Here is a 54,854-nt window from a genome sequence, read left to right on the forward strand (position 1 = left end):
TGTCCGCGTCTGTGTCGGGATCGATCGTTCCGCCGTGGCGGGAGGGGCTGTCGGTATCGGTGCTCCCGCTCGACAACCAGCGGATTTTGAACGTGCTCCAGGACCGGCCGGACCGTGAGCCGGCACGGGCCAAGGACATCGCGGCGGCACTGGGCATGGATGCTCGCAGCCGGCATCGACGTGAAGATCGTGTCGGACACCCTCGGGCACAGCGACACCCGCATCACGCGGGACATCTACCAGAGCGTCCTCCCCCACGTCGGCAAGAGCTCCGCCGAGGCCACCGCCAAGCTGGTTCCGCTTCAGCGCAAAGCGGCGGCCGAGAAGGCCGCACGCAAGGCGGAGAAGGTTCGGAAGAAGGCCAAGCGCGCCCAGAAGGCCGGGGACGAGAACAAATACCGGCTGAAGAAGCCCAAGAAGTAGGACCCAACGCCTCCGCGCGCCCCAGCGCCCCGTCGACTGGCCAAGCGCCAGCAGGGCTGGCCGTATTCATCGGCTCACTCACGCAGCTGACTCAACGGCGCCGACGACGGGCGCTGTTGCGGGCAGATTGGGGCTGTTCCTTGCCGGTGAGTATCCCGGCGGTGAGCAGTCGGCCTTCACGAACGCTCCGCGTGATCTGCTGCCGAACCAGCTCCGTACTCACTCCGGCAGTACCAATCATGCCTGTCTCCACTAGCCGAGTGAACATGGTGTTGTCCAAATAACTCGGAACGTTGGAGTAGCCGAAGCGCAGCGCTTTGTCCCTGCCATCCCTCAGTCGCGGGTCGGTGCGCAGTTGCTGGAAGTGCTGGCGGGAAAAGTACATTCCCGGCACCATGATGTTCGCCTGCGGGATCAGCCCTTCGGGCGGGCACAACTTGATCCAGCTCGGATCGGGACTCAGCCTGTGGTCGTCGGTCGTTCGGCGGAGACCGGCAGCATAGGCGTCCACGTCTTCCATGCGTTTCAGTTCGTCGGCCAGCTTGCGATCGCTATCCGGGTAGTAGTAGCCGCCCACCTTGTTCAGCTTCTTGTACTGAACGAGGACGAGGCTTCCACGGCTTTGGTGGTAATACAGAAGGTCAGCGCCGGAATTTCCCTCAACGGCGGTGCGGTTCACGTTGGCGATCAACAGCGACTGGTCGTCCTGCCGGAACTGTCGCCAAGCGACGTGCCCAGTGCGCTCACCGATCCAGCCCAGAAACATCTCGGCATCGTGCCCAATGTGGTGATCTTCGATCGCGATGTCGTGCTGCGGGGCTGCTTGGCCTCCATCGGCTGACGCCGCCCCGGTCCGGCTCAGGAGGTCGAGATACGCCGGAGGAGGCCGGTCGTCGTACAGTTCCTCGGCCGGCGGATCCCACCGGGCGAGCTGGGGGATGGACATCCCTGCCATTCGTCCAATTCCCAGGACTGCGTCGCGCTGGGTCGCCAAGGCTTCTCCTGCAGTCGAGCGCACCGTGTAGCCGTCAAGCGTCACTCGGAGTCGGCCAATCACATCGCCTGCATCAGGCCGCAACTCGACCAAGGCAGCGAGGAGAGCTTTGCCCGTCGCCTCGGTCTGCTGCCCTTCATCAATCAGGTGCCTGTCATGCCGCGCAGCCAAGCGCGCTGTGACTTCCTTCAGCATCACCGGCTGTGAAAGCGCGCTGACATGGGAGATCTCCAGCTTCTGCTCCAGGTCGGCGACCTGGCGCAGTCGCTTGGTGTATCCGAGTCTGGTCACGTACAAGAGACCCTGCCTGTCAGGAGTGGCGATCAAGGTGATGTGACCACCCTTGGTCCAGAACTCCCTGGGCCGGGTGGCCGTCCATGTCCACTCACGACGTCCGGAAGCCGGGAACAATCCCTCTTGCCATTCGATATGTGCTGTCTCGGACTCCGTGCACCTGATGATCGCGACCATGCCGATCATTCTGGCCGCCGAACTCACTTGCTGTCGGTGTTCAGGCAGAAACGGCCCCTCGGCAGCGGTACCCCCTGAGTGCCACCCAAGCAAGCACTGGCGCGACGGCTTGAACTCCAACCGGGGCCAACCGGTCGAGAAGCCAGAGGGCGTTGATAGTTCCCTCCGCTCACGCATCGCTCACGCAAGCGTCCCACGGCACCCAAGCCGTGTGACCCGTCACGCCCCGAGCAACACAAAAGGCCAGGTCACGGGCTATGTGACCTGGCCTTCGAAGGAGCCCCCTGTCGGATTCGAACCGACGACCTACGCATTACAAGTGCGTTGCTCTGGCCAACTGAGCTAAGGAGGCCTGCACGGGTGTGATGCGGGTGTACCCGGCGTAGCCGAGTCGTGTGCGATCACGTGCCTGGTGCAGTGTACCCAGGTCCCCGTGGCGCCCTGTCGAAAATTTCCGCGAAGTTCACATGCCCTCGGGTACTGACAGACCGGGCAAACGCCAGGTACCGTCCGTACCCAGTTCACTCGCGTGGACTACACCACCACCTTCCTACAACGGATCGTCCGGCACGTTCCTGCCGGTAGAAGGGGGCCCTCACCATGGCCACTGTTTCGTTCGACAAGGCGACCCGGATCTACCCGGGCACCGAGAAGCCCGCCGTCGATGGTCTGGAGATCGAGGTCGGGGACGGCGAGTTCCTCGTCCTCGTCGGTCCGTCCGGCTGTGGCAAGTCCACCTCGCTCCGCATGCTCGCGGGGCTTGAGGACGTCAACGCCGGCGCCATCCGCATCGGTGACCGCGACGTCACGCACCTGCCGCCGAAGGACCGGGACATCGCCATGGTGTTCCAGAACTACGCGCTGTACCCGCACATGACCGTCGCCGACAACATGGGCTTCGCGCTCAAGATCGCCGGCGTCAACAAGGCCGAGATCCGCCAGAAGGTCGAGGACGCGGCGAAGATCCTCGACCTCACCGACTACCTCGGCCGCAAGCCGAAGGCGCTCTCCGGCGGTCAGCGCCAGCGTGTCGCGATGGGCCGCGCGATCGTCCGCGAGCCCCAGGTCTTCCTCATGGACGAGCCGCTGTCGAACCTCGACGCCAAGCTCCGTGTCTCGACCCGTACGCAGATCGCCTCGCTGCAGCGCCGTCTCGGCATCACCACCGTCTACGTCACCCACGACCAGGTCGAGGCCATGACGATGGGCGACCGGGTGGCCGTGCTCAAGGACGGTCTGCTCCAGCAGGTCGACAGCCCGCGCAACATGTACGACCGCCCCAAGAACCTCTTCGTCGCCGGCTTCATCGGCTCCCCCGCCATGAACCTGATCGAGGTCCCGATCACCGACGGCGGTGTGAAGTTCGGCAACTCGGTCGTCCCCGTCAACCGCGAGGCGCTCAAGGCCGCCACCGACAAGGGTGACCGTACGGTGACCGTCGGCGTGCGCCCCGAGCACTTCGACATCGACGAGCACAACGGCGAGGCCGCGAAGTCCCTCACCAAGGACTCCGAGGACGCCCCGGCGGGTCTCGCGGTCTCCGTGAACGTCGTGGAGGAGCTGGGCGCCGACGGTTTCGTCTACGGCAGCGCCAAGGTCGGCGACGACCTGAAGGACCTGGTCGTGCGCGTCAGCGGCCGTTCGGTGCCGGACAAGGGCGCCACCCTGCACGTGGTGCCGCGTCCGGGCGAGCTGCACGTCTTCTCGACCTCGACGGGCGAGCGCCTCACCGACTGATCGGACATTCACAGGACGGGTCCCGCGGTCATCTGCGGGGCCCTTTCCCGTTTCCGGCCCGCTCCGGTTCACGTCGGCGGACCGATATGACAAATACCCCGGCAGACCCGTCATTTCGAGCAGTGTTCGTCAACGCCCTACCCAATTCGAGGCACCAATCCATCCCCCGAATTGGTGACTAAATGTCGCCAAATCATTACCGGGCGCTACCCTCACACGCGTGAAGCACTCCAATAACCAACAGCCGCGACGCGGCCGGGGCCCCGCCCGCCGGGTCGGCCGCACTCTCGCCCTCGTCCTGCCCGTCATGATGGTGCTCTCCGGGACCCTCGCGGTCACCCGGGTCAACTGGTCGGGGAGCCCCTCCAGTTCGATGCTCACCGCGACGGACGTCACCGCGGCCGGAGCCTCCTCGCGGGCCGCCGCACGCGCCCCCCAGGACATCCTGCGCGACCAGCTCATGACGGAGCTCCAGGACAAGAACCCGGGCATCGTCCTGACCCACCTCCAGGAGGCGGTGAACGGCCACCCGTCGCTCGCCACGCACTGCACCTCCATCGCCCGCGCACTGGGCCGCGCAGCGGTCCGTATCTACGGCGCCGCACGCGCCCAGTCCTACGCCCGCCCCGTGTGCGACACCGCGTTCGCCTCCGGGGTCATGGCCGCGCACAGCTGACCGGAGCCGGCGCCCGGAGTAGGAGGTCGGTAACGGCTGATTAAGGAACGGTTGCAGCCGAAAGTCGCGGTGGGGCCGCCACGTACAGTTCGGGTCATGACCGATCCGAACGCCGCGTCGCGCCCCACCCAAGCCGTGATCCTGGCCGGTGGCCAGGGATCCCGGCTGCGCCCGTACACCGACGACCGGCCCAAGCCGATGGTCGAGATCCCCGGCACCGGGACGCCGATCATCGGCCATCAGCTCGTCTGGCTCGCCGAGGAGGGCGTGACCGACGTCGTCGTCAGCTGCGGGCATCTCGCCGAGGTGCTGCAGGACTGGCTGAAAACAGCCGATCTGCCCGTCGACGTGACGACGGTCGTCGAGACGGAGCCGCTGGGCCGCGGCGGCGGCCTCAAGTACGCCGCCGCGCGTCTGCCCCGCCCGGACAGCCCCTGGTACGCCACCAACGGCGACATCTGGACCCGCTTCTCGCTGCGCGACATGGCGGACTTCCACACGGAGCGCGACGCGGTCGCCACGATCGCGCTGGCCCGGCCGCGGATCCCCTGGGGGGCCGTGCAGACGGACGACTTCGGGCGCGTGACCGACTTCATCGAGTCGCCGCCGACGCAGTACGCGATCAATGCGGGGGTGTACGTCTTCTCGCCCGAGTTCGCGGGGTTGCTGCCGGAGCGGGGGGATCACGAGCGGACGACTTTTCCGCACCTCGCGCGTGAGTTGCGGTTGGCCGGGTTTCCGATTCCGCAGGGGGCGTACTGGCGGGCCATCGACACTGCGAAGGACCTCAGGGAAGCCGCCAAGGAGCTTGCTGCGCTGGGTCGTTGACCGCGGGTCGCATGTGGCTGGTCGCGCAGTTCCCCGCGCCCCCAAGAACAAAGTGGGCCTGCACCGAAAAGTGCAGGCCCACTTACTGTGGTCAGCCGGTGGGCGGCGACTGCTTCAACAAGCCCCCCACCGGCCCAGTTACCCCAACAGGCCGCCCACCAGGCCCGGCTGGCCGGAGGAGGACGAACCCCCGGTGCTGGAGCCGCCGCTTGAGCCGGTGCCGCCTGTCGTGCCGCCGCCCGACGTGGGGCCGGAGGTCGTGCTGGGGGCCTGGCCGGCCGGGGAGGACTGCTGGGGCTGGGTGCGGCCCGCGGTGCCCTGGGTCTGGCTGGGGGCGCCGCCGGTGGCCGTACCGGTGGACGAGCGGGTCGCGCCCGGGCTCGTCGCGGCGTGCGACGGGCTTGCCGAAGTGGGCTGCCGGGACGGCGAGTTGGCCGCCGAGGGGCTGCTGCTGCGGCTCTTGGTCGGTTCGCCGGGGAGCGGGGCGCCGGGGAGTTCGTTGCGCGGGGCCTCGCCGGGGCCGGGGACGACCACACGGCTGGAGTCGCGCACCGCGCCGCCGAGCAGCGAGCCGATGAGCAGGGTGAGGCCGATGGAGACCGCCATGACCAGGGCGCCGCGGCGCAGGACGTAGCGGCGCAACTCCCAGATGTCGGCGCGGGGTCCGAGGCGGCGCCAGGCGCTGCCCGCGAGGCGGCCGTCGACGGAGTAGACGGGGGCGCCGGCGATGATCAGCGGGGACCAGGCGGCGAGGTAGATGATGTCGGGGGCGTCGTAGGCGGGAACGGTCTTCCAGCTGACGGTGACGATGAGCGCGGCGGAGAGCAGCGCGCCGCCGACCGCCGCGACCCGCTGCCAGAGGCCGAGGATCGTCAGGACGCCCACGATGACCTGGGCGAAGGCGATGACGAGCCCGGAGCCGACGGGGTGCTGGAGGGCGAACTGCCGTAGTGGCTCGGCGACTTCCCAGGGGTGCAGGGTGTTGAGCCACTTGACCATGGAGCCGCGTTTGCCGCCGTCGAAGTAGACGGGGTCGCACAGCTTGCCCATGCCGGCGTAGATGGAGATGAAGCCGAGGAAGATGCGCAGGGGGAGCAGGACGACGCCGAGGTTCATCCGGCGGCCGGGGTAATAGGCGTGCCGTACGGGGTCGTTGGGGTGCCGTCCGGTGCGTCGCTCGCGCTCGGTGTCCGCCTCGAAGTCCTCGAACTCCCCGTCTGCGTAGGCGGGTTCGTCGTAGGCGCTGCCCACGGTCCGCATCTGCGGCAGGAGTCGGTTCTCGCCGGTGTCGTGGGCGTGGCCGCGCTGGGCGCCGACGATGGGGGTTTCGAGGGTCTGCGCGGTCAGGTCGCCGTCGTGGCCGCCGCCGTAACCGCCGTCCGCGATACGGGGGATGACCTGCGTGGCGCCGGCGTCGGCGGCCGGCTGCTCGCCGTGGCGGACGCCGCTGCCCCGCACGGCCTGCAGGAGCCGGTGGGCGCCGGTGTCGTCCGGGGCGGACCGGCCGCTCCAGACGACGGGCCTACGGCGCGCGGCACCGGCCGCGGGCATCCGGGCGGCGTCCTCGGCGGTGCTCAACTGCCGTGCGAGGCGCGGGTTTCGGGTGCGCGTCGAGGCGCCCAGCTGCACGCGGAAACTCGCATGGTTGACGATGACCTGGGCCGGATCGCTCGGCACCTTCACCATGCTCAGCGCGGGAGCGTCGTCCAATCCGGACTGGAATCCGGACGAGCGGTCCCCCGTGGGTGTGCGGGGTGTTCTGGTGTCCACACTCATCTAACCGAGTGACGTGTGTTTAGGACACTGCTTTGACTTGCCGGATGTGTCCGGACAGCGTCAAGCTCGCCCTCGCCCCCCAGATTGCCCCGAGTGGGTGACCGCGCCGAACATCCGTTCAGGAGCGCTTGCGAGCCGCCTCGTAGAGGACGACCCCGGCCGCCACACCGGCGTTGAGCGACTCCGCGCCGCCCGGCATCGGAATCCGGACCCTGAAGTCGCAGGTCTCGCCCACGAGTCGGGACAGGCCCTTGCCCTCGCTGCCGACGACGATGACCACCGGCCCTTCCAGGGCGGCGAGTTCACCGAGTTCGGCCTCTCCGTCGGCGGCCAGGCCGACGACCGCGATACCGGCCTTCTTGTACGCCTCCAGGGCGCGCGTCAGGTTCGTGGCGCGGGCGACGGGCGTACGGGCCGCCGTACCGGCCGACGTCTTCCAGGCGCCGGCGGTCATGCCGGCCGCGCGGCGCTCGGGGACGAGGACGCCGTGGCCGCCGAACGCGGAGACCGAGCGGACGATCGCGCCGAGGTTGCGCGGGTCGGTCACCCCGTCGAGGGCGACGATCAGCGGGTCCTCGCCCTTGTCGTAGGCCGCGTTCGCGAGGTCCTCGGCGTGCGCGTACTCGTACGGCGGGACCTGGAGGACCAGGCCCTGGTGGTTGAGGCCGTTGGTCATGCGGTCCAGCTCGGGGCGCGGGGCCTCCATGAGGTGCACGCCACCGCGCTCGGCGACCAGCTGGAGCGCCTCGCGCACCCGCTCGTCGTTGTCGATGAACTGCTGGACGTAGAGCGTGACCGCCGGGACGCCCTCGCGCAGCGCCTCCACGACCGGGTTGCGGCCCACGACCATCTCGGACGTGCCCTTGCCGCCGCGCCCGCGCACGACCGGTGCGCGCCGCTGGACCTGCTTGGCCTTGGCGTTGGCGATGCGGTTCTTCTTGTGGCCCTTGCGCGCCTCGGCGGGCGGGGTGGGACCCTTGCCTTCCAGGCCCCGGCGCCGCTGGCCGCCACTGCCGACCTGCGCGCCCTTCTTGCCGGACATGCGGCGGTTGTTGGCTGCCATGACCTACCTGTCTGTTCAGAGTCTTTTCAGAAGCGTGCGGACGTACGTCTATGCAGTGTGCCGCCCGGAGGGCCGGGCGGCACAGTCGATCTTCGTTGACCGGGACGGGTTCAGCGTGGGCCGAGGGTCCAGCGGGGGCCCTGCGGGCCGTCCTCGATGACCAGGCCGGACTGGTTGAGCTGGTCGCGGATGGCGTCCGCGGTGCCCCAGTCCTTACGGCCCCGGGCGGCCTCGCGCTGGTCCAGGACCATCCGGACCAGGGTGTCCACGACGCCGTGCAGATCCTCGCCGCGGTCCGTCTCTCCCGCCCACTGCGGGTCCAGCGGGTCGAGCCCGAGGACGCCGAGCATGGCGCGCACCTCGGCGAGGCGGGCCACCGCGGCTTCCTTGTCGTCGGCCGCGAGCGCCGAGTTCCCCTGCCGGACAGTCGTGTGTACGACGGCCAGGGCCTGCGGAACGCCCAGGTCGTCGTCCATCGCCTCGGCGAACGCCGGCGGCACCTCGGCCGCGGGCTCGACGACTCCCCCGGCCTTCTCCACGACCCGCTGCACGAAGCCCTCGATCCGCGCGAACGCGGACTCCGCCTCGCGCAGGGCCTCCTCGCTGTACTCGATCATCGAGCGGTAGTGCGGGGTGCCCAGGTAGTAGCGGAGCACGATCGGCCGCCACGCCTTGACCATCTCGCTGACCAGCACGCTGTTGCCGAGCGACTTCGACATCTTCTCGCCGCTCATGGTGACCCAGGCGTTGTGCACCCAGTACTGCGCGAAGTCGTCGCCGTAGGCCTTGGCCTGGGCGATCTCGTTCTCGTGGTGCGGGAAGATCAGGTCGAGGCCGCCGCCGTGGATGTCGAAGGCGGGGCCCAGGTACTTGTGCGCCATCGCCGAGCACTCCAGGTGCCAGCCGGGGCGGCCGCGGCCCCACGGCGTCTCCCAGTCGGGCTCGCCCGGCTTGGTCGCCTTCCACATCGCGAAGTCGCGCGGGTCGCGCTTGCCGGTGATGCCCTCCTCGGAGGGCTGGCGCAGGTCGTCGATGTCCTGGTTGGACAGCTGGAGGTAGTCCGGGTAGGAGCGCACGTCGAAGTAGACGCTGCCGTCCGCCTCGTAGGCGTGCCCGCGCTCGATCAGCCCGCGCATCATCTCGATCATCTCGGGGACATGGCCGGTCGCCCGCGGTTCGTACGTCGGCGGGAGGCAGCCGAGTGCCTGGTAGCCGTCGTTGAACGCGCGCTCGTTCTCGTAGCCGATCGCCCACCAAGGGCGGCCCTGGTCACGGGACTTGGCGATGATCTTGTCGTCGATGTCGGTGACGTTGCGGATGAACGTGACGTCGTAGCCGCGGTGTTCGAACCAGCGGCGCAGGATGTCGAAGTTCAGGCCCGAGCGGATGTGGCCGATGTGCGGGGCGGCCTGCACGGTGGCACCACACAGGTAGATCGAGACACAGCCCGCTGTGAGCGGGGTGAAGTCGCGAATCTGCCGGATGCTGGTGTCGTACAGGCGAATGGTCACGGTACAAGGGTAGTGGGCGGGACCGGGTGCCCGGTGCCTTCCGGCGGATTCGCCGTTTACGGGTGCGGGTCCGGTGGGGGCTGGGCGCGCAGTTCCCCGCGCCCCTAAGTAGGCAAAGTCACCCTTGTTTCACGACCAACGCCGTTGCCACCGCCATCAGGCCCTCTCCCCTGCCCGGGAAGCCCAAGCCGTCCGTCGTCGCGCCCGAAACCGACACCGGCGCCCCCGCCGCCTCCGACAGCAGCTTCTGGGCCTCGTCCCTCCGCTTGCCGATCTTCGGGCGCGGGCCCACGACCTGTACGGCGACGTTGCCGATGGTGAAGCCGGCCTCGCGGACGATCCTCGCCGCCTCTGTCAGCAAGGTGACGCCCGACGCACCCGACCACTCGGGGCGGCCCGTGCCGAAGTGCTGGCCCAGGTCTCCCAGCCCCGCTGCCGAGAACAGGGCGTTGCAGGCCGCGTGCGCCACGACGTCCGCGTCGGAGTGGCCGGCCAGGCCCGGGCCCTCGCCCTCCCACTTGAGGCCGGCGCACCACAGCTCGCGGCCCTCCTCGAAGGCGTGGATGTCGGTGCCGATGCCGACCTGGGGAAGCACGAAGGGCTGGTCAGAAGCCATCGTTCAGCCTCCTGCGGGCGAGGACCGCCTCCGCGAGGACCAGGTCCAGGGGGCGGGTGACCTTGAAGGCCTCCTCGTGGCCGGGGACGACCACGACCGTCAGGCCGAGCTGCTCGACCATGCTCGCGTCGTCGGTGACGTTGTCGGTGACCGTCTCGTGGGCGCGGACGAGCGTGGCGCGGTCGAAGCCCTGCGGGGTCTGTACGGCGCGCAGGCGGGCCCGTTCGGGGGTGGCGACGACCGGCTCGGGGCCTCCGGGGTACGCGGCCGGCTCGACCTCCTTGACGGTGTCGGCGAGCGGCAGGGCCGGTACGACGGCGGGGGCTCCGTCCCGTACGGCCTCGATGACCGCGTCGACCGTGTCGACGGGGACGAGCGGGCGGGCCGCGTCGTGGACGAGGACGATGTCGTGGCCGGGGGGCAGCGCGTCCAGGCCGAGCTTCACGGACTCCTGGCGGGAGTCGCCGCCGGGGACGACCAGGAAGTCGGTGCGCTCGGGCAGCGCGTGCGCGTCGAGGAGGGTCTTGACCTCGGCGGCGCCGTCGGGCGGGGCCACGACGACGACCAGGGAGACCGCGCGGGACGCGGCGAGTGCGCGGATCGCGTGGATGAGCATGGGGGTGCCGTTCAGCGCGCGTAGCGCTTTGGGGGCGCCGGGGCCGAGGCGTACGCCCCGTCCGGCGGCCGGAATCACGGCGGCGACGGAGGACTGCGCCTGCGAAGAGCGCGAATCGTCAGACATCGGTTCCTGTCAGGTTTGTGTGCTCGACCTACGTGGGTATGGCCTGAGGAGTGCCGGGCGCGACGCCTTGACCGGACCCTTCCGTGACACCGGTCGAGCCTGCTGCCCGGGCCCGGCACACCATTATCGGGGGTTGCTCGGTGCAGTCCTGAACTACCCCCGAACATGCCGAAGCGCCCGGCGACAGGCGGGCTGTCATCGGGCACCACGGCATTTCAGTGTGCTGAGCAGGGCGTACCAGGTGCCTGCGTCAGGACGCGAGAACCTCGTCGAGCAGGGCCTCGGCCTTGTCCTCGTTCGTGTTCTCCGCGAGCGCGAGCTCACTCACCAGGATCTGGCGAGCCTTGGCGAGCATACGCTTCTCACCTGCGGAGAGTCCGCGCTCGCGCTCACGACGCCACAGGTCACGGACGACTTCCGCGACCTTGATGACATCGCCGGAGGCGAGCTTCTCCAGATTTGCCTTGTAACGACGCGACCAGTTCGTGGGCTCCTCGGCGTACGGAGCGCGCAGCACCTCGAAGACCCGGTCCAGCCCGTCCTGACCGACCACATCACGTACGCCGACGAACTCCGCATTGTCCGCTGGCACACGCACCGTCAGGTCACCCTGAGCGACCTTCAGCACCAAGTAGGTCTTGTCCACGCCTTTGATCTGGCGAGTTTCGATAGCCTCGATCAGCGCGGCCCCGTGATGGGGATAGACCACGGTGTCGCCAACCTTGAACGTCATGTGACAGGTACCCCTTCCGTGGCTATCCAGGGTAACACGGAAACTGCGTGTTCTGAATGGCGTTTTCGCAGGTCAGGGCATATCTCGGGGCTTGACAACAGCAACAGGAACGTGCTGCGGAGGCCGAGTGGAAGTGGGTATTCGCAGGTCGGAGCAGCTCTCCGGGCGAGGTGAAACGCGTACGTTACACACATCCGGAGGCGCCCCCAAGTGGACGAACGTCCCCAAATGTCTGGTTCCGAGCGCTCGACTTCCACTACTCCGTTCGGTGGCCGGAGCCCGGTGCGAGGCGAATCCGGAATTGATCACCGAGGTGGCGCGGAACGGCCGGTGATCAATTCTTCGAGGTGTCCTGCATTCTTCACGGAAAATCCGTCGACGGACGGCTGAGCTGCTTATGTGAATGCCGGACGAGTGCCGGGCACAAGTGACCCGCGGGTCACTTGTGGCACAGGGGTACCCGGTTGGGGGAGGGTCGGGTGCGGTGGCGCGGGAACGGCTCGGTAACCTAAGGCCGCTGACAGACACTTAGGGCGGCTTTATTCGGGAGTCGCCCTGCTCCGCCCACGTTCAAGGAGTAGCCGCCGCCGTGAGCAGCAGCCTTCGACGCGGCGCCCTCGCCGCCGCCGCCATCGCGTTCTCGATCGCCTCGCTCGCCGCGTGCGGTGCCGGCGACGACGCACAGACGCTGGAGGTCAAGCCGGACAACGCGGCCGTCTCCGTCGGCGCCATCAAGGTGCAGAACGCGCTCGTCATCACCCAGCCCATCAGCGACGCCAGCCCCCAGCCCTCGGGCCCGGCGGTGATCTCCGCGACCCTGTTCAACACCAGCAAGGACCCGCAGACCCTGGACTCGGTCAGCGTCGACGGCGTCGGCACGGCCACGCTCACCCCCGCGAAGGGCAAGGGCAAGCTGACCGTCCCGGCCTTCGGCTCGCTCGTCCTGGGCGGCAAGGGCAACGCCTCCGCCGCGCTGACCGACGTCGGCACCGGCCTGGAGGACGGCAACGCCCAGAAGGTCACCTTCACCCTCAGCACGACCGGCGCGGTGAGCCTGAGCGCGTTCGTCGTCCCGGCCGACAGCTACTTCACCAAGTGGGGCCCGACCGCGATCCCGACGCCCGCCCCGGGCGCCTCCGCGACCGCCTCCACCTCCGCCTCGCCGAAGCCGCACAAGAGCACGTCGGCCACGCCGTCCGACTCGGCCTCCGAGAGCACCACGGCGACGGCCACGGCCTCCGCCGGCTGAGCTGCGGCCGTAGGGCAACAGCCGTATCGCTACGACGAAGGGCGGGACCTCTCCGTGAGGTCCCGCCCTTCGTCGTAGCGCCGCTAAGAAGCTGATCGCGGTTCACGGCTCGAACTTGTAGCCCAGGCCGCGCACCGTCACCAGGTACCTGGGCGCGCCCGGGTCCGGCTCGAACACCCTTTTCGACGCACCCCTCGCACCGCTGCGCGGGCTTCGGAGTGCTGCGCCGGACTCCGTCCGACGGCCACCACCGGGCCCGGTTTTACGGCTCGAACTTGTAGCCCAGGCCGCGCACCGTCACCAGGTACCTGGGCGCGCCCGGGTCCGGCTCGATCTTGGCGCGGAGGCGCTTGACGTGGACGTCCAGGGTCTTGGTGTCGCCCACGTAGTCGGCGCCCCAGACGCGGTCGATGAGCTGCATGCGGGTCAGTACGCGGCCCGCGTTGCGCAGGAGCATCTCCAGCAGGTCGAACTCCTTGAGGGGCAGGTCGACCTTGGAGCCGGAGACCGTGACCACGTGGCGATCCACGTCCATGCGGACCGGACCGGCTTCGAGGGCGGCCGGGGTGACCTCCTCGGGCTCGCCGCGGCGGCGCAGGACGGCCCGGATACGGGCGACCAGTTCACGGGACGAGAAGGGCTTGGTGACGTAGTCATCGGCTCCTATTTCCAGGCCTACGACCTTGTCGATCTCACTGTCCTTGGCCGTCACCATGATCACGGGGACGTTGGAGCGGCCGCGCAGCTGGCGGCAGACCTCCGTGCCGGGAAGCCCCGGCAGCATCAGATCGAGCAGGACGAGATCGGCGCCGTTGCGCTCGAACTCGTCGAGTCCGTCGGGCCCGGTGGTCGCGATGGCGACCTCGAAGCCCTCCTTGCGGAGCATGTACGACAGGGCGTCGGAGAAGGACTCCTCGTCCTCGACGACGAGCACTCGGGTCACGGAAGGACCTCCGGGGCGGGAAGCGGTTCGTACGGGGATGTGTCAGGGGACCCCTCGGCCTCGTCGTCGAGGTCGGGGTGCTGGTGGGCACGGTCGCGGGCCGCACCCGCCTCCGGCAGCCGCAGGGTGAACGTGGAGCCCTGTCCCTCGGAGCTCCACACCGTGACCTCCCCGCCGTGCGAGGCGGCCACGTGCTTGACGATCGCCAGCCCGAGACCCGTACCGCCGGTGGCCCGCGAGCGGGCCGGGTCGACACGGTAGAAGCGCTCGAACACGCGCTCCTTGTCCTTCTCGGATATCCCGATGCCCTGGTCGGTGACGGCGACCTCGATGTGGTCGCCGCCGGGCGCGGTCACCCGGCGGGCGGCTATGCCGACACGGGTGCGGGCGGGCGAGTAGTTGACGGCGTTCTCGACCAGGTTGCCGAGGGCGGCGGCCAGCTGGCCGCGGTTGCCCCAGACGTGCAGGTCGGCGGTGCCGCCCGCCCGTCTCCCGCCACCACCCTGATCGAGCCCTTCGGGCGCCCCCACACTCGCGGCCATGGTGATCTGCTTGGTGCCGGCCTGGTGCCGGCACCGGTCGATGGCCTCGGCGACGAGTTCGTCGACGCGCACCGGTTCGGCGTCTTCGAGGGGGTCGTCGTTCTGGACCCGTGACAGGTCGATGAGCTCCTGCACGAGATTGGTCAGGCGCGTGGCCTCGATCTGCATCCGGCCGGCGAAGCGCTCCACCGCCTCGGGATCGTCCGAGGCGTCCATGACGGCCTCGGAGAGGAGGGAGAGGGCCCCGACCGGGGTCTTCAGTTCGTGGCTGACATTGGCCACGAAGTCTCGTCGTACGGCCTCGATGCGGCGGGCCTCGGTGAGGTCCTCCACGAGGAGCAGGACGAGCCGGGAGCCGAGCGGGGCCACGCGTGCGGACACGGCGAGTGCCTCGCCGCGTCCGGTGCCCCGCCGGGGCAGGTCCAGTTCGACCTGGCGTATCTCGCCGTCGCGCCGGGTGTCCCGGGCCATGGTGAGCATGGGGTCGACGGACAGTTTCCCGCCACGGACCAGCCCGAGGGCGTAAGCCGCCGAGCTGGCCTTGACCACGGCGTCCGCTTCGTCGAGGACGACGGCCGAGGAGCGGAGCACCGAGAGGACGGTGTCCACGCCCGGCGGAAGCACCGGGTCCGTGTGCAGGGAGGTCCTGGTCGGTCGCTTCTGGTCGCGTTCGCTCCAGCGGAACGCCAGCATGGCGATGACACCGGTGAGCACCCCGGCGATCGCTGCCGCTGCGGCGACCGCCGCGTTCACGTCCATGCCCCCAGGTTAGGCATGGGATACCTCCTGGCCACAGCCATCGGAGTGCGACCTCGAACACTCGTCGCCCAGAGTTCACCTTGGAGCCAGTATTGGTTCATTTGGGGTGGCGGAAACCGTCGCGTAGGAGCGGGAACGTGGGAGCGTGGGGTGGAAGGGCCGGTTTTTCGTCACAACCGACAGGCCCGGGGCCCCTGAGCCCCCGAAGCGAACGTAGGAGAGGGAACCCTGATGCGGGACGCGTACCACGAGGAACTTGACTCGATCGGTGACGGTCTGGTGGAGATGGCCCGGCTGACCGGGTCGGCGATCGGACGCGCCACGACGGCGATCCTGGACTCCGACCTGAAGCTGGCCGAGAGCGTCATCGAGGCCGACAAGAAGGTCGACGACCTCCAGCACGACCTGGAAGCACGGGCCATAGCCCTGCTGGCCCGGCAGCAGCCGGTGGCGACGGACCTGCGGATCGTCGTCACGTCCCTGCGCATGTCGGCCGACCTGGAGCGCTCCGGCGACCTCGCCCAGCACGTGGCGAAGCTGGCCCGGCTGCGCTTCCCGGACCGCGCGGTGCCGCACGACCTGCACGCGACCATCCTGGAGATGGGCCAGCTCGCCCAGCGCCTGATGGCCAAGGCGGCCGAGGTCATCATCACGAAGGACGTCGACCTGGCCCTCCAGCTGGAGCAGGACGACGACGCCATGGACCTGCTGCACCGCACGCTCTTCCAGCACCTGCTGGACGACAAGTGGAAGCACGGCATCGAGACCGCGGTCGACGTGACCCTGCTCGGCCGCTACTACGAGCGCTTCGCCGACCACGCGGTGTCGGTGGCGAAGCGTGTGGTGTTCCTGGTCACGGGTGAGCACGCGGACGAGCTGCAGCCCGACATCCAGCCGGCGACGGGGGCCGAGGGGGCGTAGGGCCCGGGTCGGGCGGCTCGCGGGGGAAGCCTCAATGCGCCGTTGATGCGCCCGCCGGAGCGGGCATCCAATGGGCAGCATCCGATGGGCACAGGCACGAGCCTCCAGGAGGACCCATGGCCGAATCCCCCGCCACGACGACGCCGGACCCGACGCAGGAGCGCGAGACGCAGCAGCCCGCCGAGATCAAGAGCCTCCCGCTCTTCGGCGCCTGCGGCTGCGGCTCGGGCTGCGGATGCGGGTGCCAGTCGGGCAATCCCTGCCAGTGCGGCTGACCGCCGCCTGCTCCCGGAGGGGCCTCGGTGCTACGGCGCCGGGGCCCCTCCGCCGTGCTCAGGGGCTGTTCCCGGCCACAGTGAGCAGGACGTCGGTGGTGGCCGGGAGGCTGTCGTACCCGTCGGGCAGCGCGATGGCGAAGTCGACCGACCGCAGGGTCCCGTCCTCGGCGGCCACCTGCTCGTCGACCAGCACGGAGGGCGCGAGGATCCCCTTCATCCTCCGCACAGCCCCAGGCTCGCCGGGTCGGTGCCGGAGTCCCCGGTGGCGTAGGGCCCGTTGGTGAGCCGGTCGACGCCGGCGGGCACGATCCTGTTCGCCCGGAGATAGCGGTCCATCACCGCCCCGGAGCCCCGGGAAGGCCACGGCCACCGACACCTGCGCCCCGATCGTCGTGGGCGAGTGCGTCACGTAGTGCACGTCCTTCGCTCCGGCCGGCAGCGGCAGTCGTACGACGTCCAGGGCCGCCCGGAGCGGGATCTCGCTGCCCTCGCAGGCCCGGGCGTCCCCGAACGGGTGCCCCTCGCCCGCGAACGCCACCCACAGCCCGGCTCCCGCCGCCAGCAGCGCGGCGGCGACGCCCGCGCCGATCCCGATCCGTACCCCTGGTCGCATCCCCTCGCCCTCCCCGTGATCGTTCCGCACGGTAGCCCCGGAGGCCGCGGGAGCGCAGCATGGGGAGGGGGGAACAGCACAAGGAGGTGTGAGGCCATGGCCCAGTACATGGACGTGCATCACGGAATGAAGGGCATCACGGCCGACGAGTTGATGGCGGCCCACAAGGCGGATCTCGCCGTGGAGAAGGACGAGGGCGTCCACTTCGAGCGGGCCTGGGCGGATCCGGAGTCCGGGACCGTCTACTGCCTGTCGGAGGCGCCGTCGCCCGAGGCGGTCCAGCGTGTGCACGAGCGCGCGGGGCATCGGGCGGACGAGGTGCACCCGGTGCCGTACTCGATCTGACGCCGCGCGGGGGGGTGCTTGGGGGCGTCCGGGGGTGCGGTCAGCCCCACCCCCGGTCGGGTGGGGCGCTCCATGGTCCGGGCGGGCGAACGACGGCATCGTGGAAGCCAGTTGGTCCCCAGAGCCTGTCCCCGTCGATCTCGACCGATCGCCCGCCCGGAAGGAACGTCCCATGGAATCAAGGCAGTTCACCGAACCGGCCGAGGTCTCCGGCGAGAACGCCCTCGTCCCGCTGCTGGCCGCGTGGGACCTGGCGCACCCCGCCAAGGGTGATCCCGAGTGGCGGCATCTGCTGGACGAGATCGCGCATCCGCGCACCACCGAGGCGTTCCGGCGGCTGGCCGGGGCCGGCTCCTCGGTCTGAGTCGACCCGGGCGATCGGCAGGACCGTTCGCCCCTTGGGTGCTGTTTGGGCAAAGGCTTCGGCATCGGCAGTTCAACTGACTTGTCCTGTGCATGTCTCACTGGATGAGATGCACGCAGACCTTCGCGTGCAACTCAAAGACATCCAGGGGGCATTCATGCACATAGCCCGTAACAGACGTGGCCTCGCGGCGTCCACGGCCGCCACCGCCACGCTCGCCGTCGCCGCACTGGCGACCGCCCCGCTGGCCGGCGTCAGCAGCGCCGCACCCACCGCCGTACCGCGGACGAAGGTGATCCCGGCCATCACCGGACACACCCTCGCCCGCGACGTGCCCAGCCCGCTCACGAGCGAGCAGTGCGAGGCCAAGTGGCAGATCGCCTGCTACAACCCGCTGCAGTACCGCACCGCGTACAACCTCAACTCCCTTTACAAGAAGGGCATCACGGGCAAGGGACGCACGATCGTCATCGTCGACTCCTTCGGCTCGCCGACGATCCAGCACGATCTCGACGTCTACAGCAAGCAGTTCGGCCTGAAGAGCGCCAAGGTCAACGTGGTCAAGTGGGGCAACGTCCCCGTCTTCGACCCCACCAACGCGGACATGACCGGCTGGGCCGGCGAGACCACCCTGGACGTCGAGATGGCCCACGCGGTCGCGCCCGACGCGAAGATCGTGCTGGTGGAGACGGCGGTCGCCGAGACCGAGGGCGTGACCGGTCTGCCCGAAATGATGGACGCCGAGAAGCACTTGATCGACCACGGTGTCGGTGACGTCATCACGCAGAGCTTCGGCGCCACCGAGAACACCTTCCCCGGCTTCGACCAGGGGGACTTCTCCAGCATCAAGAAGCTGCGCTACGCCTTCCAGGACGCCAACCGCAAGCACGTCACCGTGCTCGCCTCCTCCGGCGACGGCGGCGCCACCGACTACAACCTGGACGGCTCGGCCTTCTACGACAAGCCCGTCAACTCCTGGCCCTCCTCGGACCCGTTGGTCACGTCGATCGGCGGCACGCAGCTCCACCTGAACGACAAGGGCGAGCGCGTCACCCCGGACAGCGTCTACAACGACTACGGCGCGGGCGGCGGCGGCCAGTCCCACGTGTTCTCCCGCCCGTCCTTCCAGAACGGCGTGAAGAGCGTCGTCGGCACCCAGCGCGCCACGCCCGACGTGTCGATGGCCGCGGCGGTCAACGGCGGTGCCTGGACGTACTCCAGCTTCGACCCGACCGCGATCGGCTGGGACGTCTACGGCGGCACGAGCGAGGCCAGCCCGCTCTTCTCGGGCATCGTCGCCCTCGCCGACCAGGCGGCCGGCCACCGCGTCGGCAACATCAACGAGGCGCTGTACACGCTGGCGAGGCACAACGCCAAGAGCAACGGCATCGTCGATGTGAACGACGGCACGAACAACACGTATGCGGGCGTGACCGGTTACACGGCGGTCAACGGCTACGACATGGCGACGGGCGTGGGCACGGTGGACGCGCTGCGCTTCGTTCCGGCGCTGGCGAAGGCGAGTGGGAAGCGCTGAGGTTCTGCTGACGCTTTCAGGGACGGCCCGGGTTCGCATCTCCTGCGACCCGGGCCGTTCGGCTGTCGCCCCCGCTGTCGCCCAGTTGTCGTCCGGGGGGCGTCGGAATCGGATCGGAAGCGGATGGCGGCTACCCGCGGAAGCGCCGGCGGCGGTGCACCGGGATCCGGTGAGGCCGGGTGGCGGTGGCGGGCCAGTGACGGCGGGCGATGCCGCGTGGGGGAGCCGTAGATGCGGAGGAACCCGTCGGAGCGGGGGACGGTCGCCGAGGGCCGCCCGGTCTCACCTTGCGCCCGGGGGCCTCAAGACCTTCAACTCCCGTGCCGGCCTTGGTCATTCACCCCGGTCGGGCCCCGGAGCGGGCTCCAGATCCGGCACCAGTTCATGGAACCGCCGCTCGACCGGCGAGAGATCGGTGCTGGCCAGGTCCTCCGGGCGGACCACTATGCGCAGTTCGGGGGTGAGCGCGGGGTAGCGGCGGCACGCGGCCATGAACGAGTCGACGATCAGGGCCACGAGCTGGCTGCGGTCGAGGTCGGCCACACGGGCCAGCCCGGAGCCGATGAGCGGGACGGCGACCGGTCTGAACAGGCCGTGCACGGCCACCGAGGCCCAGAGGTTGTCCAGTCCGGAGCGCAGATCCTCGTCACCGGACCGGGCCACCAGGTCGTTGCCGAGCCGCGAATAGGCGACCGCGAAGACCCGGCGCCCCTCGACGGGTACGGCGATGGTCGTACCCATCGGGTAACGGACCCGCCGGCCGCGCGGCTTGGCCCGTGCGCTCTCCGTGCCGACCGCCTTCACGGCGCGCAGCCCGGCCTTCAACTTCTCGTCCAGCAGGCGGCGTCGGCCGCCGAAGAGCCGGTCGACCAGCCGACTCTGCACGCTGTCGCGGCTGATGACGATGTCCTGGTCGGTCTCCGTGTCGAAGGTGTCGGTGAAGCCGACCACCAGATTGCAGTCCGTCTGCTCGAACAGATCGCCGCGGACGAGGACGACGTCCGCCCGCTGACCGGGCAACGGGACCCGGTGGCGCAGCAGTTCGGCGCCGTGCCGGGCGCGGAGCGCGGCCCGCAGGGTGTCCAGGGTGCGTACGGCGTCGAGGTCGTCGGGATGGTCGCGGACGATCAGTTCGGCGACCGGCAGTGCGAGGTCCGGGCGGCCCAAGTCGGCCTGGACGCGGACCAGTACACGGCGGGCGGAGTCCAGCAGGCCGGTGAGCCGGCGGATGAAGGGTTCGGCGAACGTCTCGCCGTTGACCTCGGCCAACGGCCGGCCGCGGATCAACCCCAGCGCCTCGTCGAGCTGATGGGCGGCGGTGGCGGGCGGGGCCAGCAGGGCGGTGCGGACGACCTCCGTGAACCGTGCGCTGTCCAGTTCCTCGGGCCGCAGCACCAGGCGGTAGGCGGTCTCCGGGCCGTGCACGGTGACCTGCTGCTCGGTGCGCAGCACGCGGGCGGCGGTGCCGTCCTGGCCGGGATCGAGCGCGCGCCGCAGCTCCAGGACGCGCTTCTGCACCTCGTTGCGGTTGCGCTGGTCCAGATGACGGGGCCCGTCCGCCAACCCCCATACGTCGCGCCGCAGTTGCCGTACCGGCACGGCCTCGCCCTCGGCGGCCACCAGGCGAACCAGCAGCCGGGTGGCCAGGGGTGTCAGCCGGACCGGGATCCCGTCGACGTCGAGCCGGACCGGCCCCAGCAGTCGCCCGGTCGCGGGAGGGCGCGGTCTGCCGGGAGTTGCGGGTGGTGGTGCGGCCCGCCGATCTGGAACGGATCGACATGCGGGAGGTGGCGGCCTTCTTGAGGGTGCTGGCATCGGGACTGGACCGCGTATGACAGAGAAAGGGGGGACGGACGCCTGAGCGTCCGTACCCCCCTTTCTCTCTGGTTCAGGCAAGCCTCCGATACGCGGAGAGATTCTGGAAGGGCCGGGTCTCGCGCCATTCCGGCCCGCTGTCGTCGAGTTGGCAGCCGGCCAGCCGCAGCCGCGCGGCGATCTTCGCGAGGGAGGACTCCGTGCCGTCGAACCGGATGACGTTGATGCCCGCGGTGTCGGCGACATGCCGTAGCCGGCCGACCTCGACGATGACGGTCCGCTCGGGGTAGGCCATCAGGACCATGCCCAGCTCGATCAGCACGTTCTGCCGTGGCTGGCCGGTGAGTTGGGTCTCGTCGTCGCGTTCGCGGTTGCCGAGCAGGTGCGGGTGGAGCTTGGCGACGTCGTCCGGGGTGAGCAGGACCAGGGCGGCCTGCGCCTGCGCCGGTGCGTTCATGACCACTTCGCCGAGGAAGGGCGCGGTCTTGCCGGTGGCCCGCACCAACTCCTCCCATTCCAGGGGCCGTAGGTCGAGCCGGCGCAGCAGCCCGAACATCGCCTGCCGCACCTCCTCGTCCCGGCCGTGCACGACGAAGACGCTGCGGCTGCGGTCGTGAACGGCCGGTTCCGGTGCCTGCCCGGCCGGTTGGTCGGAGGCCCCCTGGTCGGCGACCGAAGTCTCCGGCGCCGCGTGGTAGTTGTAGCCGAAGCCCCTGTTCTTCCCGCCGAGAATGACCTGGTTGTTGTCGCCGAACGTGTGGCTGTCGCTCATGGCTGATCCCCTCGGCTGCCGGACGAATCGGGGCCCTGTGGACGGTAGTTGTATCCGAAGTTCTCGTTGTGCCCGCCGAGGATCGCCTGAGCGTTGTCCCCGAAAAGGATGTTGGTCTGCGCGCGGTCGTGGTCGGCGAGATCCACGTCTTGCTCCTCCAGGAACTGGCGGATGATGTGCAGCAGTCGGCGCTCGACGATCTGCGAGTACTTCAGGGCGTCGGTCTTCTGGAAGAAGTGGTGGTAGGTGTCGCTGGTGGCCATCTCCCGGACGCTGGTCAGGGCGCCGCAGTCCACCGACTCGTTGGCGTAGCGGGCGAGCCGGAACTCGCTGGTGTCGACCGTCGCGCCCGCCGCCGTGAACTCGATGGTGGACCGCCCGCCCCGCCGGGGCCGCACCCACCGGCGCACCCGCCCCGGCAGGAACCGCTCGGGGAACAGCCGCAGCGGGGACAGTCCGAACGCCACGCACCAGCTCGGCACGGCCTTGACCATGTCCCACGCGACCCGCACCGCCAGCCGGCCGTCGAACGAGTCCGGCAGCTGGTCGACGAGGTGGAACTCCCTTACCAGCGGCCCGAGTACATAGGTGTAGAACTCGGTGTGCAGGGTGTCGCCCTTGAGGTCGAACCCGACGAAGATCGAGGTCACCAGCTCCTCGTTCCAGGAGCCGACGCGCACGCACAGATACTCACGGGCCGCGTCGTAGTCCTCCTGCCAGTGGATGTCCGGCAGATCGTCCATGCCGGGCAGCTGGGACCAACCGACGCCCAGCGTACGGTCGTTGGTGCGGATCGCCGTCGTGTAGCGGCGCTGCTCGACGGCCAGCCCCTCGATCCGTTCGTCCTGGCGGACCTCGTCGCGCAGTTCCGCGTTCATCCGGACGGCGACGTGCGAGGTGATTTTGCGGACGGTGAACGGCTTGACCGGTTTGCGTTCCACGTCGTCCAGGTCGGCCCCGGATCCCGTCCCGTCGAGGTCGAAGTCCTTGCGGGCGGCGAGGCGGTTCTTGGGCGCGCCCAGCAGGAGTTGGGCGTTCGCCCAGTCGCGCAGGGGCAGCCCGGCGCCGACGAAAGGCCGGAACCCGCCGTAGAAGACCAGGCCTTCGTGGCTGCCCTGCTCGGCGTCGATCTTGCCGACCAGGGCGGGGGTGAGCCTGCCGTTGGAGGGATAGGCGCCGTCGAAGCCGCCGGCGGGGCCGGTCTCCTTCAGGCGGGTCATCAGGATGTGCAGGGTGACGACCCGACGCAGATAGGCCGCGCCCCACAGCACCCAGAACAGGAGCGGCACGGCGACGAGGGGACCCAGCGCGCCGTCGCTCAACAGGATCAGCAGCAGGACCGCCGATCCGAGCCCAACTGCCCATTGGATACGGCGCAGTCGGCGCGCGGCGAGGGCGTGGGCGAGGACCGACACGGCGTCGTAGCCGTAGGACGGCGCGACCACTCTGAAGCGCCGCTTGAGCAGTTCGCGGATGACGTCCTTGCGGTAGCCGGGGTCGAGGTAGGTGCCCGCGGACAGCAGGCGGGTGGCCTCGGTCCGCGCGTACACGCGGGTGCCCTGCGGCGGCACCCCGGGCGGCGGTGGGACGGGCGGATAGCGGTGCGGTGCCTGTGTGCTCACGATGGTTCAGCGCTCCACTCGTGCGGGGTCGGTCAGCCGATCAGGGTTGCCGTGCCGTGGGTGATCACACCGTCGAGAACGGTGTAGGTGGCGTGGTACGAGTGCGAAGTACCGTCCGTCTGAAGGGCGTTGAGGACCAGCGTCACGACGGTCCCCTGCACGGACACCTGGCTGATGCTGTCGCGCTGGGTGGTGGCGTAGCCCGCGACGAACGCGTCGTAGTCGGGGTCGCCCAGGTTCTTGCCACCCAGGTCCCAAGCCGTCTGGTACTCACGGTTGTTGATCGCCGCGAAGTAGGCGGTGACGACGGTTTCCGGCCCGGCGGTCGGGGTGGCCTCGTCGGTCGGGGTGGGGGTAACGGTGTCGGTGTCGGTGTCGGTGTCGGTGTCGGTAGGCGTGGGGATGGAGGTCGGATCGGAGGCGCCGTAGGGGGTCGGTTCGACGGATGGGGTCTGGGTGTACGTGTATGCCGACGACGACGCGGTGGACGGACTCCAGGGCTGGGCGGCCTGCGCTCCTCCTCCCCCACCGGAATAGGCACCGTCGACCAGCCCCAGTAGCAGGACGATCACCAGGGGCACCCCGAGGACGGTGAGCCCCCAGGTACGGGCGGCTCCGGCGGGCGGTATCAGCCCACCGGCACGGTAGGAGGCCGGCGGATTCGGCACGGCGGGGGCGGCGGGGGCGAACGGCGGTGGTCCGAGGTCGTTCATGGGGCACTCCAACGGTCGCGACAGCGCGCCGACTTCGCGCCCCCGTCGCAGAAAGGCTGATTGACACCTTGCATGCCACCGCCGACACCGCTTCCGCCACCAGAACCGATCCGCTTCCGATCCACTTCCGGGGCGGGGCCCTCAGGAGTCGGAGCCGTTCCCTACCGGAAACGGTGGGCGGAGTGGGATCCTGCTTCATCCTGCGACGGAAGGGGCGGCACGTGGCAACGCGTCCGAAATTTGCTCCGAAGACTTTTTCCGAATACATAAGACGTGCGGCCACCAACGCTGGGTACGCCCTCAACTCCCCGTCGGGGAAAGGCAGGGCCGTGCTCGCCAAAGCAGCGGACATGCCGGAAAGGCGAGCTGACCGTGCAGCTTGCCGCGCAGCGGCTCGGTATCAAGTCCCCGAAGAACGTGGCGGCCTTCGAGACCCTCGTCACGGCACTGCGCAACGCCGAGAGGCGACGATGACCCGCTGAGGTCCCAGAGACGGCCCCAGCACAGCAAGAAGGCCCCTACCGGCGGACGAACCGCGGGTAGGGGCCTTGATCGTTGCGGCTTACTTCTTCTTGCCCTGGTTCTTGACCGCCTCGATCGCGGCCGCGGCCGCGGCCGGGTCCAGATACGTCCCCCCGGCCTTGACCGGCTTGAAGGACGCGTCCAGTTCGTAGGCCAGCGGGATGCCCGTCGGGATGTTCAGGCCCGCGATGTCGGCGTCGGAGATGCCGTCGAGGTGCTTGACCAGGGCGCGGAGCGAATTGCCGTGGGCGGCGACCAGGACCGTGCGGCCCGCGAGGAGGTCGGGGACGATGCCGTCGTACCAGTACGGGAGCATGCGGACGACGACGTCCTTCAGGCACTCCGTGCGGGGGCGCAGCTCCGGGGGGATGGAGGCGTAGCGCGGGTCGGCGGACTGGGAGAACTCCGTGCCGTCCTCAAGGGGCGGGGGCGGGGTGTCGTAGGAACGGCGCCAGAGCATGAACTGCTCCTCGCCGAACTCCGCGAGGGTCTGCGCCTTGTCCTTGCCCTGGAGGGCGCCGTAGTGGCGCTCGTTCAGGCGCCAGCTGCGGTGGACCGGGATCCAGTGGCGGTCGGCGGATTCGAGGGCGAGCTGCGCGGTGCGGATCGCGCGCTTCTGGAGGGACGTGTGGACCACGTCGGGGAGGAGGTCGGCGTCCTTCAGGAGTTCGCCACCGCGGACCGCCTCCTTCTCGCCCTTCTCGTTCAGGTTGACGTCCACCCAGCCGGTGAACAGGTTCTTCGCGTTCCACTCGCTCTCGCCGTGGCGGAGGAGGATCAGCTTGTACGGTGCGTCGGCCATGCCTCAGAGCGTAATCCACGCATTCGGGCCGGGGTCGGGTGCCTGCCTCCCGGTCCGACAGTTGACGGCTTCTGTTAATTGAGTGGTCCGTCGACCCTCCCCCTTCGTAAGTTGTGAGCGGCGCATGAGCCACTTACACATCTGTCCGACCGTGGGGGATCCGCCATGTCACTCGTCGCCCTGAGACGTGCCGCCCGGGAAACCGTCTCCGGGCTGCCCCGCGAGTTCTGGTGGCTGTGGACCAGCACCCTCGTCAACCGGCTCGGGGCGTTCGTCTCGACGTTCATGGCGCTGTATCTGACCCTCGACCGCGGTTACTCCGCCACCTACGCCGGTCTCGTCGCCTCGCTGCACGGGCTCGGCGGGGTCGTCTCGTCGATCGGCGCGGGCGTGATGACCGACCGGCTCGGACGGCGGCCCACCCTCCTCATCGCGCAGTCGTCCACCGCCGCCTCCGTGGCGCTGCTCGGCTTCATGCACGACCCCCTCGCCATCGCCGGTGTCGCCTTCCTCGTCGGGATGGCGAGCAACGCGTCCCGCCCGGCGGTGCAGGCGATGATGGCGGACATCGTGCGCCCCGAGGACCGCGTCCGCGCGTTCTCCCTCAACTACTGGGCGATCAACCTCGGTTTCGCGATCTCCTCCATGGCCGCCGGGTTCATCGCCGAGGTCAGCTACCGCGCCGGATTCCTGCTGGAAGCGGGGATGACGGCGGCCTGCGCGGTCGTCGTGTTCCTACGGCTGCCCGAGTCCCGGCCGAGCGTCGTGACCGGCGCCGACGGCAAGCGGCCCGCCGACGCGGTCGGCCTGCGGACCGTACTGCGCGACGGGCGGTTCATGAGCGTCGTAGGACTGTCCTTCCTCGTCGCGCTCGTCTTCCAGCAGGGCTCGGTGGGACTGCCGGTCGCGATGGGCGAGGCCGGGTTCACGCCCGCCGACTACGGCACCGCGATCGCCGTCAACGGCTTCCTCATCGTCGCCCTCCAGATCCCGGTCACCCGCCTCATCGAACACCGCGACGCCAGGCGCCTGTTGGTCGTCTCGTCCCTCCTCGCGGGCTACGGCTTCGGGCTCACCGCGTTCGCCGGCTCGGTCGGCGTCTTCGCCCTCACGGTGTGCGTGTGGACCCTCGGCGAGATGATCAACGCCCCGACCCAGACGGGCCTCGTGGTCCGCCTCTCCCCGGTCCAGGGACGCGGGCGCTACCAGGGCATGTACACCCTGTCGTGGTCCGTCGCCGCGCTCGTCGCTCCGCTGATGTCGGGCTTCGTCATCGACCGGTTCGGGGCGGAGTGGCTGTGGGGAGTGTGCGCGGTCGTGGGGACGGGGGCGGCCGTCGGGTACGGGGTGCTGATGCGGCGGCTTCCGGCGAACGGGACGGCAGCCCCCGAGTCCTCTGCCGCCGTGGCGGCACCGGAGGTCAGCGCGGCCTGACGGCAATGCGATGACACGGCCACGCCGTCACCTTCCCGACGATGACGTACCCGACGACGAGCCCCCTACCCGCACGTCTTCCGCGGGTAGGGGGCTCGTCGTCAGGACCGGCGATGGCCGCCGACAGGCACCGGTCAGTAGGCGACGTTCACGCCGACGCTGTGGGGGAGCGCCCCGAGGGTGCCGCCGAGGGTGCCCAGGACGGTTGCCTTGACCGAGTCGACCTCGGCGAGGAGGTCCGCACTGCTGAGGGTCGTCGAGCCGACGCTGACGCTGACCTGCGGGCTCACGCCGCCGGACACGGTGTCGAGCTCGGTGTCGGAGAGATCGAGGGTCTGAACCTGGGGAGCGGAGTTCATGGGGAAACTGCCCTTCGCGTGGTGGTCCACATGGGGATGCGGTCCCGCCGGGGGACAGGCTGCGGGCCGCGATGCGCAGGATCAAACCACGCGACGTGCGGGGCATCCAGTCCGAACCCGCTCCCCACAGGACAGTTGAACCCGGCGGCGACCCAACCGTGTGAGTGTGCACACGAGTTGGGTCCGGGTTCTCTACACGCGGCGGCGCACAGCGGGCTGACAGGCAGTACGGCGGCCGGTTCGAACCGGACAACTCGGCCCCAACGGGCCCCGCCCGCCCCGCGGTTGCGCACGCCCTGTGCAGATTCGGTCATGGATGGCGTCACGGATGGCGTCACGGATGCATCCGCGCCCCTTTCACCACCTTGTCCACCCCGTTCCGCGGCCCGTACACCGCCAGCCCCACCACATCCAGCTCGGCCGTGGGCACGGCCCGTACCGCCGCCCGGTTGTCTCGGTCGTTGCCCGTGGCGAACAGGTCGGACGTGAAGACCGCGCGCGGCAGGGCCCGGGACAGGACCCGGCCGTGGGCCGCCACCAGGACCTCCTTCGTGGCCTCGAAGACCATCACCGGCTGCCGGAACATCGGCAGATACGCCGCCCCGTCCGCGTCCTCGTACGGCTCCCCGATCACCTCGGGGATCTGTGTGCCCAGGCCGCTGACCAGGAAGGACGTGACGTTCAGCCGCTGCCAGGGCTCAAGGTCCGCGCGCAGCAGGACGGCGATCTTGGTGTCGAAGCGCACCGGTTCACTGTTCATACGTCGAGACTGCCGACCGCCCCGCGCCCCCGTCTTGTACGTTCTTTGCATGGCCCCGCAGCAGGAGGTCTCCGCCTGGCGGCCCCGCATCCCCGGTGTCGTCGAGGTCTTCCACGCCCACTTCACCGAGTACGCCTACCCGATGCACGTGCACGACGCGTGGACGCTGCTGATCGTGGACGACGGCGCCGTACGGTACGACCTCGACCGGCACGAGCACGGCACTCCGCACGACACGGTGTCGCTGCTGCCGCCGCACGTCCCGCACAACGGCTCCCCCGCCACCCCGCACGGCTTCCGCAAGCGCGTCCTCTATCTCGACGACACCCACCTCCCGGACGGTCTCATCGGGTCCGCCGTCGACCGGCCCGATCTCCGTGATCCCCAACTACGGCTGCGCGTCGGCCAGTTGCATGCCGCACTCGACCACCCCGGGGACGAACTGGAGGCCGCGAGCCGCCTCACCCTCATCGCCGAACGACTGCACGCCCATCTACGGCCGCGGCCGTCCTCCCCCACCCCCGCCGAGGACCCCGCCCTCGCCCGTACCCTCCGCGAACTCCTCGACGAACGCGTCACCGAGGGCATCGCGCTCGACGAGGCCGCACGGCTCGTGCACGCCCATCCTGCCCATCTGGTACGGGCGTTCAGCGGCGCGTACGGCATCGCACCGCACCAGTACCTGATGTCCCGCCGCGTCGACCGCGCCCGCCGGCTGCTCCTCGACGGCCGCCCGCCGGGCGAGGTCGCGGCGGCCACCGGCTTCTACGACCAGTCCCATCTCACCCGCCATTTCCGGAAGTTGGTGGGGGTCACGCCGGGGCGATATTCGCGCGACAGCCGTCGACGCCGTGGCTAGATTCCCCGCATGGACTGGCACGAGTGGCACGACTCCTACAACTCCCCCGATTCCTACCTGAGTCGACGCCTGGCCCTCGTCCAGGAACGCCTACGACTCGCCCTCGACACCGCTCCGCCCGGACCGCTCACCGCGATCAGCCTCTGCGCCGGACAGGGCCGTGACCTGATCGGCGTACTGGCCGACCATCCGCGCGGGGCCGAAGTCCGCGCCCGGCTGGTCGAGTTGGACGAACGCAACGTCGCCCATGCGGCCGCGAGCGCCCATGCCGCCGGCCTCCCCGGGGTCGAAGCCGTCGCCGGGGACGCCTCGTCGACGGACCAGTACGCCGACCTCGCACCCGCCGACCTCGTCCTCGCCTGCGGCGTCCTCGGCAACATCACCGACGCCGACGTGGAACGCCTCCTCGACCACTGCACGGCGTTGTGCCGGACGGGCGGCACGCTCGTCTGGACCCGCAGCCGCGACATGGCCACCGACCTCGTCCCGCAGGTCTGCGCCTGGCTGGAGGAACGCGACTTCGAGCGGCTGTGGGTCTCCGACCCCTCGATCCCCCAGGCCGTCGGCGCCCATCGCTTCACCGGCTCGCAGCGCCAACTGCCGCCCGGCACCCGCATGTTCGACTTCATCGGCTACGACGTCCTCCGGTGCACCTGAGTCACAGCTCCCGCTGCGCCTCGTACAGGTTCCGCGGCCGTACGGCGTCCGTCGTGCCGTACAGCTCCAGGCGGGAGTTGAGGTCGCCGGTGAAGTCGGGGACGTCGGTCTGGTCGAACTCGGTGACCGTGTTCAGGCCCACCGTGGCGCTGTACGGCGCCAGTCGGTCGATCTTCATCAGGCCGGCGCGGCCGTTGGTGACGCGGATGTTCCAGTGGGTGAAGCGGGCGCCGAAGAGCGGTCCCGCGTTCGCGTCGCCGCCGTGGCGGCCGTTGTTGTTCACCGTGTTGTCGGTGCGGACATCGGCGAAGGGCAGGCCGCGGTGGCTGTCGAAGGTGCCCATGCGCATGTCACCGCGCGACCAGACGTGGTAGGAGGACAGGCCCTCCACGTTGATGCCGTGGAGCTGGGTGCTGGGCGGTGCCGGGACCGTCCGGTCCTCGATCGTGAAGTCCTCGATGAGGTTGTCGTGCGAGCCCTCGCGGCAGAAGTAGGGGTGGTGGGAGCCGCGGCCCGCCACCGTCGTACCGCGCAGGGTGCACGCCGAGGCCGCCACCAGGCCGAAGCCGTTGTCGACATGACGGACTGTCACGTCGTCCAGCCAACAGTCGTAGGCGCATTGGAGGACGACACCGTTGTAGCCCTTGTCGAGGAGGTGCGGCTGTTGCGGGGTCTCGACCGCCTCCAGCGTCAGACCCTCCACCCCCGATCCCGTCAACTCCTCTACATGTGTGGTGAATTGAGGGTTCCACTCGGGGCGGATGTCCAGGGGCAGCGGGCGCTCCAGCGTGACGTTCCGGCCGTGGACGTGGGCGACGCGGACGGGCCATTCGTAGGGGACGTACGACAGGAGCTTCGTCTTGTCGTCCCAGTAGTACGCCTCGGGGCCGGGGCCGCCGCCCGACATGTGCTGGAGGAGGGTGTGGGCGGGGTCGTCGGCGAGGCGGAGCAACACCAGGGTGCCGGGCCTGAGTTGTGAGGGGTCCGCGACCCGTACCGTCCACGCGCCCCGCCTCGCCGGTTCGACCGTCGTCAACTGCCGCCATTCGTCACGCCTGTTGCCGGTCCAGCCCTCGAAGGGCCAGGCCTTCGCCCTGATCGCGGCGACCAGTGAGTCCCAACGGGCCGTCGGGGCAAGGGGAGGCTTGGGTCCCGAGGCCGCCCGCCCAGGACCAGGCCGACTTGTCGCCGCCGTAGCGGGAGCCGTAGACGCCGATCAGTTCGGTCAGACTGCGGGTCGCGCAGAGCTTCGTACGGTCGCTGCCCGCACCCCTGACCACGACGTTCGAGTGGCCGACGCGGATCACGTCGTCGATGCGGAAGGTGCCGGACGGGATGTGGACCGTGCCACCGCCGGCCTGGCCGGCAGCGGCGATGGCACGGTTGATCGCGGGGGCGGAGTCGGTGGTGCCGTCCGCGACGGCGCCGTAGCGGAGGACGTCGAAGACCCGGGGGTGGCGGGGGTGGCGCCGCGCGCCCGCCCTGCCGATGTACGGGATCTGCGGGTGGGTGAAGGGGGTGCGGGTGAACTCCCGCCAGAGGGAAGGGACTTCACCGCCGGATGTGGTTCTCGGGAGGGGAACCGCAGCGGCCAGCGCGCCGCCGAGCAGGGTTCGTCTGGTGAGGGGGATGTGGCTCATGTACGTACGTCCTCCCATGCGGCTCTTCATGGATGTGAACGACGTTCAGATTTGCGTCAGCGGTGAGCATGCCACGAGGGAAGGAACCAGCAGAAGGGGAGGAACGCGGTCAGTCAGCGGTCAGTTGGTCGGTCGCTTGGTCAGATGCGTGAACGCGTCCAGGTTCCGCGTCGACTCCCCGCGCGACACCCGCCACGCGTACTCCTTGCGGATCGCGGAGGAGAAGCCCAGTTCCAGGAGGGTGTTGAAGCTGCCGTCGGCGGCCTCCAGGACCTGGCCGAGGAGGCGGTCGATCTCGGCCTCGGTGACGGCGGAGAGGGGGAGGCGGCCGGTGACGTAGACGTCGCCGAGCTGATCGACGGCGTAACTCACGCCGTACAGCTTGAGGTTGCGCTCCAGGAGCCAGCGGTGGACGCCGGTCTCGTTCTCGTCGGGGTGGCGGATGACGAAGGCGTTGAGCGAGAGGGAGTGGCGGCCGACGAGGAGGGAGACGGTCGTCGACAGCTTGCGGGTGCCCGGGAGTTGGACCACGAACGTGCCCGACTCCGGGCTCTCCCAGTCGAGTTCGGCGCCCTTGAGGAAACCCTCGATGACCTGCGCCGCCCGGTCCTGGTCCGCTTTCTCACCCATGGTGCGAGCGTACGTGACGGCGGTGGGCCTGGGCCGCGGCCGCGTAGACGTCGGCCGTGGCGGCGGCCGCCGTGTCCCAGCCGAAGCACTCGGCGTGCTGTGCGGCGGCCTCGCCCATGCGGGGCGCGAGGTGCGGGTCGTCGGCGAGGGTGCGCAGGACGCGGGCGTAGGCGGCGGGATCGTGGCCCTGGACGAGGAAGCCGGTCTCGCCGTCGCGCACGGCGACCGGGAGGCCGCCGACCGCGGCCGCGAGCACCGGTGTACCGGCCGCCTGCGCCTCTATGGCGACCAGCCCGAAGGACTCGCTGTACGACGGCATGACCAGCACGGACGCGGCCCGGAACCAGTCCGCGAGCTGTTCCTGCCCGACCGGCGGCCGGAACCGTACGACGTCCGCGATGCCCAGCCGCGCGGCCAGCTTCTGCAGCCCCTCGGGCTTGGCGAGACCGCTGCCGCTGGGGCCGCCGACGACCGGGACGACGATGTTCGAGCGCAGTTCGGGCCGCTCGTCGAGCAGCACGGCGACCGCGCGCAGGAGCACGTCCGGCGCCTTGAGGGGCTGGATGCGCCCGGCGAAGAGCGGGATCAGGGCGTCCTGGGGCAGGCCGAGGCGGGCCCGGGCCGCCGCACGGCCGTCCGCCGGCCGGAAGCGTTCGAGGTTCACGCCCGGGTGGACCACGGCGACCTTGGCGGGGTCGGCCGCGTAGTGCCGTACGAGTTCGTCGGCCTCCTCCGCCGTGTTGGCGATGAGGCGGTCGGCGGCGGAGACGATCTGGGTCTCGCCGATGACGCGGGCGGCCGGTTCGGGGGTGTCGCCGTCGGCCAGGTTGGCGTTCTTGACCTTTGCCATGGTGTGCATCGCGTGCACGAGGGGGACGCCCCAGCGCTGGGCGGCGAGCCAGCCGACGTGGCCGGAGAGCCAGTAGTGCGAGTGGACGAGGTCGTAGTAGCCGGGGCGGTGACCGGCCCACGCCTGCATCACTCCGTGCGTGAACGCGCAGAGCTGGGCGGGCAGTTCCTCCTTGGCGAGACCTTCGTACGGCCCCGCGTCGACATGCCGGACGAGGACGCCCGGTGCCAGTTCGACGGTCGGAGGGAGGACCGCGGTGGTCGCGCGCGTGAAGATCTCCACCTCGATATTGATCGCGGCGAGGCGCTGCGCGAGCTCCACGATGTAGACGTTCATGCCGCCCGCGTCGCCCGTGCCGGGCTGGTGCAGCGGCGAGGTGTGCACGGAGAGCATGGCGACCCGGCGGGGTTTGCGGTGCAGCCGCAACCGGGCGGACGAGGCCGGGGAACGCCGCCCGAGCCTGCTGCCGTACTGGCTCACGTGGCGTTCCTCCTCGCTGCGGGCATGCCTGAGGGAGGGCGTGCGGTTCCCTCCAAGGGGGTGCAACGCCAGGGGGCGGGATTCTCATTCCGGCGCATGGGGATTTTACCTGGACATTACTGATTGTCGCTCAACCGTTCGATCCGCTGCTGCGTGCGCAGTTGGTGCGCCGCACCGCGGTCGGGCATGCCCATGACCATCGCTTGACCAGTCGCAGGGCTGCCGCCGACCACCCCTTCACCACGTCTTGACCGGCGGCGATACAACCTTTGACAGCGGGGCCACAGGGCTTGTAGACGTGTCGGGCGCTCGGACTCTACGACGTGGTCCCGGGCCCTTCGACCTAAGGACAAGCGTGTCCCTCTCCCCCCGCGCCGCCAGGGCGGCCCGTGTCATAGGCACCTCGACCGCCGCGGCCGCGCTCTCCCTCGCCGCCGCCCACACCGCGCTCGCCTGCACCATCGGCGACTTCACCGCGGTCCCGCTCTGCGACGCCCAGGGCAACGGCGTCATCCGCGTCACGGACAAGGACGCGAGCGGGACTCCGGCCACGATCGGCCTGTACCTCCAACTGACCATGGCCGATTCGCATGAGGAGCGGCTGGTCGACACCGAGACCATCGCCCACCCGACCGCCGAGGGCGTCAGCGTCGACCTCAAGCCCCTGGACTGGTACGCCGGTGAAACCTTCCGGGTCCACGTCAAGGCGGGCGACCAGGTCGACGACGACATCACACCGATGGTGGTCATCCCGGATGTGACGTGCGGCGCGTCGGCGTCCGCCTCCGCCTCGGCGTCCGCGCAGCCCTCGACGTCACCGGAGCCGTCCTCCAGCCCCTCCGCGTCCTCCCCCTCCTCCACGGAGAGCAGCAGCCCCGTGCCCGCGGCGAGCAACGCCCCGTCACCGGCGGGCGGCGGCACACACCTCGCCGAGACCGGGGCCGGCAACGGGACCACCGCAATCGCGGGCACCGCGGCCGCCCTGGTCGCGGCCGGCGGCGGCATCGTCGTCGCACTGCGCCGCAGGGCGGGCCGCGGCTCGCGCTGATCCGACCCGGGGGGCGGCGGACGGGTGCCGTCGGCACATCGGCACCGCGATCCGCCGGCCCGTGGGCGTCACGATCGCCCTGCCCCCGCTCCGGCTCTGCGGCCCGCCACGACCGCGCCCGCCTACCCTCGTACGTATGACAGCCCGCGCAGCCGCCCGCCCCGTAGGAACAGTGACGCGCGGGACGACCAACCCCAACCGGCTGCGCCGTATGGACCGCTGGATCGTGGCGACGCACGGCGCCGAGCTGCGGCGGGCCGGCGATCCGCTCGCCGTCGACCTCGGGTACGGCGCCGCGCCCTGGACCGCCGTAGAACTGCTCGCGCGCCTCCGTACCGTCGCCCCGTACGCGCGCGTGGTCGGTGTCGAGATCGAACCGGCGCGGGTCGCGGCGGCCCTGCCGTACGAGCGTGAGGGGCTGGTGTTCCGGCACGGCGGGTTCGAGATCCCCGTGCCGCAACGACCGGCGCTGATCCGCGCGGCGAACGTCCTGCGGCAGTACGACGAGGCGCAGGTCGCCGAGGTGTGGGCGCGGCTGTGCGGGCGGCTCGCGCCGGCGGGCTGGGGCTCCCGGGGCGGGCTGCTGGTCGAGGGGACCTGTGACGAGATCGGGCGGCGGCACGTGTGGGTCGCGCTCGGGCCCGAGGGGCCGCGGACGGTCACCTTCGCGGCGCGGCTCGGTTCCCTGGAGCGGCCGTCCGACCTCGCCGAACGCCTCCCCAAGGCCCTCATCCACCGCAATGTGCCCGGCGAACCGGTGCACGCCTTCCTCCGCGACTTCGACCGCGCCTGGGCCGCCGCGGCGCCCTACGCCTCCTACGGCGCCCGTCAGCGCTGGATCCGCGCGGTGCGGGACCTCACCGCCGGCTGGCCGGTGGTGGACGGTCCGGTGCGGTGGCGGCAGGGCGAAGTGACCGTGGAATGGGGGGCCTTGGCCCCGGTGGGGTGAACGGGCGGCCGGCGAGGGAACGATCTCCGCCGGCCGTTCGTCACATGGGCGGGGAAAACGCCGTGACAGGTCATGACCTGGAAGGAAAGGGAAGAAGCACGGGAAGAAGTACGGGAAGTGCTACCTCTGTCGTTTTCTGTGTGGACATGGCACGATCCCCCAGGCGTCCGTAAGTTACTGACGGTCAATCAGATACGGGATGTGGGGGCAGGGGTATGGGAGCGGGCAGGCGAGCCCTGATCACGACGGCCGTCACGGTCGTCTGCGCGGTCACCGTGCTGGCGGCACCCGGCATCGCCTTCGCGAGCCCGTCGCCCACGCCGACTCCCTCGTCTTCGTCGACCACGTCGCCAACCCCCGTGACGAACAAGGACCTTGAGGCCGTACGCGCGAAGCTCGACGACCTCTATCACGACGCCGCCGTCGCCACCGACGCCTACAACGCGGCCGAGGAGCAGGCGCAGAAGCAGTCCGCGCAGATCGTCGAGCTGGCCAAGAAGATCGTCAAGGGCCAGGAGAAACTGGACGAGTTGAAGGACCGCGCCGGTGCCGCGGCCCGCTCCCAGTACCGCACGGGCGGACTCCCGGACGAGGCGCAACTGCTCCTGAGCGACAACCCGCAGGCGTTTCTGGACGGTGCCGGGCGGATACTCCAGGGCCAGCGTGCCACCAAGGGCCTGATCGCCGAACTGACCCGTACCCAGGACGACTTGAAGCAGTACACCGCCGACGCCTCCACCCAGTGGCAGCAGCTGGAGAAGAACCGCCAGGCCAAGGCCGCGGCCAAGAAGACGATCACCACCCAGATCGCGGCGGCCGAGAAGCTGGAGTCCCAGCTGGAGAAGAAGGAGAAGGAGCGCCTGGCCGAGCTGGAGCGGCAGGCCGCGCTGAAGGCGCAGACCGACTGGCTCGACTCCGGTGTCCTCAAGGACATCGGCGGCAAGGCGTCCGCCGAGGGCAAAGCGGCGGTGGCGTACGCGACGGCCCAGCTCGGCAAGCCGTACGAGTGGGGCGCCGAGGGCCCGAAGTCGTACGACTGCTCGGGGCTGACCTCACAGGCCTGGGCGAGCGCCGGCGACCCGATCCCGCGCACCTCGCAGGAGCAGTGGAAGCAGCTGCCGCACGTGGACGTCAAGGACATGCGCCCCGGTGACCTGATCATCTACTTCGACGACGCCAGCCATGTCGCGATGTACATCGGCGACGGCGCGATCATCCACGCCCCGCGGCCGGGGCGTACGGTGACGATCGCGGGGGCCGGTTCGATGCCGATATTGGGTGTTGTGCGACCGGATGCGTGATGTGACCGGCTCGTAGCCGCGGTGGCGATCGGTGACCCGAGCCACGTGACGCAGCACACGCATCACCCGCCCCAAACCCCGGTACGGCGTGACCTTCGTCATCCCGGCCCCACCGCCGTCCTGCCCAACTGCGGTACAGAACACGGCATATGACTGTGGCCGCCTGCCGGGCGACCTGCCTCACACCATTCCTTTCCGGCGCCCACTACCGCTATGGTCCCGGTCGGTGGGTCGAGGTCCCTCGCCCCGCCGCGCCCTCGGGGGGAGGGAAGGAACAGGACGATGCCCGCACCCATACCGCGGCAGAGAGCGATCCCGGCCGCGGAAAGTGGTCAGGCGCCGGCCGCGCCCACGATCGGCGACACCTCTGGGGACGTCTCTGGAGACGTTTCCGTAGACGCCTCGGGAGACACCTCCGGGGCCACGCCCGGACACGCGTCCGGCGAGCCGTCCGAGAGCGCGTCCGACGGCGCTTCCGGCGTCGTGGAAGCTCCGCGCCCGCAGGACACCGTGGACGCCGGCACAGTCACCGGCGCCGACGCCAAGACCGCCGCCCACTCCAACGGCACGGCCGACGCCGCGCACCGCGCCGCCCACGGCACCCACGCCGGTCCCGGCGGCCCGGGCGGTCCCGGCGGCCCGGGCGGTCCCGGCGGTCATCTCACCCTGCTGATGATCGAGGACGACCCCGGCGGCTCGCCGATCGTGCCCGAGCTGGTCGATCCGACCGGCAAGCCGATCCGGGTCCGCACCGCCCGCAACCTCACCGAGGCCGAGCGGCTGCTCACCGACGACGTCCACTGCATCCTGCTCGACCTCGCGCTGCCCGCCCCCGGCCGGGCCGCGGACGGCGCCGACGACGAGCTGGCCGTACTCAGGCACGTACTGAGGACCGCGCCCCACCACGCCGTCCTCGCCCTCACCGCGTCCGGCGACACCGAGCGCGGCGCCGAGGCGGTCCGGGTGGGCGCCCAGGACTATCTCTTCCGGGACGAGCTGGACGGCCGGCTGCTGAGCCGCGCGATCCGGTACGCGGTGGAGCGGAAACGTTCCGACAGGGCCGAGCGCAAGCTCACCGAGTCCAAGCTGCGTGCCCAGGAGAACGCCCGCCTCGAACGCGGCCTGCTGCCCACGCCCCTCCTCGACGGCTCCCCGCTGCACTTCGCCGCCCGCTACCGCCCCGGCCGCTCCCGCGCGCTGCTCGGCGGCGACTTCTACGACACCGTGCGCACCCCCGACGGCACTGTGCACGCGATGATCGGCGACGTCTGCGGCCACGGCCCCGACGAGGCCGCGCTCGGCGTGGAACTGCGCATCGCCTGGCGGGCGCTGACCCTGGCGGGCCTGTGCGGCGACGAGCTGCTCGGCACGCTCCAGCAGGTCCTGGAGCACGAGCGCGCCGACGACGAGATCTTCGCGACGCTCTGCACGGTCGACATCGCCCCCGACGGCCGTCGCGCGGGCCTGTGCCTGGCCGGCCACCCGTCCCCGCTGCTTGCCTGCCCCGGCCGCCCGGCCGAGCTTCTCCCCTACGACAACAACGGCCCCGCCCTCGGCCTGCTCCCCGGTGCCCGCTGGCCGCGGATGCAGGTGGAACTGGGCGCGGAGTGGAGCCTGATGCTCTACACGGACGGCCTGATCGAGGGCCGGATCGGCGAGGGCCGCCGCGAACGGCTCGGCCAGGACGGCATGGTGGCGATGGTCCGCCGCCAGCTCGCGGAGGGGCTGCGGGGCGAGGAACTGCTGCGGGCCGCGGTGAACGAGGTCCGCGACCTCAACGGCAGCGAGCTGACGGACGACGTGGCGGTGGTACTGCTGGACCGGGCGCCGTAACGCCGGCTATCTCGTCGTAGCTCCGGCTACCCGGTCGTAGGACGTCAGCGTCCGCCGTTGTACGGGCCGTAGGGGCCGTCGCTGCTGGAGCCGCCTCTGCGGCTGCGGCCGCCGCCGGGGAGGCCGCGGAGGGCCGGGCGGACGTCGACCATGTACACGATCGTCGCGACGAGGCCGATGATCGGCAGGAACGACAGGATGTTGAAGATCAGGTTCACCACGAAGGCGAGCCCGAGAATGATCAGCCAGAACGGCTTGGTCTTCTTGTCCGCCGCGCGATAGGCGTCCTCGCGGCGCGTCGCGGCGTCGAGGAGCGCGAAGCCGCTGAACACGATCAGGGCGGTGCTCAACAGCCACATGAACCCACTGAAGCCCTGCATCAGCACTACGTCCACCACCAGACTCGGCTAGTCATTACGCGGTCACCGTACCCGCAACCGGATTGCCGCTGAAGACAGAACGGGTCGGGCACCCGTCGAGTGCCCGACCCGTCACCGATCACCCGTTCGTGTCACTTCGCGGGCGGCGTGGTCTTCTTCGCGGTGGTCTTGCGGGCCGGAGCCTTCTTGGCGGCGGGCTTCTTCGCCGGGGCGGCGGCGGTCGGGGCCGGGGCGGGGGCCGGAGCGGGCTCCTCGGCCTTGACGACGACCGGCTCGGGGTCGGGCTCGACCGCGACGGCCAGCTCCTCGATCTCGTCGGCGGCCTCGCCGCGCCAGGTCTTCACGGCCTGCTCGCCGTGCTCGGCGACCTTCTCGTACGCCTCACGGGCCTTGACCGCGTACTCGGCGGCGACGCCGACCCCGCGCAGCGCGAGGTCCTGGGCGGACTCGCCGAACTTCTTCAGGTCGGCGTCGAGCGTGGTGCCGAGCTTCTTGAGGTCGCCGTCGAGGCTGGTGAGGAACTCGTTGACCTTGGTCTGGAGGGTCTCCTGCGCCTCCTTGGCCTTGGCACTGGCCTCCTTGGCGCGGGCGGCGGCCTTCTCCTGCACGGCCTTCGGGTCGGTGCCGCGCACGGCGTCGATCCGCGCCGGGGCCTCGGCACGCAGCTGCTCGACCAGGCCGGGGACCTTCTTGGCCTGCTGGAGGGCGAGGTCGGCGGTGCCGGCGGCGAAGTAGAGGGGGGTGGGGTCGCTCAGGGTCTTGCGGAGGTCATCGGTGATGGCCATGGTGATGGTCCTTCCCGGTTGCTATCAGCTGAGGGTTTGTGTTGCTTCCGCGCTCGGCGGACGGGCCGTGTCGTCGTCAACGGGTTGTGTCGTCGTCACCCGGCCGTCTGCTCCCGCGGGTCGGCGTCGCCGCCGTCGGCACCGTCGCTCACGCCGGGACCGCTCTCCACGCCCTCGTCCCCGTCGGCGATCTCGAACCCGTTCTCCTTGCGGAAGGACTCGTAGATCTGAAGCAGTACCTGCTTCTGCCGTTCGGTGAGCGTGGGATCGGCGAGGATGACCGCACGTGTCTCGACCTCGTCCCGGTCCCGCTCGGCGTCGAGGATGCCGGCCCGCACGTACAGCGTCTCGGCGGAGATCCGCAGCGCCTTGGCGACCTGCTGCAACACCTCCGCGCTCGGCTTGCGCAGCCCGCGCTCGATCTGGCTCAGATACGGATTGGACACCCCGGCGGCATCGGCGAGCTGCCGCAGGGACAGCTGCGCGGTGCGCCGCTGTTCCCGCAGATACTCACCAAGATTGCCGACGTTGAGCGTTGCCATGACTCCACCTTGCACCACTCCTGCTAACTATTGCAAGCACCTGCTTGCAAAAGTGCGCCACGCCACTCACCTGGCCGCCTCGGCCGCCATGGTCACGATGCGATGCAGCAACGGGACCGGGATCGACGGGTTGGTGACCGCCTCCGAGGCTGTGGTGCGGTCGTGCAGGAGGCCGGCGAGGACGTGGGACGGCAGGTGCGGGTTGCGTATCGCGGTCGTGCGGACGTAGCTCTCCGGGTCGTTCAGGAGCCGTACCGCGTCGGCCGGTGACAGGCGGGGGTCCTGAGCGGCGCGGCGGCGGACCTCGGCGTCGGGGTCGCGGGCGAGACGCGCGACGTCGGCGGGCGTGGACTCCGGATCGTCCAGGGCCAGGCGGCGCATCCGTCCGACGGGGTCGCCGGCGTAGTGCAGCAGGCCCGTGCGGGGGAAGTTGGGGTGGTTTCGGGGGCGGCCCGGGTGGCTGAAGCTGCCGTCCCACCAGCGCCAGACCTCCAGCAGCATCTCGGCCGGCGCGTCGTCGCACGACTCGGCGAGGAACAGGCGGACCGCCCGGTCCTCGTCCCTGGCCAGCCGCTCCACCACGTCCGGTGGGAGGTGCCGGGCACGGGCCACGCTGCGGCGGACGAGCGGATGGGACGACACGGCCAGGCGGCGCATCGCGTCGCTGTCGCCGTGCAGGTTCCGGACCCAGGGCAGAGGGTCAGGCCTCGACATCGACGCCGGGTCGAAGTCGTGGCGCACCGCGGCGCGCTGCTCCTCGGTGAGGTCGGCTCGCCGTGCCACCGTCGAGCGGATGTCGTCGTCGGGGTCCTGCGCCAGGACGGCGACAGCACTGGCCCCGAGCCGCGGGTTGGCGGCCAGCCCCCCGCGTGTGTCCGCGTCTGTGTCCCGGACCAGTTCCGCCTCCAACTCGGGCGCGAGACGGCACTGTTCGAGCGCTCGCCGGGGCGCGGGCAGCGCGGCGAAGACCTCGCGGGGCATGGGGACGCCGGTGTGGTGGGCGAGCAGCGCCGCCGTTCGCACCGCGTCGTCGGTGTCGGCCAGCAGCCGCTCCCGCAGCGGCGCGGCGAGGTCCTCCCACCGGGCGCAGGCGCTCGCCCGCACCCGCGGATCGGCGTCGGCGGCGAGGGGCGGAAGGTGACGGGCGGGGAGTCCGGGGAGTTCGGCGGCCTGGGCGCGGGACGGGCCGGCGAGGAGGTCGTCGTAGAGGTCCTCGGGGAGTTCGAGACCCCAGGCGCGGGCACACTCGGCCCAGTGCACGCGCCGGCTCGGGGACGGTTCGGCGCGGATCAGGCGTGTCCACTGGTCGGACGTGAGCTTGGGCCGGAAGGTGTCGGCGGGTGTCGACCGTACCTGCCGATCGGGGTGAGCGACGGCGGCGTCGAGGACGGCGGGCCGGTCGCATCCGTGCAGGAAGCCCGGCGTCACGTCCAGCAGCCGGATCAGCAGTTCGTCCGGTGCGGCCGGATTGGATCCGATCCCCTCCGCCCAGTGCAGGGGCCAGGCAGGCCGGCCGGGGACCGCCGCCCACACCTCGGCACGCTCGGCCTCCGTCTCACGCCCGGCGGCCACCGCCATCTCCTCCAGCCGCTCCGGCAGCCGGTCGAGGGCCGTCACCCTGGGCCTGTCCGCCGGCCGGTCGAGGGCCGCCACCCCAGCCCCATCCGCCAACCGGTCAAGGGCCGCCACCCCAGCCCCGTCCGCCGACCCGCCCAAGGCCGCCACCCCAGACCCATCCACCGACCCGTCCAAGGCCGCCACCCCAGACCCATCCGCCAACCCGTCCAAGGCCGCCACCCCAGACCCGCCCGCGCCGGGCACCGGCACCGGCACCGGCACCGGCACCGGCAGCGCTGCCAGAAGCACCTGCCCGTCGAGGGAGAGCGCCACGAAGCCGGGGTCGCCGGTCAGTTCCGGGACACCGGCGCCCGTGTGCCGGACTTGGGTCCAGCAGGCGTCGTTGCCGCCGATGCGGTGCCCGAGGACGGCCACCAGGAACTCGCCGTCGGCATCCGCGAGGCGGCGCCACCACTCGGCGTCGAGCGCTTCGCGGGCCGCGCCGTCCGGCGCCGCGATACCCCGCGCGATGCGCCAGCCGGCCTCCGGCGGGAACAGGCTGCCCGGGCGCACGTCCTCGACGACCGTGAGCCCGGCGCGCACGAGCAGTTCGTGGAGTTTCTCTTGGCGCTGCACGCGGTCATGATCCCCGCCGGGTCGTGGTGGGGCAAGGCACTCCGGCCGCACGGAACCGACCCCTGGGGGCGCCAACTATCGTTCCCTGTAAGGAGGTTGGACCCCGGCGACGGTGGCGATCACGGCCGCGAATAATCGGCACCGCCCTCGGTGATCCATGTCAGGATGCGGGGATGGAGACGACCGACGTCACGCGTGCGATCTCGGCTGCGACCTCGGTCGCCGTATCGGTCGGTCTGGCGGCCGACGGCGCGGTCGTTCTGCAGAACTCGAACAAGCTGGCGCTGCGGCTGACGCCGTCCGACGTCTTTGCCCGGGTCGCCCATGTGGGACAAGAGGTCGCAGGGTTCGAGGTCGAGCTCGCCCAGCGGCTCGTCGAGGCCGGGTGTCCTGTGTGTCCCCTGGAACCTCGGGCGGATCCGCGGGTGTACACGCGCGACGGCTTCGCGGTGACGCTGTGGACGTACTACGAGCCCGTGTCACCCCACACCGCACCGGTCGACTACGCCAAGGCGCTGGAGCAGCTGCACGCCGGTATGCGCGAGGTCGAGGTGCCGGGCCCGAGGTTCACGGACCGGATCACGGAGGCGCAAGCAGTCGTCGCCGACCCGGATCGCTCGCCGGAACTCGCCGACGCGGAACGCGTGTTCCTCGGTGGCAGGCTGGCGAGCCTGCGGCGGGCGATCGACGACCGCGGCGCCGTGGAGCAGCTGCTGCACGGGGAGCCGCATCCGGGCAATGTGCTCAGCACGGAGAACGGCTCGTTGTTCATCGACCTTGAGACGTGCTGCCGCGGACCCGTCGAGTTCGACCTCGCCCATGTTCCCGAGGCGGTGTGCGAGCACTACCCGAACGTCGACCAGGGGCTGCTCGACGAGTGCCGGCAGCTCGTCCTCGCGATCGTCGCCGCGTGGCGCTGGGAACTCGGCGACCAGTTTCCGAACGGGAGGTGGTTCGGGGAGGAACTCCTGCGCGCACTGCACGACGGTCCGCCCTGGCCGACACTCGACGTGCTGCATGACCGACTGGGCGGCCTGTAGAAACCCCGCCCGTAGAAACCCCAACCCCTGGGGGTCGCTACGACTGCACCTCGTCGAAGACCGCGATCGCTTCGGCCGGGTCCGGGCTCACCAGTCGTTCCAGGCCGGCCGTCGTGATCTCGGCCCACTTGCCGGCCCGGGCGCACATCCGTTCCTCGAAGTCGCGGACGGTCTCGTCCAGATCCTGGGTGCCGGGGGCGGTGGCGATGGACTCGGCGAGTTCGGCGCCGTCCAGCATCGCGAGGTTCGCGCCGACGCCAAGTGGGGGCATCAGGTGGGCCGCGTCGCCCAGGAGTGTCACCCCGGGGACGTGGGTCCAGGTGTGGGACACGGGGAGGACGTGGAAGGGGCGGTGGGCGAAGGCGGTGCCGCGGCGGAGGAGGTCGAGGACGGGGGCGGACCAGCCGTCGAACAGGGTCAGCAGGCTCGATCGCACGGCTTCGGCGTCGGCCAGGTCCACGTGCAGGTCCTTGTGCCAGTCCAGCGGTGCGCGGAACCTGCTGTACACCTTCACGTGGCCGCCGCTGTTGCGCTGGGCGACGAGGCTGCGGTTCGCGCCGTAGACGGCCACGGAACCGTCGCCGATCAGCCGGGCGAGGTCGGGGTGGCGGGTGTCGACGTCGTCGAGGGAGGTCTCGATCGAGGTGACGCCGGTGTAGTGCGGCGCCACGGGCGAGAGGGCCGGGCGGACCCGGGACCAGGCGCCGTCCGCGCCGACGACGAGGTCGTACGACTCCTGTCGCCCGTCCGCGAACTCGACGAGTACGCCGTCCCGGGCCCCCGGCACCACCCGGGTCACGCCCCGCCCCCACCGGACGTCGAGCGGGCCCGGGTCGTGTGCGCGGGCACGGCCCAGCAGCAGGTCACGGAGTTGTCCGCGGTCGATCTCGGGATTGGCCAGGTCGTCCGGGCCGGGCAGCCAGTGGCGCAGGACGGTCCCGTCCGGGTCCAGGATGCGCATGGCCTGTCCCTCGGGACGTGCGAGCGCCTGGAACTCCGCCAGTAACCCCGCCTTGTCCAGGGCGAGTTGACCCATCCCTTCGTGCAGGTCCAGTGTGCCGCCCGGGGGACGGGCGTCGGGGCCGGGGTCGCGTTCGAGGACGGTGACGGGGTGGCCGTGGCGGTGCAGGACCCGGGCGAAGGTGAGGCCGGCGGGGCCGCCCCCGACGACGGCGATGCGATGTCTCATGTCGATACACTGTATTGTCTCGGTACGGCGTATCGCAACAGTACGATGCGTCCATGACTGTGTGGGACCGTCCGGAGCCGCCGAGCCGGCCCGTGCCGCTCGACCGGGAGCGGATCGTCGCCGCCGCCGTCGCGCTGGCCGACGAGGGCGGGCTGGAGGCGGTGTCGTTGCGCAAGGTCGCCGCCCGGCTGAACGCCGGCCCGATGCGGCTGTACGGCTTCATCTCCACCAAGGAGGAACTGTTCGACCTCATGGTGGACGAGGTCCAGGCCGAGATCCTCCCCGAGGAGCGGGCCGGTGACTGGCGGGAGGCGCTGCGCGTCCTCGCCCACCGCACCAGGCTGGCCGCCCTCCGTCACCCATGGCTGGCCGACCTGCTCGGCAACCGTCCGAGCCTGGGCCCGAACGGCCTCGCCGTGACCGAGGCCACGCTGGCCGCCCTCGACGGTCACGCCGACATCGACACCGTCATGCGCGCCGTGGAGACCGTCAGCGCCTACTTCACCGGCGCGATCAGACGCGAGATCGCGAACCTGCGCGCCGAGCGCGCCACGGGCCTGTCCAAGCGCGACTGGCAGCGCGCGTCCGGCCCGCACGTGACGAAGATGCTGGCCACGGGCCGCTTCCCGGCACTGTCCAAGGCCGTGCACGACGGCACGGACGTGGACGCCGAGACCACCTTCGCGACCGGCCTGGACTGGGTCCTCGACGCGGTGGCCGCCAAGCTCGACGGACCGCCGACGTAACCGGCGGACCAGACCTCCCGTTCCCGACCGATCCCGGATTCACGGGTGTTCGACGCCGACAAGGTCGGCGAGACGCACGCCTGCCCAAGCCGCCCGGCGGATCGCGGAGTCCGTCACGGTGTGAGGCCCAACCGGCAGTCCCGCCAGGCGGGTTGGCTCAGCAGGGGTCTGAACCGGGTGAAGAGGGCGAGGAGTTCGGGTCCCCATCGCTCGCGGAAGGCGAAGTCGTGGTGGGCCAGGTCGAGTTCGTTGGCCGCGGTCAGTTCGGCGAGGTCCCGGCGCAGGCGCGGGTCGGGAGTGTGGACACGGCCCGTGAAACGGTCCCGGTAGTCGCCGTCGGCCTCCGCCAGCCGCGGATACGTGGCCTTCCTGTCGCACGCCCCGTAGAGATACACGATCCCTTCCGCCTCCGCGCCGATCACCTCGGCGAGTTCGGCGCGGCCCGTGTCCACCGGCAACAGGGCGGTGGGGAAGCCGTCGGTGCCGTAGCAGGCGTGGCACAGGCCCGCGAGTCGGAGGGCCGGGCGGGCGCCCCAGTCGGCGAGGCGGTGCCGGACGCGTTGGAGGTGGGCGGCGAGAGTGCCGCCCGGGTGCTCGATGTCCGCGGCGCCGAGCCGGAGGAGCAGCGCCACGGCCCCGCCTACACCGTCAACAGCACCTCCAGAAGCGCCAGTTGGCGTAGGAGAGTCAGCCACAACCCGGCATCCTTCCGTCGCTCGTCGGAGGTCGGAGGTCGGCACCCGTCCGTGTCTTCGCCTTGGGTCCGGACCGCCCGGCGAAGGCTCCGGACGGGTTGCCGCCTGGGCCCTGTGCTGAGCATCGTCGAGTCCGTGACCCCCGTCAATCCTATGGATTTCCGTCAATACCCAAGCTGTAGCTTGGAGTTGTGACTCTGGAGGATCTGCGTGTCTTCGTGGCCGTGTGCCGGGCGGGGAGTCTCAGTGCCGTCGCCCGTGACCTGGGCCGTACCCAGTCGGCGGTGAGCCAGCATGTGAAGCGGCTGGAGCGGGAGGCCGGCGTGCGCCTCCTGGAGCGCCGGCCGCGAGGTGTCGTACCGACGGACGCGGGGCGGGTGTTGTGCGAGGCCGCCTCGGAGAGTGTGGCCGGGCTTGAGCTGGCCATGCGGCGGCTCGGGGACCTCGTCAACGGCGAGGGCGGCTCGGTGCGGGTCACGACCGGCGGGACCACCGTGCGGCACTTCATGGCGGAGGCGGTCGTCGCCTTCCGGCGGCGCTATCCGAGGGTGGGTCTTGAGTTCCGGACGGAGACCTCAAGCCGCGCCTGCTTCGACGCGCTCACCGCAGGCAACCTGGACCTCGCGTGGGTCACGATCGACGGCCCGGTGCGCGGTATCGAGCAGCGTCCCGTCGTGGACCTGCCCTGGGTGCTGGCCGTCCGCGCCGACGATCCGCTCGCGGCCCGGCCCCTCATCGACACCGCCGAACTCGACGGCGTCAGCCTCATCCGCCTCCCCCCGAACTCCACCTCGGGCGCCCGTCTCGACGCCGCGTTCGCCGAACTCGGCGTCCGCAGCAGCTCCGACACGGGCGTCGCCGACTGGGACACCGCGCTCCTGCTGGCCGAACTCGGCCTCGGTCACGCCGTAGTCCCCCTCCTGCCCGGCTGGGAGACCCCCGGCACCGGCCCGCTCCGCCTCGTCCCCCTCCCCGGTCTGCCCCCGCTCCCGGTCGGCTGGGCCGTCCGCCGCTGGGACGCCCTCTCCCCGCTCGCCCGGACCTTCGCCGACACGGTCGCCCGCAGCTGCACGGAGCGGGTCGCGCACACCCGCCGGCCCGAATAGCGGAAGCCGCCTACTGGAGAACATCCGCATCACCGCCGTCGCCGTACCCCGTCCACGCCCGCAGCTTGTCCGGGTTGACCACCAGCCACAGGTCGGTGATCAGCCCCTCGCGCACGTCCGCCGCGAGCACGGCGAAGGTCGTGCCGGCGATCCGGACCGAGACACCGGGCGTGCCGTTGACATCCTCCTCGACGAGTTCCATCTCCGGTTCCCGGCGCATGAGGCCGAGGAAGAGGCGGGCCACCTTGTCCCGGCCGACGACCGGCCGCAGCGCGGCCCGCACCTTGCCGCCGCCGTCGCTGCGCGACTCGACGTCGGGGTCGAGCAGGGCGACGAGCGCGTCGAAGTCACCGGTCTCGCAGGCCTCGCGGAACGCGGAGACGACCCGCCCGTGCTCCTCGGCCGTACTGGCGCCGGGTGGCTTGCGGGCGAGTCGGTGGCGCGCGGACGAGGCCAGTTGGCGGCAGGCGGCCGGGGTACGGCCCACCGTCTCGGCGATCTCGGTGAACGGCAGGCCGAAGACGTCGTGCAGGACGAAGGCGACGCGCTCCGCGGGAGTCATCGAGTCCAGCAGCACGAGCATGCCCATGCTGACGGACTCGTCGAGGGTGATGCGGTCGGCGGGATCGTCCGCGCCCGCGCCGCCCGTACTGGTCCAGGTGCCGCTGTGCCGGACCGGCTCGGGCAGCCACTCCCCGGTGTAGCGCTCGCGCCGGGCCCGCGCCGACCCGAGCTGGTCGAGGCAGATCCGCGAGGCGACCCGGGTCAGCCACGCGAGCGGCGCCTCGATCTCCCGCTGCGCCTCCTCCGACAGGGCGTACCAACGGGCGTACGTCTCCTGTACGACGTCCTCGGCGTCCTGCACCGAACCGAGCATCCGGTACCCGAGGTTGAGCAGTCGGCGGCGCTCGGCCATGAGGGAACCGAGGGTCGGATCCTGACCCGAGTCGGACACGGCGTGGTCATCCTTCCTGGACAGTGGGCTTCTCGACGGACCCGTCGTGCTGGACATGCTGGACATGCTGGACGAGCCATTCGTCGAACGTCTGGCTGCCCCGCGGCCCCAACGGCTCGCCGGGGAGCGGCAGTTGCCCGTCCCCCGTCATCGCCGCCCCGGTCGCGCCCGGCATCCGCACCGGCAGCAGCAGTCGGCGCTCGCGCCGGGCCCGCAGCAACCGGCGCACCATGTCGACGAGTTGTTCGACACGCGGTCCGGCGAGGTCGGGGGCCATGCCACGGGCGGGGGCGCGGGAGAGTTCCACCAGGTGCCGGGCCACTTCGCGGGCAGCGATCGGCTGCGTCCGCATCCGGGGTACCACCGCGAGGGGTCCCGGGACCCGGTCGAGGGTCTGCGCGGCGAACTCGTGGAACTGCGTGGCGCGCAGCACCGTCCACGGCAACGGGCCGCTCGCCACCACATCCTCCTGCCGGAGTTTGCCCCGGTAGTAGCCGAGGCCGACCCGGTCGATGCCGACGATCGACAGCACCACGTGATGCCGTACGCCGGCCCGCGCACCCGCGTCGAGGAGGTGGTGCCCGACGGTGTCGAAGAACGCGACGGCCTTCTTCGCGCTGGTCGTCGTCACATTGCTCACGTCGATGACGGCGTCCACCCCCGCCAGGGCGGCGTCGAGCCCGGCGCCGCCCGCGACGAGGTCCACGCCCCGCGAGCGGCTGAGCACCACCGGTTCCTGTCCGGCCGCGGTCAGCTCCTCGACCACGTACCGGCCGACCAGCCCGGTTCCGCCCGCCACCGCGATCCGCATACCGTTCCGCTCCTTCACTTGGTGTCACCCCGTCGCGCCGAGAGGGCCGACACCGGCACCAGCAGCACCGCCGCCAGCAGGACGAGCGCGGCCAGGAAGACCACGTTCAGGACCTGGTCCCGCGTCCCGTACATGTCGAGGTGCTGCACGTGATAGCTGAAGTGCAGCACGTTGAAGACCAGCCACACCGCACCCGTCGTCTGCACCAGCCTGGTGTTGTGCACCTGGCGCAGCGCGACGAGCGTCAGACAGGCCAGCGCGAGGAACATGGCTCCCGCGTCCTTGGCGAGGTGCTCGTTGTAGGGACCCAGCTGGGGCAACCAGCTCAGTCCGAGTCCCGGGAAGTTCGCGTACCACCCCGTCGGCGAGAAATAGGCCCAGGTCCCTGTGCACAGGCTGACCACGGCCAGCAGGCCGAGGCTGACGTACCGGATTCTGTTCATACGTCTGCGACGACGCAGCCCCCGGGAATGTCAGGGCCGACGTCGAGTGGGCGCCTCCCGCACCATGAAGACGTCCACCGAATCCTCCGCCTCCACGGAGAATCCGTACCGCTCATACAGCCGCCGGGCCGGGCTCCCCCGCAGCACGTTCAGCCGCACGACGGGAACACCGTCACGGTCGCACCGCTCCAGCAGCCCGCCCAGCACCCCGGACCCGATCCCACCACCCTGCAACCCCGGCGCGAGATAGAAGTGCTCCAGCCAGTGGCAGCGGGCGTCCGCGTCGGGCCGTAGCGCCACGCATCCGGCGAACAGGCCGCCCACTTCAATCACCCAGGTGTGCCCCGGCTCGAACCCGTCCCGCAGCCGCTGCCGCACGCGCCGCTCGTCGTAACGCCCGAGCCGTTCCAGATCCGCCCGCAGCACGACCGCCCGCAACTCGGCCACGCTCTCGACGTCCGCCCGCACCGCGGGCCGTATCGCCCAGTCCGCCATGATCAGCACGGTAGCGCGGACCGGTAATTCGATGGAACGCCGATCAACCCGAATGCTGGAATGACGCGATGCACGACGACGAGAAGTCGCAGGTCATCGACCGCGGACAGCACGAGGGCGCCAAGACGCCCTGGGATCAGGAGACTTGGCGGAGCGCGGCCCTCGGCTGGGCCCGGCGCGAACTCGCGGCGCGGGGCCTGCGCGAGACGGGCCGGCTGGGCGTGCGGCTGCGCCCCTGGTCGGTCCTGGTCCGCATCCCCGTGGCGGGGCAGGCCGCAGCTACCGCCGCCGCCACCGCCGTCTGGCTGAAGGCCAACCCGCCGGCCGGTGCCTTCGAGGCCCCGCTCACCGCCGCGCTGGCCCGCTGGGTCCCGGAGTACGTCCTGGAACCCCTCGCCGTCGACGCCGACCGCGGCTGGTCCCTGCTCCCCCACGGCGGCGAACTCTTCCGGCAGTTCCTCGACCGCACCCCCGCGGATGCCCGCGCCTGGGAGGAACCCCTGCGCCAGTACGCGACCATGCAACGCGCCCTGATCCCGCACACCGAGGACCTCGAACAACTCGGCGTCCCCAGCGCCCGGACGACGGCCCTGCCCGAAGTCTTCGACGAGGTGGTGCGGTTCATCGAGGCCACCGCGGAAACGGACATCGCCCCCGCCCAACTGCATTCCCTACGGCCGCTGTTGCTCGAACTCTGCGCCGAGCTGGCCGAGTTGGGCATCCCCGACTCGCTGGACCACTCCGACCTGCACGACGGCCAGTTGTTCCACCCGGAGCCCGGCCGCTACACCTTCTTCGACTGGGGCGACGCCGCCGTCTCGCACCCCTTCTGCAGCTTCCTGGTCCCGGCCGGCCGAGTCACCGAACGCTACGGCCCCGAGGCGCTCCCCCGACTGCGGGACGCCTACCTGGAACCCTGGACGGGAAACGGCCACTCCACCGCGGAACTGCGCCGCGCACTCACCCTCGCGACCCGCCTCGGCGTCCTCGGCCGCGCGGGGGCCTGGAACCGGCACTTCCCCGGCGCCTCCACGGCGACGCGTGCCGCGGGCGCGACGGAGAGCGCCAGGACGCTGCTGAAACTGTCGCTGGACGAGCCCCTGTTGTAAGACCCCGTCACCGATTGACCGCCAACCAGGCCTCCATCGCCGCGAGATCCGCGTCCGTGATCCCGTAGCGATGGTCGACGCGCCGCAGCAGGGCCCGTCCGGGGTGATGGGCGCTCACCCAGTCGCGGTCGGCGTCCCCGATCTCGTCGTCCACCCAGACGAAGGACCGCCCGGCGGCCCAGGCGACCAACGGCCGGGTCTTCCAGTGCAGCCGCCCGCCCGCGCCGTCCCCGACCCCGTCCTCGGCCGGGTCGGGCCAGTCCACCAAGGGCAGTTGGGGCAGGCCGAGCCAGGGCGCGACGCATGCGTTCGCGTCGTCCATCCAGGTCGTCGCCCACACCAGTTCGCACCGCAGCGCCGCGAGCCGTGGCCCCAGCGAGGGGTCGATGCGGGTCAGCAGCGGAGGGGAATCGGCCGCGGGCGACGCGAAGTCGGAGTCGTACACCGGGTACGGGTGGGACGCGCCGAAGGGCAGCAGTGTCCCGTCGACGTCGAGGAAGAGAAGCATCAGACGGCCCCTCTCTCACATCACTCCTCAAAGCCGCCCGCGCGCAACAGCTCGTCCACCCGCGCCCGATGCGCCTTCTCCCAGTCGTCGAGCGTCTCGGCGGACTCCTTTTCCAGGCGGGCCCGTGCGGCGGCGAGGATCTCCGCCTGACGGTCGCCAGGGACTACGACGATCCCCTCCTCGTCGGCCACCACGATGTCCCCGGCGTCGACGGTGGCGCCGCCGCACCGCACGCGCTCGTTCAGCGGCAGTACGGCCTTCTTGCCGCCGGGGATCGGGATGACACCGCGGGCGAAGACGGGGAAGCCCGCCGCCCGTACCTCGCCGAGGTCGCGGATCACGCCGTCGAGGACGAAGCCGGCGATGCCCCGCTGCTGGGCGATGGCGCAGACGTTTCCGCCGGCGAGGGCGTGGTCCAGGTCGCCCGACTCCACCACGACGATCGAGTCCGGCTCGGCGCGGTAGATGGCGGCGTGCAGCATGAGGTTGTCGCCGGGCGGGCACCGCACGGTGAAGGCCGGCCCGGCGAGACGCGGCAGGGGACCCCAGAGGGGCCGGATGCCGATGTCCATGACCCGTTCACGGCCGAGGAGTTCGGCGAGAGTGGTGGTGGGGATGTCCTCGAAGTCGGTGGCGTCAGTCATGCCCCGGACGCTACCGCTCCTTCAACGGCCGACAGGTCGGGCGTGTCGGCCCAGCGTACGAGTGCCTCGGCGATCCGGGAACTGCTCGGAACCTCGGCCAGGCCCAGGGGCTTCGCGGCGGCCCGCATGATCGTCCGCAGTTTCCGGACCGCCGTCGGAAGCCGGGTCTCGTCGACCTTCGATCCGCCGCGCAGGGACAGCGACAGCCGGATGACGTCGGTGAACACCGACTGCGCTCTCTTGAAGGCGAGGATGCGGTCCAGGTCGTCCCGCCAGCCCCGCATACTGCCGGGACGTACTTCGCCGACGGCTCTCGCCCAGTCCTCGGCCATACGGTGTTTCTGTTCCGCCGGATAGGACATCAGGTAGAGGTGGGTGGCGAGGTCGTAGAGCGGGTCTCCCAGCATCGCCAACTCCCAGTCGATGGACCAGAGTTGATCGAAGGGGTCGAGGACGAAGTTCTCCCTGTGCAGGTCGGCGTGGAGCAGGGAGAAGTCGCGTCGGGTGAGTCCGGAAACGTTCTTTCTGAGCTGGACGAACGCGTCGGGGTGGAGGCCGAGGTCCGTGAAGAGCCGCCCGAAGTGCGGGAAGTTCTTCTCGTAGACCTGTTTTTCCACGAAGACGATGAGCCGTTCCAGGAACCCATCGCAGTCGCCGTCCTCCGCGCGGTCCTCGACCTCGCAACTGCGTTCCACTTCAAGGGTGTTCGGTGCTACCTGCGCCAACTCCCGGAACAGGCCGACGATCTGGGCGTGGACCGCGTCCGGGACCCGCCGGTCGTCCCACGCGCGGGGCTTGAGGGTGCGGCCCTCGATGAAGACCTGCAGCGCCATGCCCTCCACCTCATGGATGACGGGGATGCGGGTGATGCGTCCGTCCAGTGCGCGGAGCAGGGCCTCTTCCGACCGGAAGCACCTGCGGTCGAACCACAGGATCCGCTCGCGCGGTTCCCGGAGTTTCACGGTCCGCGTCTCGCCCGGCATGGTCAGCACATAGGTCTCGTGGTGGTAGCCCTCAAGGGGGCCGTGGACCACGCCGCGTTCGCCGACCAGTTCGACGGCTCGCCGCCGACCACCGGTGAGTTGAAGTGTCATTCGCTGGGTTCAGCCCGTTCCGGTTGAGCCGATGTAAGGGATGACGCACGTTACTCCAGTGGTCTTGAGCGACGCCGGAGAACCCGCGCATTTGAACCGACGCGAGGGAAGACACGTACGTCCGACCGAGGTGACCTGCACTGCTGTCCCGCTACGGCCGCCGTACAAAGTCGAGTAGGGGCTCGAAGGAGTCCACCACGGCCTCTGCTCCCGCTCGGCGCAGCAACGTTTCCTTGGACGGTTTACCCGCGTAGCCGAGGAACGGGATGCCCGCCTGGCGGGCCGCTTCGAAGTCCGTGGGGGTGTCTCCGATCATCAGGGCGTCGGCGGGGGCGGCGCCCATCGCGCGCAGGGCGCGGTTCAGGCAGTGGGGGTTCGGCTTGAGGAGTTCGAGGTCGTTCGTGCGGCCGTAGACGTGCGGGGCGAAGCAGTCGATTAGGTCCCGGCCCTGGAGGTAATCCGCGACCGTACGCGCGGAGTTGTTGGTGGCGACGGCGAGACGGACGCCGACGGCGCTCCAGGTGCGTATCAGCGGGTCCGCGTACGGGGTGGGGTACGCCGAGTCGACCGCCTTGAGTTCCTGCTGGGTGAGCAACTCCTCCAGTTCGTCGACCAGATCGCTGCGCGGGTGCCGCTTGTTGACCGCGTGCAGGACGACGTGCGGATCGGGGTGCTCGCGCTCTCTTTTCGTCAGCAACTCTCTCAGCCCCTGCCGTTCCAGCCAGGACACCAGGTCCTTCGCCACATCCTCCGCCGAGAGTCCCGCGAACAGTCGGCAGATCGGGCCGTCGAAGTCGAAAAGGACGAAGCGAGCGCCGGTGATCAATTCGCGTACGTTGCCTGTCTCTTCTGTCACCGGAACAGTCTGCGCCGTATCAGGATTCACTAGGAGAGTGTCAGGTCCGTCGTGATGGTTTCCCAGAGGGCGTCGAACCACTTCTGCGATTCCTCGACGAACGAGGCGTCGCGCTGACCGGCCTGCCGCTGGAAGGAGAAGAGGAGGGACTCCCTGCCGAGCACGTCGTACATGTCCAGGGTCTGGCTGCCGTACTCCTCCTCCCGTCTCGTGAGCATGTAGTAACCGAGCAGCGCCTCCTCGTCGTTGAGCAGATACAGCTTGACGGGCGGAGTGAAGGGCAGCGCCCGGAAGGTGACCTTGACGTTCATGCCGTGGGTGGCGCGCAGGGCCAGCAGGTTGTGCTGGAGCACCTGCCCCTGGGAATTGCGCATCAACAGCCATCGCTTGTGGATCGAGTCGTCCTCGCCGGTGTCGTCGACCGGAACGGGGAAGGCGAGGGTGATCTCCCTGGAGGGAACCAGGATGCGGACCTCGATCGACTGAGGGCTGAGGCGGCCCTCGTGGATCTGGCGGAGGGTTTCGGCGATGGCCAGCATCAGGGTCTCGGCGGTGTGGCACACGACATCTATGCGGACGTGCGTCACCGAGAACGCCGCTGCCAGACGCGGCGCCAGCCCCACCATCGTCGTCTGGGGTTCGCCGAGCGCGGGGGCCGGCGGCTCCGCGATCCGCGGTGGACTCCCCTTGCTGACGTTCGTCAGCAACCCGGCCTCCTGGAGGACCCGCAGGGCCTGGCGTACGTCGCCGCGGGCCACGCCGAACTCCTCCGCCAGGTCGGCCTGGGTGGGCAGGCGGTCTCCCGCCTTGAGGTCACCGGCACGGATACGGTCCCGTAGGGCGTCGGCGATCTCCTGGGGCGAGAAGCTTCTGCTGCCGTTCACTGCCACGTTCTCCTGGGTCACGACCAAACGGTATAACTCTGCCCCATCTAAGGGGAGTTGTTTGGAACTTGATTGTGAGTAGGTGTGAGTAGGTACCAAATGGGAACAACTTAAGCAGAGTTGGCTGCCAACTTCTCCAAGTTGGCGGAAGTTTTGCTTCCGTAGCCCGAAGGGGGAAACACCGTGCCTGCCATCGCCCTCCTGTCCGCCGT

The 54,854-nt window shown here is 70.4% G+C and carries 57 protein-coding genes, 1 tRNA gene and 1 pseudogene (1 of these 59 running past the window's edge); 22 read left to right on the plus strand and 37 right to left on the minus strand.

Annotation, left to right across the window (positions count from 1 at the left end; all coding sequences use genetic code 11):
- Positions 1-159 precede the first annotated feature (159 nt).
- On the plus strand, positions 160-423 hold the full coding sequence (locus ACIBJH_RS43355; protein ID WP_399122481.1) for an integrase: 264 nt from the start codon (positions 160-162) through the stop codon (positions 421-423).
- Between the two features lie 91 nt (positions 424-514).
- Here ACIBJH_RS43355 and ACIBJH_RS43360 read toward each other — a convergent pair whose 3' ends face one another.
- Both ACIBJH_RS43360 and ACIBJH_RS43365 read right to left on the minus strand, forming a co-directional pair.
- Positions 515-1,888 (minus strand): hypothetical protein, encoded by a 1,374-nt coding sequence (locus ACIBJH_RS43360; RefSeq protein WP_399122483.1) that lies wholly within the window; start codon positions 1,886-1,888, stop codon positions 515-517.
- A gap of 278 nt (positions 1,889-2,166) precedes the next feature.
- Positions 2,167-2,240, minus strand: a tRNA-Thr gene (locus ACIBJH_RS43365).
- Between the two features lie 248 nt (positions 2,241-2,488).
- On the opposite strand from ACIBJH_RS43365, the gene ACIBJH_RS43370 reads away from it, so the two are divergent.
- From ACIBJH_RS43370 to ACIBJH_RS43380, 3 genes are all read left to right on the plus strand, one after another.
- On the plus strand, positions 2,489-3,625 hold the full coding sequence (locus ACIBJH_RS43370) for an ABC transporter ATP-binding protein (protein ID WP_262061415.1): 1,137 nt from the start codon (positions 2,489-2,491) through the stop codon (positions 3,623-3,625).
- A 220-nt stretch (positions 3,626-3,845) separates the two neighbouring features.
- Positions 3,846-4,301: a hypothetical protein gene (locus ACIBJH_RS43375; RefSeq protein WP_399122484.1), complete on the plus strand. Its 456-nt coding sequence runs from the start codon at positions 3,846-3,848 to the stop codon at positions 4,299-4,301.
- A gap of 96 nt (positions 4,302-4,397) precedes the next feature.
- The gene (locus ACIBJH_RS43380; RefSeq protein ID WP_200712027.1) at positions 4,398-5,129 is read left to right on the plus strand and encodes a nucleotidyltransferase family protein; all 732 of its coding nucleotides are present in this window, start codon (positions 4,398-4,400) and stop codon (positions 5,127-5,129) included.
- 138 nt (positions 5,130-5,267) lie between these two features.
- Here the strand turns inward: ACIBJH_RS43380 and ACIBJH_RS43385 are convergent, their stop codons facing one another.
- The 6 genes from ACIBJH_RS43385 to ACIBJH_RS43410 all read right to left on the minus strand — a co-directional run bounded on the left by ACIBJH_RS43385 (position 5,268) and on the right by ACIBJH_RS43410 (position 11,570).
- Positions 5,268-6,905 (minus strand): DoxX family protein, encoded by a 1,638-nt coding sequence (locus ACIBJH_RS43385; protein WP_399122485.1) that lies wholly within the window; start codon positions 6,903-6,905, stop codon positions 5,268-5,270.
- A 118-nt stretch (positions 6,906-7,023) separates the two neighbouring features.
- Positions 7,024-7,968 carry a 23S rRNA (guanosine(2251)-2'-O)-methyltransferase RlmB gene (gene rlmB, locus ACIBJH_RS43390; RefSeq protein ID WP_399122486.1) on the minus strand — a complete coding sequence of 315 codons (945 nt, stop codon included), beginning with the start codon at positions 7,966-7,968 and terminating at the stop codon, positions 7,024-7,026.
- A gap of 110 nt (positions 7,969-8,078) precedes the next feature.
- Positions 8,079-9,479, minus strand: coding sequence for a cysteine--tRNA ligase (cysS, locus tag ACIBJH_RS43395; protein ID WP_399122487.1), 1,401 nt, complete (start codon positions 9,477-9,479; stop codon positions 8,079-8,081).
- A gap of 118 nt (positions 9,480-9,597) precedes the next feature.
- Positions 9,598-10,095: a 2-C-methyl-D-erythritol 2,4-cyclodiphosphate synthase gene (gene ispF / locus ACIBJH_RS43400; RefSeq protein ID WP_399122488.1), complete on the minus strand. Its 498-nt coding sequence runs from the start codon at positions 10,093-10,095 to the stop codon at positions 9,598-9,600.
- Positions 10,085-10,837, minus strand: a complete 753-nt coding sequence (gene ispD, locus ACIBJH_RS43405) for a 2-C-methyl-D-erythritol 4-phosphate cytidylyltransferase (RefSeq protein ID WP_200712022.1) — start codon at positions 10,835-10,837, stop codon at positions 10,085-10,087. Before ispD ends, ispF begins: the two co-directional genes overlap by 11 nt.
- Positions 10,838-11,087: 250 nt before the next feature.
- Entirely contained in the window at positions 11,088-11,570 is a 483-nt protein-coding gene (locus tag ACIBJH_RS43410; RefSeq protein ID WP_003953493.1) for a CarD family transcriptional regulator, read from the minus strand.
- 589 nt (positions 11,571-12,159) lie between these two features.
- Here ACIBJH_RS43410 and ACIBJH_RS43415 point away from each other — a divergent pair.
- A complete protein-coding gene (locus ACIBJH_RS43415; protein WP_399122489.1) occupies positions 12,160-12,819 on the plus strand; it encodes a DUF461 domain-containing protein in 660 nt (219 codons plus the stop codon).
- 262 nt (positions 12,820-13,081) lie between these two features.
- On the opposite strand, the gene ACIBJH_RS43420 is transcribed toward ACIBJH_RS43415, so the two are convergent.
- Both ACIBJH_RS43420 and ACIBJH_RS43425 read right to left on the minus strand, forming a co-directional pair.
- Positions 13,082-13,762, minus strand: coding sequence for a response regulator transcription factor (locus tag ACIBJH_RS43420; protein ID WP_009340348.1), 681 nt, complete (start codon positions 13,760-13,762; stop codon positions 13,082-13,084).
- Positions 13,759-15,063, minus strand: a complete 1,305-nt coding sequence (locus tag ACIBJH_RS43425) for a sensor histidine kinase (RefSeq protein WP_399122490.1) — start codon at positions 15,061-15,063, stop codon at positions 13,759-13,761. The genes ACIBJH_RS43420 and ACIBJH_RS43425 overlap by 4 nt, the downstream gene beginning before the upstream one ends.
- 231 nt (positions 15,064-15,294) lie before the next feature.
- Between ACIBJH_RS43425 and phoU the strand changes: the two genes are divergently transcribed.
- Positions 15,295-15,984, plus strand: coding sequence for a phosphate signaling complex protein PhoU (gene phoU / locus ACIBJH_RS43430; protein WP_200712019.1), 690 nt, complete (start codon positions 15,295-15,297; stop codon positions 15,982-15,984).
- Between the two features lie 116 nt (positions 15,985-16,100).
- The gene (locus ACIBJH_RS43435; protein WP_019072373.1) at positions 16,101-16,259 is read left to right on the plus strand and encodes a hypothetical protein; all 159 of its coding nucleotides are present in this window, start codon (positions 16,101-16,103) and stop codon (positions 16,257-16,259) included.
- Between the two features lie 58 nt (positions 16,260-16,317).
- On the opposite strand, the gene ACIBJH_RS43440 is transcribed toward ACIBJH_RS43435, so the two are convergent.
- Together ACIBJH_RS43440 and ACIBJH_RS43445 are read right to left on the minus strand one after the other, a co-directional pair.
- Entirely contained in the window at positions 16,318-16,488 is a 171-nt protein-coding gene (locus ACIBJH_RS43440; protein ID WP_399122491.1) for a hypothetical protein, read from the minus strand.
- Positions 16,476-16,598 carry a hypothetical protein gene (locus ACIBJH_RS43445; protein ID WP_399122492.1) on the minus strand — a complete coding sequence of 41 codons (123 nt, stop codon included), beginning with the start codon at positions 16,596-16,598 and terminating at the stop codon, positions 16,476-16,478. Before ACIBJH_RS43445 ends, ACIBJH_RS43440 begins: the two co-directional genes overlap by 13 nt.
- A gap of 373 nt (positions 16,599-16,971) precedes the next feature.
- Here ACIBJH_RS43445 and ACIBJH_RS43450 point away from each other — a divergent pair, with 373 nt between their 5' ends.
- From ACIBJH_RS43450 to ACIBJH_RS43460, 3 genes are all read left to right on the plus strand, one after another.
- Positions 16,972-17,220 (plus strand): SCO4226 family nickel-binding protein, encoded by a 249-nt coding sequence (locus ACIBJH_RS43450; RefSeq protein WP_399122493.1) that lies wholly within the window; start codon positions 16,972-16,974, stop codon positions 17,218-17,220.
- Between the two features lie 172 nt (positions 17,221-17,392).
- Positions 17,393-17,584, plus strand: coding sequence for a hypothetical protein (locus ACIBJH_RS43455; RefSeq protein ID WP_399122494.1), 192 nt, complete (start codon positions 17,393-17,395; stop codon positions 17,582-17,584).
- A gap of 157 nt (positions 17,585-17,741) precedes the next feature.
- Complete coding sequence (locus ACIBJH_RS43460) at positions 17,742-19,121, plus strand: S8 family serine peptidase (protein WP_399122495.1); 1,380 nt, start codon at positions 17,742-17,744, stop codon at positions 19,119-19,121.
- A 333-nt stretch (positions 19,122-19,454) separates the two neighbouring features.
- Here the strand turns inward: ACIBJH_RS43460 and ACIBJH_RS43465 are convergent, their stop codons facing one another.
- The 5 genes from ACIBJH_RS43465 to ACIBJH_RS43485 form a co-directional block, all read right to left on the minus strand.
- Complete coding sequence (locus ACIBJH_RS43465; RefSeq protein ID WP_399122496.1) at positions 19,455-20,741, minus strand: macro domain-containing protein; 1,287 nt, start codon at positions 20,739-20,741, stop codon at positions 19,455-19,457.
- A 268-nt stretch (positions 20,742-21,009) separates the two neighbouring features.
- Positions 21,010-21,708, minus strand: coding sequence for a TIR domain-containing protein (locus tag ACIBJH_RS43470; RefSeq protein WP_399122497.1), 699 nt, complete (start codon positions 21,706-21,708; stop codon positions 21,010-21,012).
- The gene (locus ACIBJH_RS43475; RefSeq protein WP_399122498.1) at positions 21,705-23,330 is read right to left on the minus strand and encodes a hypothetical protein; all 1,626 of its coding nucleotides are present in this window, start codon (positions 23,328-23,330) and stop codon (positions 21,705-21,707) included. Before ACIBJH_RS43475 ends, ACIBJH_RS43470 begins: the two co-directional genes overlap by 4 nt.
- A gap of 32 nt (positions 23,331-23,362) precedes the next feature.
- Entirely contained in the window at positions 23,363-24,043 is a 681-nt protein-coding gene (locus tag ACIBJH_RS43480; RefSeq protein WP_399122499.1) for a hypothetical protein, read from the minus strand.
- Between the two features lie 562 nt (positions 24,044-24,605).
- The gene (locus ACIBJH_RS43485; RefSeq protein WP_399122500.1) at positions 24,606-25,367 is read right to left on the minus strand and encodes a phosphoglyceromutase; all 762 of its coding nucleotides are present in this window, start codon (positions 25,365-25,367) and stop codon (positions 24,606-24,608) included.
- A gap of 165 nt (positions 25,368-25,532) precedes the next feature.
- On the opposite strand from ACIBJH_RS43485, the gene ACIBJH_RS43490 reads away from it, so the two are divergent.
- Positions 25,533-26,801: an MDR family MFS transporter gene (locus ACIBJH_RS43490; RefSeq protein ID WP_399122501.1), complete on the plus strand. Its 1,269-nt coding sequence runs from the start codon at positions 25,533-25,535 to the stop codon at positions 26,799-26,801.
- Between the two features lie 134 nt (positions 26,802-26,935).
- Here the strand turns inward: ACIBJH_RS43490 and ACIBJH_RS43495 are convergent, their stop codons facing one another.
- Positions 26,936-27,160: a hypothetical protein gene (locus ACIBJH_RS43495; protein ID WP_399122502.1), complete on the minus strand. Its 225-nt coding sequence runs from the start codon at positions 27,158-27,160 to the stop codon at positions 26,936-26,938.
- Between the two features lie 334 nt (positions 27,161-27,494).
- Entirely contained in the window at positions 27,495-27,971 is a 477-nt protein-coding gene (locus tag ACIBJH_RS43500) for a DUF2000 family protein (protein WP_399122503.1), read from the minus strand.
- Here ACIBJH_RS43500 and ACIBJH_RS43505 point away from each other — a divergent pair.
- Positions 27,970-28,779 carry an AraC family transcriptional regulator gene (locus ACIBJH_RS43505; RefSeq protein ID WP_399122504.1) on the plus strand — a complete coding sequence of 270 codons (810 nt, stop codon included), beginning with the start codon at positions 27,970-27,972 and terminating at the stop codon, positions 28,777-28,779. The genes ACIBJH_RS43500 and ACIBJH_RS43505 overlap by 2 nt on opposite strands.
- A gap of 9 nt (positions 28,780-28,788) precedes the next feature.
- Positions 28,789-29,436, plus strand: coding sequence for a methyltransferase domain-containing protein (locus ACIBJH_RS43510; RefSeq protein WP_399122506.1), 648 nt, complete (start codon positions 28,789-28,791; stop codon positions 29,434-29,436).
- 1 nt (position 29,437) lies between these two features.
- On the opposite strand, the pseudogene ACIBJH_RS43515 reads toward ACIBJH_RS43510, so the two are convergent.
- The 3 genes and pseudogenes from ACIBJH_RS43515 to mshA all read right to left on the minus strand — a co-directional run bounded on the left by ACIBJH_RS43515 (position 29,438) and on the right by mshA (position 33,036).
- Positions 29,438-31,076 (minus strand): annotated as a pseudogene (locus ACIBJH_RS43515) (glycosyl hydrolase family 28-related protein).
- Between the two features lie 120 nt (positions 31,077-31,196).
- The gene (locus ACIBJH_RS43520; protein WP_399122507.1) at positions 31,197-31,706 is read right to left on the minus strand and encodes a YbjN domain-containing protein; all 510 of its coding nucleotides are present in this window, start codon (positions 31,704-31,706) and stop codon (positions 31,197-31,199) included.
- Positions 31,699-33,036: a D-inositol-3-phosphate glycosyltransferase gene (mshA, locus tag ACIBJH_RS43525; RefSeq protein WP_399122508.1), complete on the minus strand. Its 1,338-nt coding sequence runs from the start codon at positions 33,034-33,036 to the stop codon at positions 31,699-31,701. The genes ACIBJH_RS43520 and mshA overlap by 8 nt, the downstream gene beginning before the upstream one ends.
- 355 nt (positions 33,037-33,391) lie before the next feature.
- Here mshA and ACIBJH_RS43530 point away from each other — a divergent pair, with 355 nt between their 5' ends.
- The 4 genes from ACIBJH_RS43530 (at position 33,392) to ACIBJH_RS43545 (ending at position 38,167) form a co-directional block, all read left to right on the plus strand.
- The gene (locus ACIBJH_RS43530) at positions 33,392-34,084 is read left to right on the plus strand and encodes an LAETG motif-containing sortase-dependent surface protein (protein WP_399122509.1); all 693 of its coding nucleotides are present in this window, start codon (positions 33,392-33,394) and stop codon (positions 34,082-34,084) included.
- Between the two features lie 136 nt (positions 34,085-34,220).
- On the plus strand, positions 34,221-35,033 hold the full coding sequence (locus ACIBJH_RS43535) for a class I SAM-dependent methyltransferase (protein WP_399122510.1): 813 nt from the start codon (positions 34,221-34,223) through the stop codon (positions 35,031-35,033).
- A gap of 215 nt (positions 35,034-35,248) precedes the next feature.
- Complete coding sequence (locus ACIBJH_RS43540) at positions 35,249-36,334, plus strand: NlpC/P60 family protein (protein ID WP_399122511.1); 1,086 nt, start codon at positions 35,249-35,251, stop codon at positions 36,332-36,334.
- 282 nt (positions 36,335-36,616) lie between these two features.
- On the plus strand, positions 36,617-38,167 hold the full coding sequence (locus ACIBJH_RS43545; protein ID WP_399122513.1) for a PP2C family protein-serine/threonine phosphatase: 1,551 nt from the start codon (positions 36,617-36,619) through the stop codon (positions 38,165-38,167).
- A 44-nt stretch (positions 38,168-38,211) separates the two neighbouring features.
- Here ACIBJH_RS43545 and ACIBJH_RS43550 read toward each other — a convergent pair whose 3' ends face one another.
- The 4 genes from ACIBJH_RS43550 to ACIBJH_RS43565 form a co-directional block, all read right to left on the minus strand.
- On the minus strand, positions 38,212-38,547 hold the full coding sequence (locus ACIBJH_RS43550) for a DUF2516 family protein (protein WP_399122615.1): 336 nt from the start codon (positions 38,545-38,547) through the stop codon (positions 38,212-38,214).
- A 131-nt stretch (positions 38,548-38,678) separates the two neighbouring features.
- Positions 38,679-39,332, minus strand: a complete 654-nt coding sequence (locus ACIBJH_RS43555; protein WP_399122514.1) for a hypothetical protein — start codon at positions 39,330-39,332, stop codon at positions 38,679-38,681.
- A gap of 95 nt (positions 39,333-39,427) precedes the next feature.
- Positions 39,428-39,874, minus strand: coding sequence for a helix-turn-helix domain-containing protein (locus ACIBJH_RS43560; protein ID WP_399122515.1), 447 nt, complete (start codon positions 39,872-39,874; stop codon positions 39,428-39,430).
- A 66-nt stretch (positions 39,875-39,940) separates the two neighbouring features.
- Complete coding sequence (locus ACIBJH_RS43565) at positions 39,941-42,067, minus strand: hypothetical protein (RefSeq protein ID WP_399122516.1); 2,127 nt, start codon at positions 42,065-42,067, stop codon at positions 39,941-39,943.
- Positions 42,068-42,240: 173 nt separating this feature from the next.
- Here ACIBJH_RS43565 and ACIBJH_RS43570 point away from each other — a divergent pair, with 173 nt between their 5' ends.
- The gene (locus tag ACIBJH_RS43570; RefSeq protein ID WP_399122517.1) at positions 42,241-43,107 is read left to right on the plus strand and encodes a phosphotransferase; all 867 of its coding nucleotides are present in this window, start codon (positions 42,241-42,243) and stop codon (positions 43,105-43,107) included.
- Between the two features lie 37 nt (positions 43,108-43,144).
- On the opposite strand, the gene ACIBJH_RS43575 is transcribed toward ACIBJH_RS43570, so the two are convergent.
- Positions 43,145-44,296 carry an FAD-dependent oxidoreductase gene (locus ACIBJH_RS43575; RefSeq protein WP_399122518.1) on the minus strand — a complete coding sequence of 384 codons (1,152 nt, stop codon included), beginning with the start codon at positions 44,294-44,296 and terminating at the stop codon, positions 43,145-43,147.
- A 53-nt stretch (positions 44,297-44,349) separates the two neighbouring features.
- Here ACIBJH_RS43575 and ACIBJH_RS43580 point away from each other — a divergent pair, with 53 nt between their 5' ends.
- A complete protein-coding gene (locus ACIBJH_RS43580; RefSeq protein ID WP_399122519.1) occupies positions 44,350-45,042 on the plus strand; it encodes a TetR/AcrR family transcriptional regulator in 693 nt (230 codons plus the stop codon).
- Positions 45,043-45,155: 113 nt separating this feature from the next.
- Here ACIBJH_RS43580 and ACIBJH_RS43585 read toward each other — a convergent pair whose 3' ends face one another.
- Positions 45,156-45,674, minus strand: coding sequence for a DUF6817 domain-containing protein (locus tag ACIBJH_RS43585; RefSeq protein ID WP_399122520.1), 519 nt, complete (start codon positions 45,672-45,674; stop codon positions 45,156-45,158).
- A gap of 254 nt (positions 45,675-45,928) precedes the next feature.
- On the opposite strand from ACIBJH_RS43585, the gene ACIBJH_RS43590 reads away from it, so the two are divergent.
- Positions 45,929-46,843, plus strand: a complete 915-nt coding sequence (locus tag ACIBJH_RS43590; RefSeq protein ID WP_399122521.1) for a LysR family transcriptional regulator — start codon at positions 45,929-45,931, stop codon at positions 46,841-46,843.
- A gap of 10 nt (positions 46,844-46,853) precedes the next feature.
- Here ACIBJH_RS43590 and sigJ read toward each other — a convergent pair whose 3' ends face one another.
- The 4 genes from sigJ to ACIBJH_RS43610 are packed head-to-tail and all read right to left on the minus strand — an operon-like array spanning position 46,854 to position 49,547.
- Complete coding sequence (gene sigJ / locus ACIBJH_RS43595; RefSeq protein ID WP_399122522.1) at positions 46,854-47,798, minus strand: RNA polymerase sigma factor SigJ; 945 nt, start codon at positions 47,796-47,798, stop codon at positions 46,854-46,856.
- Positions 47,799-47,805: 7 nt separating this feature from the next.
- Entirely contained in the window at positions 47,806-48,609 is an 804-nt protein-coding gene (locus tag ACIBJH_RS43600) for an SDR family oxidoreductase (RefSeq protein ID WP_399122523.1), read from the minus strand.
- A 14-nt stretch (positions 48,610-48,623) separates the two neighbouring features.
- Complete coding sequence (locus ACIBJH_RS43605; RefSeq protein ID WP_399122524.1) at positions 48,624-49,052, minus strand: hypothetical protein; 429 nt, start codon at positions 49,050-49,052, stop codon at positions 48,624-48,626.
- 30 nt (positions 49,053-49,082) lie between these two features.
- Entirely contained in the window at positions 49,083-49,547 is a 465-nt protein-coding gene (locus tag ACIBJH_RS43610; protein ID WP_399122525.1) for a GNAT family N-acetyltransferase, read from the minus strand.
- A 68-nt stretch (positions 49,548-49,615) separates the two neighbouring features.
- On the opposite strand from ACIBJH_RS43610, the gene ACIBJH_RS43615 reads away from it, so the two are divergent.
- Positions 49,616-50,656 (plus strand): aminoglycoside phosphotransferase family protein, encoded by a 1,041-nt coding sequence (locus ACIBJH_RS43615; RefSeq protein ID WP_399122526.1) that lies wholly within the window; start codon positions 49,616-49,618, stop codon positions 50,654-50,656.
- A 7-nt stretch (positions 50,657-50,663) separates the two neighbouring features.
- Here the strand turns inward: ACIBJH_RS43615 and ACIBJH_RS43620 are convergent, their stop codons facing one another.
- The 5 genes from ACIBJH_RS43620 to ACIBJH_RS43640 all read right to left on the minus strand — a co-directional run bounded on the left by ACIBJH_RS43620 (position 50,664) and on the right by ACIBJH_RS43640 (position 54,669).
- Positions 50,664-51,164, minus strand: a complete 501-nt coding sequence (locus ACIBJH_RS43620; RefSeq protein ID WP_399122527.1) for an HAD domain-containing protein — start codon at positions 51,162-51,164, stop codon at positions 50,664-50,666.
- A gap of 20 nt (positions 51,165-51,184) precedes the next feature.
- Positions 51,185-51,808: an RraA family protein gene (locus ACIBJH_RS43625; RefSeq protein WP_399122528.1), complete on the minus strand. Its 624-nt coding sequence runs from the start codon at positions 51,806-51,808 to the stop codon at positions 51,185-51,187.
- Positions 51,805-52,902 (minus strand): phosphotransferase, encoded by a 1,098-nt coding sequence (locus ACIBJH_RS43630; protein ID WP_399122529.1) that lies wholly within the window; start codon positions 52,900-52,902, stop codon positions 51,805-51,807. The genes ACIBJH_RS43625 and ACIBJH_RS43630 overlap by 4 nt, the downstream gene beginning before the upstream one ends.
- Before the next feature lie 151 nt (positions 52,903-53,053).
- Positions 53,054-53,788: an HAD family hydrolase gene (locus ACIBJH_RS43635; protein WP_399122530.1), complete on the minus strand. Its 735-nt coding sequence runs from the start codon at positions 53,786-53,788 to the stop codon at positions 53,054-53,056.
- Entirely contained in the window at positions 53,788-54,669 is an 882-nt protein-coding gene (locus ACIBJH_RS43640; RefSeq protein ID WP_399122531.1) for a FadR/GntR family transcriptional regulator, read from the minus strand. Before ACIBJH_RS43640 ends, ACIBJH_RS43635 begins: the two co-directional genes overlap by 1 nt.
- 156 nt (positions 54,670-54,825) lie before the next feature.
- Between ACIBJH_RS43640 and ACIBJH_RS43645 the strand changes: the two genes are divergently transcribed.
- Positions 54,826-54,854: the 5' portion of a hypothetical protein gene (locus ACIBJH_RS43645; protein ID WP_200715320.1), read on the plus strand. 160 nt of this gene lie beyond the right edge of the window; only the first 29 of its 189 coding nucleotides appear in the window; its start codon is at positions 54,826-54,828; its stop codon lies off the right edge, out of view.

It is taken from the genome of Streptomyces sp. NPDC050548 (assembly GCF_044457385.1).
Taxonomy (GTDB): domain Bacteria; phylum Actinomycetota; class Actinomycetes; order Streptomycetales; family Streptomycetaceae; genus Streptomyces.

Coding starts and splice junctions, on each gene's coding strand:
- ACIBJH_RS43625 (WP_399122528.1), bottom strand. CDS start 51,808: ATGACTGACGCCACCGACTTCGAGGACATCCCCACCACCACTCTCGCC.
- rlmB (WP_399122486.1), bottom strand. CDS start 7,968: ATGGCAGCCAACAACCGCCGCATGTCCGGCAAGAAGGGCGCGCAGGTC.
- ACIBJH_RS43370 (WP_262061415.1), top strand. CDS start 2,489: ATGGCCACTGTTTCGTTCGACAAGGCGACCCGGATCTACCCGGGCACC.
- phoU (WP_200712019.1), top strand. CDS start 15,295: ATGCGGGACGCGTACCACGAGGAACTTGACTCGATCGGTGACGGTCTG.
- ACIBJH_RS43620 (WP_399122527.1), bottom strand. CDS start 51,164: ATGCTTCTCTTCCTCGACGTCGACGGGACACTGCTGCCCTTCGGCGCG.
- ACIBJH_RS43360 (WP_399122483.1), bottom strand. CDS start 1,888: ATGGTCGCGATCATCAGGTGCACGGAGTCCGAGACAGCACATATCGAA.
- ACIBJH_RS43615 (WP_399122526.1), top strand. CDS start 49,616: ATGCACGACGACGAGAAGTCGCAGGTCATCGACCGCGGACAGCACGAG.
- ACIBJH_RS43610 (WP_399122525.1), bottom strand. CDS start 49,547: ATGGCGGACTGGGCGATACGGCCCGCGGTGCGGGCGGACGTCGAGAGC.
- ACIBJH_RS43435 (WP_019072373.1), top strand. CDS start 16,101: ATGGCCGAATCCCCCGCCACGACGACGCCGGACCCGACGCAGGAGCGC.
- ACIBJH_RS43470 (WP_399122497.1), bottom strand. CDS start 21,708: ATGAGCGACAGCCACACGTTCGGCGACAACAACCAGGTCATTCTCGGC.
- ACIBJH_RS43570 (WP_399122517.1), top strand. CDS start 42,241: ATGGAGACGACCGACGTCACGCGTGCGATCTCGGCTGCGACCTCGGTC.
- ACIBJH_RS43580 (WP_399122519.1), top strand. CDS start 44,350: ATGACTGTGTGGGACCGTCCGGAGCCGCCGAGCCGGCCCGTGCCGCTC.
- ACIBJH_RS43505 (WP_399122504.1), top strand. CDS start 27,970: ATGGCCCCGCAGCAGGAGGTCTCCGCCTGGCGGCCCCGCATCCCCGGT.
- ACIBJH_RS43485 (WP_399122500.1), bottom strand. CDS start 25,367: ATGGCCGACGCACCGTACAAGCTGATCCTCCTCCGCCACGGCGAGAGC.
- ACIBJH_RS43490 (WP_399122501.1), top strand. CDS start 25,533: ATGTCACTCGTCGCCCTGAGACGTGCCGCCCGGGAAACCGTCTCCGGG.
- ACIBJH_RS43500 (WP_399122503.1), bottom strand. CDS start 27,971: ATGCAAAGAACGTACAAGACGGGGGCGCGGGGCGGTCGGCAGTCTCGA.
- ACIBJH_RS43510 (WP_399122506.1), top strand. CDS start 28,789: ATGGACTGGCACGAGTGGCACGACTCCTACAACTCCCCCGATTCCTAC.
- ispD (WP_200712022.1), bottom strand. CDS start 10,837: ATGTCTGACGATTCGCGCTCTTCGCAGGCGCAGTCCTCCGTCGCCGCC.
- ACIBJH_RS43575 (WP_399122518.1), bottom strand. CDS start 44,296: ATGAGACATCGCATCGCCGTCGTCGGGGGCGGCCCCGCCGGCCTCACC.
- ACIBJH_RS43630 (WP_399122529.1), bottom strand. CDS start 52,902: ATGACACTTCAACTCACCGGTGGTCGGCGGCGAGCCGTCGAACTGGTC.
- ACIBJH_RS43455 (WP_399122494.1), top strand. CDS start 17,393: ATGGAATCAAGGCAGTTCACCGAACCGGCCGAGGTCTCCGGCGAGAAC.
- ACIBJH_RS43495 (WP_399122502.1), bottom strand. CDS start 27,160: ATGAACTCCGCTCCCCAGGTTCAGACCCTCGATCTCTCCGACACCGAG.
- ACIBJH_RS43540 (WP_399122511.1), top strand. CDS start 35,249: ATGGGAGCGGGCAGGCGAGCCCTGATCACGACGGCCGTCACGGTCGTC.
- ACIBJH_RS43605 (WP_399122524.1), bottom strand. CDS start 49,052: ATGAACAGAATCCGGTACGTCAGCCTCGGCCTGCTGGCCGTGGTCAGC.
- ispF (WP_399122488.1), bottom strand. CDS start 10,095: ATGGCTTCTGACCAGCCCTTCGTGCTTCCCCAGGTCGGCATCGGCACC.
- ACIBJH_RS43380 (WP_200712027.1), top strand. CDS start 4,398: ATGACCGATCCGAACGCCGCGTCGCGCCCCACCCAAGCCGTGATCCTG.
- ACIBJH_RS43555 (WP_399122514.1), bottom strand. CDS start 39,332: ATGGCCATCACCGATGACCTCCGCAAGACCCTGAGCGACCCCACCCCC.
- ACIBJH_RS43535 (WP_399122510.1), top strand. CDS start 34,221: ATGACAGCCCGCGCAGCCGCCCGCCCCGTAGGAACAGTGACGCGCGGG.
- ACIBJH_RS43425 (WP_399122490.1), bottom strand. CDS start 15,063: ATGGACGTGAACGCGGCGGTCGCCGCAGCGGCAGCGATCGCCGGGGTG.
- ACIBJH_RS43410 (WP_003953493.1), bottom strand. CDS start 11,570: ATGACGTTCAAGGTTGGCGACACCGTGGTCTATCCCCATCACGGGGCC.
- ACIBJH_RS43600 (WP_399122523.1), bottom strand. CDS start 48,609: ATGCGGATCGCGGTGGCGGGCGGAACCGGGCTGGTCGGCCGGTACGTG.
- ACIBJH_RS43560 (WP_399122515.1), bottom strand. CDS start 39,874: ATGGCAACGCTCAACGTCGGCAATCTTGGTGAGTATCTGCGGGAACAG.
- ACIBJH_RS43550 (WP_399122615.1), bottom strand. CDS start 38,547: ATGCAGGGCTTCAGTGGGTTCATGTGGCTGTTGAGCACCGCCCTGATC.
- ACIBJH_RS43480 (WP_399122499.1), bottom strand. CDS start 24,043: ATGAACGACCTCGGACCACCGCCGTTCGCCCCCGCCGCCCCCGCCGTG.
- ACIBJH_RS43545 (WP_399122513.1), top strand. CDS start 36,617: ATGCCCGCACCCATACCGCGGCAGAGAGCGATCCCGGCCGCGGAAAGT.
- ACIBJH_RS43355 (WP_399122481.1), top strand. CDS start 160: ATGCTCGCAGCCGGCATCGACGTGAAGATCGTGTCGGACACCCTCGGG.
- ACIBJH_RS43385 (WP_399122485.1), bottom strand. CDS start 6,905: ATGAGTGTGGACACCAGAACACCCCGCACACCCACGGGGGACCGCTCG.
- ACIBJH_RS43450 (WP_399122493.1), top strand. CDS start 16,972: ATGGCCCAGTACATGGACGTGCATCACGGAATGAAGGGCATCACGGCC.
- ACIBJH_RS43520 (WP_399122507.1), bottom strand. CDS start 31,706: ATGGGTGAGAAAGCGGACCAGGACCGGGCGGCGCAGGTCATCGAGGGT.
- ACIBJH_RS43445 (WP_399122492.1), bottom strand. CDS start 16,598: ATGGACCGCTATCTCCGGGCGAACAGGATCGTGCCCGCCGGCGTCGAC.
- ACIBJH_RS43460 (WP_399122495.1), top strand. CDS start 17,742: ATGCACATAGCCCGTAACAGACGTGGCCTCGCGGCGTCCACGGCCGCC.